Genomic DNA, 52,984 nt, shown 5'->3' with positions numbered 1-52,984 from the left:
GACACCTCTCATGACATCACCATCTTGGCGACGTCTGTCGACGGGTCGATCTCTTCTGAAACCATGACCATCGCCGTGGGCGATAACAACGATGGTGCGGGTGGTAACACAGGCGGTACGGGCAATGGCGGCGACACCGATCATGTGGTGGGAAGTGTTTCAGACACAGATAAAGGCTCTAACTTAATTTATAACGATCATGAGAATGGCGATACGGTTGGTATTACCGCGCTTGCAGTCGATGAAGATGGAGATACGGTTACCTACAGTTTAACCAACGATGCAGAAGGGCGCTTCGCGATCGATGCTGACACAGGTGTAGTCACTCTTCTCGATAAAAGTTTGATTGCATTTGGTGATTCTTACTCTATTACTATTCAGGCTCATTCAATTGATGGCTCTACTAGCCAGCTTGAAGACATCGTTATCGAGACCGTCAATGGTAATGCCCCTGACGCCTATGATGATGTCGCAGTGTTTCATTATGTTTCGGTTTCGGCCATTAATTTCACAGGAGCTTATGCAATAAGCTCTAAAGTAGAAGGCGATAATTCTACTACTGCAAATGATGTTCTGAAGGCAAGTTCTTCATATGGAAGCGATGGTGGCTATTCTCTGGCTTGGGTCTCTGGAAATAACACCGCATACGTTGAAATATTCCCTGATGACCACAGTGAAGGGATGCAGATTGAGGTTGCACCTAACAACTTCAGTGGTGCCTACACTAATCTTGAAGTTGTTCAAATTAATGATGATGGCGATTTTATGGTGCTTGGTCAAGGTAACTTCAACGCCGGTTTCTACCCAGTTCAAGCCTTTATGCAAATCTATAAAGCGGATGGTTCTTTAGTTTCTGAGAAAAGAATTGCTCAGCATTATTTTAAACAAAGTGGAACCACTACTTTTGATGTTGTTAATGGTGAGGTAATTGTCACGTGGAGAGAAATTACCCCAAGGAATGGCCAGCAACTTAACATACTGTATCGAGAGGTATACGATCTTGAAGGAAATGTTGTTGATTGGCAGGAGGAATTATCTATAGTTGCGGATGATGGATCTTATACGAACTCTACCGTTGATATAGCAGACCTTGGAGATGGCACTTATGTGCTGGCTTTTAAATATGGTGGTAGCAATGGCATTAGTCTTTATAACAGTGAGCATTCACGAGTTAGTACGACCTATTTAATAATGGATAACCCTGTTGTTGAGGCTCTAGATTCTGGTGGTTATATCGCTGTAGGTCAATCGGATAGTGCTGACAGAGTTGCAATTGCAATATTTGATGAAAACGGTAAAACAGAGGGTGAGGTTTGGCTTAATAGTACTTCGCTCTATTCTCAAGACTTGTCTGTCAGTACGTTACCTGATGGATCTGTGGTTATTACTTGGAGCGGCTACGAAGGAAAAGCATATTACGTCTATTCTCAACACCTTGATGCAAATGGAAATCCTGATCAGGATGTTGAGATGTTTGCTGTGGCTGACAAATATTCTAATCCTAGTTTGTTGGTATTAGGTAATGGTGAATATGTTGTTAGTTGGTTAGATAAAAATAATGATGGCGAGTATGAAGTACATACCCAGAAGTTTCATGCTGATGGCTCACTCAATGGAGAAGAGTTTACTTTTTACCAGGCTGATGGAATTGATAGAAATACCGAGTTAAGTCTTGTTGCTACTGGTGAAGATGGCTCTTTTGTTATTTCTTTCACCAACTCTGAGGCCAGTGAAGAAGGTACGGATAAGAGTGTTTACACTATCAAAATTGATGGTCAAGGTAACTCAGTTAATCAATATTATGAAGGTGAGATGGGTGACTTTGATATAGTCACGACTGAAGAAGCAAACTTCTATAGCGTAGCTTATAGCACAGGTACCTTGGTTGCGAATGGTAAGATCTTTGCTAGCGGTTCGATCATCGCTAAGGAGGATTGGGTAGACGTTAAATTACTTAATGCTGACTCTGGAAACTATGATCTTAAGGTACAAGCGACATCTTCATTAATATTATTCCAAGGTACTAGTGTACAGATTGCTGCGGCGGAATTAATAGCCGATGATTTCGTCACAGACGGTGATAGTTTAGAGATTGTATCGGTTGACTCGCCAGAGCATGGTCAGGTTACTTTAAATGATGACGGTAGTATTACCTTTACCGCAGACAGTGATTACCATGAGGAGGCAAGCTTTAGTTATACGGTTAGCGATGGCTTCGGCGGCTTAACTTCTGCCACGGTTACCCTTACTGTGATGCCAACGTTAACTGAAATTGAAGGCACTGATTCTGATGACACTCTAGAGGGTGAGGATACAGGGGATATGATCCTCGGTCGTTTAGGTAATGATGCCTTGTATGGTTTTTATGGCGATGATGAGCTATACGGTAATGAAGGGGACGATACTCTTTATGGGGGCGAAGGCAACGACACCCTATACGGCAATGAAGATAATGATGTGCTTGCAGGTGGCCAAGGAGCCGATGCACTTTACGGTGGTGAAGGCGATGATTTACTTATTGGTGCGTTAAGTACAGAAGAAGATTTACAAGTAGATATCCTGTTTGGCGGTGGCGGTAATGATACGTTTGTTATCACTAGTCATGGTCAGGAGCAGGGTATGAATACTGAGTTTAATGATCTGATTCAGGACTTTAACAGTACTAATGATTCTTTGGATTTGACGGATTTACTCGAAAACTTAGAGGATTTCCCTGACAGTGGCGAGCACGATGAAATATACAATTTCTTATCTGAAACGGTTAGTTTGGGGGATAACAGTGTCAAGGTTGGTGATCATGATGTGGTTTCCCTTGGCTCTGAAAGTGACTTAGGGTCCAACTCCTTAAATATTGTTTATAAAGAAGATGAGTATGTCATCAATCTCGATGGCTAGAGACTAGCCAAGGGGCAAAAAAACCGAACAAGCTGCACTTGTTCGGTTTTTTTATGTTTTAAATTTATTGTAGGTCTTAAGAGGTTTGATTGAGTCTTTACAAGAGGTTATCCCCTCAACCTGTGGATAACCCTATTAGTGAGTCAATGATAAGTCTCTATAAGCTAGAGGTGGCGTAGCTTTTACTATTAGTGTTTAATTCTTCCCCAGTGATGCGCATAAGGTGTCAAATTCAGTTTATTTACCCTACGAGGTTAAGAGAATTATATGTTTACAGGAATAGTTCAGGGTGTCGGAGAAGTGGCTCTGATAGAAAAAGTGGGTCGTAATAAACGTTTACAAATACAATTCCCAGAAGCCAGTATGCAAGGTCAGCAGTTGGGAGCAAGTGTCGCCATTAATGGTGTGTGCTTGACCGTTGCAGAGATATCCACTGACCAATTAACCTTTGATGTGATTGATACTACCTTAGCTTTGACTAACATTGGCGAGCTTACTGTTGGCTCGAAAGTGAACTTTGAGCGGGCGGCACGAATTGGAGATGAGATTGGCGGGCACCTAATGTCTGGCCATATCATGACGACGGTTAGCGTGGTCGGCGTTGAACGGATCGATGAGAGTGTTCACATTCGCTTTATGACCGATCGCCAGCAAGAAGTGGATGCAAGGCGCTACCTTTTCGACAAAGGCTATGTTGGCCTGAATGGCGCAAGTTTAACCATCAGTGATATTGGTCCAGACTGGTTGGAAGTTTCCTTGATTCCTGAAACCCTAAGACTGACCAATTTTATGAATTTGGTCGCGGGCAGTCGCGTGAATTTAGAGATTGATGCCCATACCCAAGCAACGGTTGATACGGTTGAGCGTATTCTTCAAACCAAAGCTTAACCAGCAAGAACAGGCTTAGGTATTAAGATTATTGAATGTGATGTTAAAAACTCATGCCTAAGCACTTTAAATGAATGGAGTCCTGACAGGAATTTCGGTAGAATGCTCGCCATTTGTATCCTCAGAAATTGTTAACAAGTGGCGTCATAAACGGCATGATAGCAACGAATGTCCTGCATCTATGTTGATGTGGCAACTCGCCTTACCTATCACCGTAACCGTTAGCTATTACTGAGCCTAATATCGCTTTTAAAGTGTGAGTAAATAGTGTCTTCTAATAATCTTAAGCACATACGTAATTTCTCTATCATCGCCCATATTGACCATGGTAAATCTACCTTGGCCGACCGCTTCATCCAAACTTGTGAAGGTTTGAGTGAACGTGAAATGTCCGCCCAAGTACTTGATTCTATGGACATAGAACGTGAGCGTGGTATTACCATCAAGGCTCAGAGTGTGACCTTGGACTACCATGCCAAAGATGGTCAAACCTACCAACTAAACTTCATCGACACCCCCGGACACGTGGATTTCTCTTATGAAGTCTCTCGTTCCTTGGCCGCGTGTGAAGGTGCCCTTTTGGTGGTAGATGCCGCGCAAGGTGTGGAAGCTCAATCAGTCGCTAACTGTTACACAGCGATCGAGCAAGGCCTAGAGGTTATGCCGGTACTGAACAAAATTGATTTGCCACAAGCCGAGCCTGAGCGTGTGTGTGAAGAAATTGAAGAGATTATCGGCATTGATTCCATGGACGCTGTTACCTGTTCTGCGAAAACCGGTATGGGCGTAGATGATGTACTAGAGCGTTTAGTCGCAACCATCCCACCACCAGAAGGTGATGTGGATGCGCCACTGCAAGCACTGATTATCGACTCATGGTTTGATAACTATTTAGGCGTTGTCTCCTTAGTGCGTATCAAACAAGGTACCTTGCGCAAGAAAGATAAAATCTTCATTAAATCGACTAAGCAAGTTCACCCAGTCGACATGGCTGGTATCTTTACGCCAAAACGTAAAGAAACAGGAGTCTTGAAAGCTGGTGAAGTGGGCTACGTTGTGGCTGGTATTAAAGATATCCATGGTGCGCCAGTGGGTGACACTATCACGCACGCTTCGACCCCAGATGTTGAGCAGCTTGCAGGCTTCCAAAAAGTTAAGCCGCAGGTTTATGCGGGTTTGTTCCCAGTGAGCTCTGACGACTACGAAGACTTCCGTGTAGCGCTAGATAAACTGACTCTGAACGACGCCTCCCTTTTCTTCGAACCAGAAAGCTCCGACGCCCTAGGCTTTGGCTTCCGTTGTGGCTTCCTCGGTATGCTGCACATGGAGATCATCCAGGAGCGTTTAGAGCGTGAATACGATCTTGATTTGATCACCACTGCACCAACAGTAGTGTTTGAGGTGGAGCTGAATAACGGTGATGTTATCAATGTTGATAGCCCGTCTAAAATGCCTGATCCTGCCACGATTAAAGAAATGCGCGAGCCTATTGTGGAAGCGAATATTCTTGTGCCGCAAGAGTACCTTGGTAATGTTATTACCTTATGCGTTGAAAAACGTGGTATGCAAAAAGACATGCAATACGTTGGGCAGCAAGTACAGTTACGCTATGAATTGCCAATGAATGAAGTGGTGATGGATTTCTTTGATAAGTTGAAATCCTGTAGTCGTGGTTTTGCGTCTCTTGATTATAGCTTTAGTCACTTTAGTCCTGCACCGCTATGTCGTTTGGACATTCTTATCAATGGTGAGCGTGTCGATGCACTGGCGTTGATTATGCATAAGGATAACGTGCAATTTAAAGGCCGTGCTTTATGTGAAAAAATGAAAGACCTGATTCCTCGCCAAATGTTTGATGTGGCGATCCAAGGGGCGGTGGGTGCTAAGGTTATCTCTCGTACAACAGTTAAAGCACTACGTAAAAACGTTATCGCTAAGTGTTACGGCGGTGATGTTAGCCGTAAGAAAAAGCTGTTGCAGAAACAGAAAGAAGGTAAAAAGCGCATGAAGCAGGTTGGTAATGTTGAAGTGCCACAATCTGCTTTCTTAGCGGCGTTACAAATAGATAATTAAGCATTAACAGTTACCCCAGTGTGATGAAATCACGCAGCGATGGAGAGATGTAATGGGTTTTGATTTTGAGCTGATTTTAGCAATTGCTTTTTTTGTGACCGGTGCGGTTTGGTTGTATGACCGCATCGTTTATCTGCCAAAGCGTAAATTAGTGCTGGCAGAAATGACACCAGAAGCACGTCAGGCGATCAGTAAAGACACTAAGCAAACGCTGGCACAAACCCCTAAACTGGTTACGGAAGTAAAGTCTTACTTTGTTATTGTGGCGGTGATCTTTGGTTTGCGTTCGTTTGTCGTAGAACCGTTTCAAATTCCATCTGGTTCCATGTTACCCACTTTAGAAATCGGCGATTTCATTTTGGTGAACAAGTTTGAATATGGTGTAAGGTTGCCTGTATTAAACACCACCCTTATTCCAACCAATGAGCCAAAACATGGTGATGTTGTGGTGTTTAAATACCCTCGTGACCCAAGTTTGAACTACATTAAGCGCATGGTGGGTTTGCCAGGGGATAAGATCAGTTATCATAATAAGACTTTGTCTATCAATGGGCAGGTTTTAGCGACTAATTTAGTCGCTGAGTTATCCACTTCTCTAAATCCTAACAAAGAGCCTGTAAGGGTTTTTGTGGAAAACTTGGGGGGTAAAAATCACGAAGTCTACAATTCTTACTACCAGAACCCGCTAGAAGGTGACTGGGTTGTACCAGAAGACTCGTATTTTGTAATGGGTGATAATCGCGATAACAGTTCAGATAGTCGTGTTTGGGGTTTTGTACCGAAAGCCAATATGAAAGGTCGTGCCTTTTACGTATGGCTGCATTGGAACGAGTTGTTAAGCGTTCCAAGTTTTAAAAATAATGGTCTGATTGAATAAAGATTTTTTGGAGTAATTTTGAGTTCACTGTATCAAAAATTGTGTCGCCGCATTGGTTATTATTTTGCTGACCTAGGCCTATTGGAGCTCGCACTGACACACCGTAGCTTCGGCGGCAAAAATAACGAGCGTTTAGAGTTTCTAGGTGACTCGATTCTTAATTATGTGATCGCAGAGGATCTATTTCATCGCTTTCCGAAAGCCAAGGAAGGGGAGTTGAGTCGATTACGTGCCTCGTTAGTTAAAGGCGACACACTGGCCGAATTAGCCCGAGAATTTAAACTAGGTGACTTTTTGAAATTAGGCGCTGGCGAGTTAAAAAGTGGTGGTTTTCGCCGTGACTCTATCTTAGCTGATTCCGTGGAAGGCATTATCGGCGCTATCTATTTAGATGCCGGTATGGACACTTGCCGTACTCATATTCTGGATTGGTATAAATCTCGATTGGACGCGACTTCCTTAAAAGTAGTTACGAAAGATGCGAAAACTCGCTTGCAGGAATATTTGCAAGGTCGTAAATACGCGTTGCCGAATTATGAAGTCGTAGACATTCAAGGTGAGCCTCATGATCAAACTTTTTATGTACATTGCCAAATTGAGTTGAGTGATGAGGCTATTCAGGGCAAGGGTAACAGCCGTCGTATTGCTGAGCAAAATGCCGCTGCGAAAGCGCTAACATTATTGGAACAAAAAGATGTCTGAGGAAGAAATTACTCACTGTGGTTATGTGGCCATAGTTGGTCGACCCAATGTCGGCAAATCCACGCTGCTTAACCATATTTTGGGCCAAAAATTATCCATTACGTCCAGAAAGCCACAAACGACCCGTGATCAAATTTTAGGGGTTAAAACCGAGGATCATGTGCAGGCGATTTATGTGGATACGCCTGGTTTGCACCTTGGTGAGACGAAAGCGATTAACCGCTTTATGAATAAAACGGCTTCCGCGGCATTGAAAGATGTGGATGTAGTGTTATTCGTGGTGGACGCAGACCGTTGGACGGAAGAAGATGAATCCGTTTTACAGAAGGTTAAATACGCTTCCTGTCCGGTTATCTTGGTGGTCAACAAAGTCGATCAGTTAGAGCAGCAAGACAGTCTATTACCAAGATTAGCCAACTTATCTGAGCGTATGGCGTTTGCTCAAGTGGTGCCGATTTCGGCATTGCGCAACAAGAATCTTGATCGCTTAGAACGACTAGTAACGGGCTATATTCCCGAAGGGATGCCTTTCTACCCTGAAGATCAGATTACTAACCGCAGCTCACGTTTTTTGGCGGCGGAGATTGTACGTGAGAAGATCACTCGTCAGTTAGGCCAGGAAGTGCCTTATGAAGTGGCTGTACAGATTGAAGAGTTTGTTTACGAAGGCTCAGTTATTCACATCAGTGCGCTTATTTTGGTTGAACGAAATGGCCAAAAACGCATCATCATTGGTGATCGAGGTGAGAAAATTAAACTGATTGGTAAAGAAGCGCGTATAGATATGGAAGAGCTTTTTCAGCAGAAAGTCATGCTCAATCTATGGATTAAAATTCGCTCCGGTTGGTCCGATGATGAGCGTGCTTTAGCCAGTCTAGGTTACCAAGAAGAGTAAGCTAGATGCGCGCCTTGGCGTACGTTATTCATACTCGTGCTTTTCAAGATGAAAAAGTGCTGCTAGATCTGCTTACTCAAGATCAAGGTTTGATAAGAGGCGTATGGCGGTTAGCAAAAAAAGAGGCTCGGGTGATTCCTGGGCCTTTTTTATGCTATGACATCGAGTGTTCAGGGCGTACGGATCTGAAAACTATCCGGCATTTGGAATCCCTCAAAGCCGGCAAAGTACTTGAAGGTTTACCTTTATACGCCGCCTTGTATAGCCATGAGTTGATAGCAAAACTGCTACCGCTGAATTTACCCTTGCCGAATATCTATTCCTTATACCAATGGCTCATTGATAGCTTAGCGTCAGGGGCACCGATTGCGCCCTTACTAAGACGTTTTGAAATGGGCTTGTTTGATGAGTTGGGAATGGCGATTAACTTATCAACAACTGGTCGCGGCCAAGAAGTTCAAGGAGATACCCTGTATCAATTTGATCAGCGCTTTGGCTTACGTCCTTACTATGGTGAACAGCCAAAAGTGCTGCCCGTATTGTTTGTTGAGGGTCGTCTGGCACAGGCTTATCATCAGGGTGAATGGATGAACAAAGCGGTGCTGAACTTGGCGAAAGAGTTGCACCGCCACTGGATAGATGGATTATTGAACGGCAAGCCTGTAGCCGCTCGCAAACTGTTGCCCAAGCAAGCGTACCAAGGAGAGCGTTTGTTGGGTGTGCCAATTTTTCGTTATTGATGCTCGGTGTCTAAATAGAGAGAGATGTTTTGATTATAGGTATAGGTACAGATTTAGTAGAAATCGCACGGGTGGCCAGTTCTATTGAGCGTCTTGGTGAGCGCTTTGTGGACCGTATTCTGACAACCAATGAAAAGCAGCAATGGCTAAGTATTACAAATACATCCAAAGCGGATGCATTTGTGGCTAAGCGCTTTGCGGCGAAAGAAGCGGCAGTAAAGGCTTTAGGAACAGGAATCGGACGAGGCGTAAGTTTCCAGCATTTTGAAGTGAGTAATCTAGCGTCAGGGCAACCTATACTATCCGTTGATGACAGTATTGAACAAAGGTTTGAAGGTAAGGTTAATTGGCATCTAACCCTCACAGATGAACAAAAATACGCTCAGGCATTTGTTATTCTTGAGGCCAAGGAATAAGTTTTCGGTTGTTTAGCAACTCTTGAATGGCGTCGATAAAATCCTCAAAGACACCTTCAACATCCTCTAAACCAAGCTCTTTTAAATGGGTTTCCAGAAAGCCTGCATGGCGTGCAATGTTAATGGTCCCCGTGTACTTGGAAGCGCCATGAATCCTGTGTACAACCTCTATCAGCTTCTCTGTGTCCTGATTGGCTAAATGATGTTGCAGAAGCTTTTGCTCGTCATCAAGAGTATTGGCCAGCATTTCAAACATGTCTTTGGCAATGTCGACCCTACCATTGACCATGCCTAACGCTTTTTTCAAATCAAAAATATTGACCAGTTTCTCGTCTACTTGCTCTAAGTATCCGCCCTTGCTATCACACCACTCTTCTATGGTGTTAAGGAGAATTTCTTCATCCACCGGTTTGGTTAAGTAGGCGTTCATACCGCTGGCAAGTATTTGTTGCTGTTCTGATCCTAACGCATGGGCAGTTAAGGCGATAATTGGGGTGTTTTTGTAGGTCTCAATTTGACGAATTTCTTGGGTTGTCTCCATGCCATTTTTTTCGGGCATTTGGATGTCCATGAAAATGATGTCGTATTGAGTAGCTTTGGCCATTTGTATCGCTTCAATGCCGCTATAAGCGAGAGACACATTGAGGTTGCTGCCGGACAACCAATGATTGAATAGTTGTAAGTTAATCGCCATATCATCTACGGCTAAAATGTTGAGGTTCTGTAGCTTGCTCGGCAGTGTTCTATTGCGTTCTATAGGCGGAGTGCTGGTCGGATGTTTTATGTTGTCTAGAGCTTTGTATAAGCGATTGTGGCTGATAGGTTTCAGCAAAATGCTTTGGCTAATTTTTTTCAAATTTGGATGGCGTGCTAGCTCATCAGGTTTTTGAATCATCAAAATACTAGGTATGTTAAACGTGCTTTTGGCAAAATGCACCAGCTCTTTGGCATCTTGGATACTCTCGTGATCGTTAGGGCTTATGTTAATCAGTAGAGCATCAACTTCTCCCAGCGGTTTGTTTAAGCGATTAATGATGGGCTCAATTTGACTGAAGGTTGTGCAACTTACATGAATCGAGTTGAGATAATTTGTCAGATACTCTTGGTACGTTTTACTGGGCTCGAGCATGAGAATGTTCAGTTTTAAACCTTCTCGTTTAGCTGGGGCATTCTTAGACGGTTTTAATGTTAGAGTGAAATGAAAGTTGGAACCACTTACTTGATCACTCTTAATACCTATAGCGCCGTGCATCTGCTCTACAAGTTTTTTAGTGATGACGAGACCTAAACCTGTACCACCAAATTTGCGAGTAGTGCTGGTATCCACTTGAGAAAATGGTTTGAAAAGGTTGTTGATTTTTTCTTCGGGGATACCAATACCAGTGTCTATGACTTGAAAACTGAGGACGAGTGCATCATCGCTTTCTGTCACAAGTTCAACTTTGGTTTGTACATAGCCATAATGGGTGAATTTTATGGCATTACCTATTAGGTTAGTGAGTATCTGTCTAACTCGGATGCTATCACCAATTACCCAATCTGGTACGTTGGCCTGAAAATCCGTAACCAGATCAATTTGTTTGTCTCGGGTAAGTAGGCTCGCGCTGAGCGTTTGGTAAACCTCGTCAATCAGCTCTTTTAGATTGAAGTGATTGTTTTCAAAATTCAATTTGCCCGCTTCGATCTTTGAGAAATCAAGAATGTCCCCAATGATGGCTAAAAGGCTGTTAGTCGATTGCTCAATAGTTTCTAAATATAGGCGCTGCTGTGTGTCGGTATTGCTGCTTTGCAATATCTTGGTATAGCCTAGTATTGCGCTTAATGGTGTGCGAACTTCATGGCTTATGTTGGCTAAGAATTGCGATTTTAAACGATTGGATTCCATTGCTTCTTTATTGGCAATATGAAGCTGGGCGCTTTTTTCTTCCATACTGTCCATACTGCGCCGTATGTCTTCTGTCGACTGTTCAATGCCTGAGATAAGTTCTTCATGATGGCTTTCTAAACGCTCTGCAAGCTCTAAGGTATTGTGCTGAATTTCCTGGTACTGAGATGGCATGGAAAGCAACTTAGCATTAGAAAAGTTGCCTTTAACAATCTGGTCGAGAATGTTTGAAAGTTTATCAATCGGCTGTGTGAAATATTGGGAAAGACGCCAGGCTAATAGGATTAAACCTGCACCGACTAATATAGTAAGAAAGGTCAGTATCGCAATGTATCGATACATCTTTAGGCGTATTTTGTTTTTACTGATTTCTATTCGAACCCAGCCGATGATACTGCGTTGACTGTTGCTATCAAAGGTTTCGGGCTGGCTGTTGAATATGCTGTCTAAACTGTTGTTGCTGTAGAAAATAGGTGTAAAATTCAGCAAGAAATCATCATAGATAAAGGTACTCGGTGTACTAGGAATCTCAATGTCGGTTTTGATGTGTGTGCTACCTAGCTCAGCTATGACCTCTTTATGGTTGTTAAAAAGCTGGATGTTGTCTACTTCATCATAACTTAACGCACTTTGCATAATGCGATACATCATGTTGGTGTCAGTAAAGACGATGGCATATTCACTGCTCAGAGCGATCTGTTGGGCAATATTATTGGATCGTTCGAGCAGGTTAGTATTGAGGTCATGATAGCGAGTAGCCAGGAAACTTAGACTACTCAGTGAGGCAATGATTAAAATGGGCGCAAATATTAGCCAAAAGAGTTTGTGTCTTAAGGATAGGCGGTTAATAAACCCAAATAGCTTCATAGTAGGATGAAACCAGAGATGAAATTAATAACAGGCGAAGTTGCCTTTTCCTTTACGACGGTCACATTCTCTCTCATAATTATCACACGCTAGCGCTTTGGTGCGAGAAGGGTTGGATAAATACTTACACTCACGCCACTTTTGTCTTAACTCATTATCTGGAATGTCGGCAGATGGGCCCGCAAAAAAATCACAAGCCGCTAAAGATAGTGTGCATAGTAGTAATGCTAAAGTGCCAAACGCGCGCATTTTGGTCTCCGTAAATAGGAATATAAACTAAGTTTATAACGCTTTCTTATTATATTGTTGCGGTAAAGTGCTTTTAAATAAGCGAGAATGTTAATTTTCAATCCCTACGGCATTAATGTCAATGAAGTTTTTATGATTCAGTATCCTAGTATAGAGTCCATCATTGGACAAACACCCTTGGTTCGACTTCAACGAATCAATCCAAACCGTTCCAACGAAGTTTTATTAAAGCTTGAGGGGCAGAATCCAGCAGGTTCTGTGAAAGATCGTCCTGCGCTAAATATGATCTTGCAAGCTGAGTTACGTGGTGACATCAAGCCGGGTGATAGCCTGATCGAAGCAACCAGTGGTAATACAGGAATTGCGCTTGCTATGGCGGCGGCCATAAAAGGCTACAAAATGCATCTCATCATGCCAGACAACATGAGCCAAGAGCGTAAGTCTGCGATGTCTGCTTACGGCGCGGTCTTGCACTTGGTAACGAAAGAAGAAGGCATGGAGCGTGCTCGTGATCTAGCGCTTGAGATGCAAGAGCAAGGGGTAGGTGTCGTGCTTAACCAATTTGCAAACCAAGATAACCCTAATGCGCATTATCTAACCACAGGTCCCGAAATTTGGCAGCAAACCCAAGGCAGCGTGACCCACTTTGTCAGTTCCATGGGGACGACTGGTACTATCATGGGCGTTTCTCATTACCTAAAAGAGCAAAACCCAGAGGTGCAAATCGTTGGTCTGCAGCCTCAAGAAGGGGCGAGTATTCCAGGTATCCGGCGCTGGCCAAAAGCTTACCTGCCTTCTATTTTCGATGAAAAGCGAGTGGACAGTGTGATGGATGTTGCTCAGGAAAATGCCGAAGTCACCATGCGCCGATTGGCTAAAGAAGAGGGTATTTTCTGTGGCGTGTCTTCAGGCGGGGCTGTGTATGCCGCGATGGAGTTGTCCAAACAATTGGAAAATGCCGTGATTGTGGCCATTGTCTGTGACCGTGGCGATCGCTACTTGTCCACAGGTGTTTTTTCCTGAAGGTAGAAAGTAATTCTGCCGCGGTGATGGTATAACGCACTCAAGGTTAATCCAGATAAATGACGGATTTAAGGTGTTTTGATTTTTGTATCTGGTATGGAATCAAATCTAGATACGCTAGAATGGCGCTTTACAATTCGTTATTTAGTATTGAGAGAAATCCCCTTGAGAAAGAGAATGCCATCCCGCCGCTCGTCAGCAAAGACAAATCTTGGGCCTTTACAGCAATTTGAGGTAGAAGGTTTAACGCACGAAGCGAAAGGTGTTGCCCGCAAGCAAGGTAAGGTAACCTTTATTGGCGGTGCTTTACCGGGTGAAACCGTTGAGGCCAGAGTATCTAAAGCGGGACGCAACTTTGATGAAGCAAACCTAGTCAATATTGTTAGCCCAAGCCCTTACCGCATGACACCCACTTGCCAGCACTTTACTGCGTGTGGTGGCTGCAGTTTCCAACACCTTACTCAAGATCAACAATTACTCGCTAAAACCGATTGGTTGCAAAGACAGTTACGTAAGGTAAATGAACACCCCATTGAGTTATTGACCGATCAAGCTTTTGGCTACAGGCGCCGTGCACGTTTAGCCTTGCAGGTTAAATCGGGCAAAGCCTTGCTTGGCTTCCGTCAGAAATCTTCCAAAGACATTGTCGAAATCAGCAATTGCTTGGTGCTTACTGAGCGTTTACAAGATATCTATAAAAGCCTAAAAAATACCATCCTCGAGGATGATATAGCCACCGCTGTGGGTCATATCGAGCTACTTGAAGACACTCGTGGTGCTTCCGTGTTGTTTCGTTTGACTCGACCAGTTACCGAGACTACCCAAGCCCGATGGTGTAACTGGGCGGAAACTTTAGGAATAGAGCTCTATTGGCAAGCACCAGAAGAAAGCAGAGTGACGCTTGTTCAAGAAAGGATGCGTCATTATGATCTAGGTAAACAGACGCTAACGTACCATCCGCAAGATTTTATTCAGGTGAATGCGCGGATGAACGAGAAAATGATTCATCAAGCGATTAGTTGGCTGCAACCTAATGAAGACGATGTGGTGTTAGACTTATTTTGTGGTGTCGGAAACTTCTCTTTACCCATGGCACTGCATGCTAAAAAAGTGATTGGTGTGGAAGTGCAACCAAGCATGGTGGCGGCTGCCCAAGCGAATGCCCTCTGTAATGATTTAGAAAATATTGAATTTATTGCTGCAGATTTAAGTCAGCCAGCGAAGCGACAATTTTCAAAACTAGGGGTCACGAAAGTGTTACTTGACCCCCCGCGAGCTGGGGCTTTTGAGTTCTTAGATAATCTAATTAAAATATCACCAAAGCAAATCTTGTACGTTTCTTGCAACGCATCCACTTTAGCGAGAGACGCAGAGTATCTTGTAGCGCATGGCTATCAAGTGGTAAAAATAGGTTTGATGGAGATGTTCCCACAGACGTCACATATTGAAACCATGATGTTGCTGCAGAAAAGAAGTAAATAAAGGACAAGCAAATGGTAACGGTAAGAAAAGATCATCCAATTACGGACGATGGCACGGTTGATATTGATGCCTGGATGGCGCAATTTGCCGACGAAATTGATGACAGCTCCAGAGTGCCCTTACGCATGGCTTGTGAAGTGGCGCGATTAGCGGAATTGCAATCGGCGCGACCTTCCTATTGGGGGGCTCAAGCAAGTACGTTCCGTGCAGGTCTAGAAATGGTCGAGATACTGTCTGGCTTTCGTGCCGATCAGGACTCTTTATTAGCCGCCGCTTTGTATCGAGTGGTGAGGGAAGATCAATTACCTATCTCCCGTGTGGTGGATATGTTCGGCCGTAAAGTAGCGTCTTTGATCGAAGGCGTTATTCGCATGGGAGAAGTTTCTAAAAACCTCAGTGCCGATTCTGCGGCAGAAGTTCTGGGCAGCAGCGAAAACCAGCTTGAATCCCTACGTAAAATGCTAGTTTCTATTATTGATGATGTACGTGTCGTGCTGATCAAACTGGCTGAGCGTGCCTGTGCCATCAAAGAAGCCAAATACCAAGATGAAGATCGTCAAGTCACTGTCGCACTTGAAGTGCAAAGTGTTTACGCCCCTTTAGCCCATAGATTGGGTATCGGTCACATTAAATGGGAACTGGAAGATCTTTCCTTTCGCTATCTTTACCCCAACGATTACAAGCGTATTGCCAAATGTTTAGATGAGAAGCGCCTTGACCGTCAGCAGTTCATTGATGATGTGATCAATGTGCTACGTGAACGTTTAGAAGCGATTAACATTCATGCAGACCTAATGGGCCGAGCCAAACATATTTACAGTATTTGGCGCAAAATGAAGCGCAAAAACATCAGTTTCGATGAAGTCTATGATGTGCGTGCCGTACGTATTCTCGTTAACGAACCCATGGAGTGTTATGGCGTCTTGGGGATAGTACACAACTTGTGGCGTCCTATTCCGCAAGAATTTGATGACTATATCAGTAATCCAAAAACCAACGGTTATCAGTCATTGCATACCGCAGTTATTGGCCCTCAAGGGCGTGCTGTCGAGATACAGATTCGTACTCATACTATGCATGAAGATGCCGAACTTGGGGTTTGTGCCCACTGGAAATATAAGGGTACAGATTTAAGTTCGAACAGTTCTAGCTACGAAGAAAAATTGCAATGGCTACGCACCATTCTGGATTTCCATGAAGTGCAAGGAGATTTGGAATCGCTTTCGGAGCAAGTTCGTAGTGACATCGATCAAGACCGTATTTATGTCTTTACCCCTGATGGTCATGTGGTCGACTTGCCTGTTAATGCGACCCCGGTAGACTTTGCATACCGTGTCCATACCGAAATTGGCCACCGTTGTCGTGGGGCGAAAATTAACGGCAAAATTACGTCTTTGGTCACTCACCTAAAAACCGGCGACAAAGTTGAGATCATGACCTCGAAAGAGGGCACGCCAAGTCGAGATTGGTTACACCCTACGTTAGGTTATGTTCAGACCAACCGTGCCCGTGCCAAAATTCAGAACTGGTTTAGAAAAGAAGATCGTGAGAAAAACTTAGAAGCAGGTAAAGCCCTACTGGATAAACAGTTGAAACGTCTAGGAATCGACGACAACCGCATTGATCTTGCCAAAATTGCGTCACGGTATAATTTATCGAATGCTGAAGATATTTATGTGGCATTGGGTGCCGGTGATATCTTATTGGCGCGAGTGCTACGATCAATTGATGAGTTTTATAGCCTCGACGGTGGCTCTGCTCCGTTACGTCCAATTCGTCTTAAAAAGAGTCGCCATAAGTCTTCTGATGATGATATTCATATCCTTGGAGTGGGTAAACTGATGACCCAAATGGCCCGTTGTTGTACGCCGATTCCTGGCGACAGCATCATGGGGTACATTACCCAAGGACGTGGGGTTTCCATTCATAAGCAGGATTGTTTGAACATAGCGCAACTAAGCCTAGATGAGCCTGAGCGTATCGTGGAAGTAAACTGGGGTGAGGAACTTGATAATCTTTACCCAGTGAATATTCAGGTAGAAGCTTATGATCGCACGGGGCTACTCAATGACATAACAGGTTTGCTGGCGAATGAAAAAGTAAACTTATTGTCTATGAATACCTTGTCAGCGAAAGAGAGCCATACCGCCTGTATTCGTTTCACCATTGAGGTGGGAGAGATTGGTGCCTTGAGTAAACTGCTCCATCGCATTAACCAGTTGCCCAATGTCTTGAATGTGTTTAGGGAAAAAGACTTTTGAGTGAGTCACTAACGTCTTTGCTGAAATTGATGTCATGCTTGCGTGATAAAGAGTCTGGTTGTGCTTGGGATCTTAAACAAACTTACCAAAGTTTAGCTCAATACACCTTGGAAGAAGCCTATGAAGTGGTGGATGCCATTGAAAGAGAGAACCTAGCGGATTTAAAAGAAGAGCTAGGAGATTTGCTGTTTCAAGTGGTCTTTCAGGCTCAAATCGCCAATGAGCAAAAGGTTTTTGATTTTGACGATGTGGTTAATGGGCTGGTGGATAAAATGCTACGTCGCCACCCGCACGTGTTTCCAGGTGGCGAATTATCACGCTTTGGTGAAACCTTGGACCTGTCGGATGAAGAAATTAGCCTGCAATGGCAAAAGATTAAAGCCGAAGAAAAAGCTCGTAAAGGCGTGCAGAGTCAAAGTATCTTAGATGATGTGCCTCATGCTATGCCGAGCTTGATGCAAGCGGTGAAAATACAAAAGAAAGTCGCTAAAGTCGGCTTTGATTGGCCCGAGGTTGCACCTGTTTTTGCCAAAATTCGTGAAGAACTTGACGAGTTGGAAGAAGCATTAGCCGAACAAGATCAAACCCATGTGGAAGAAGAAATGGGCGATGTGCTCTTTGCGATGAGCAATTTGTCACGTCATCTGTCCGTTGCGCCAGATGTCGCACTGATGAAAACTAATGTGAAATTTCGTCGCCGCTTCCGTCGTATCGAAGAGCTACTTGAAGAACGCGAGTGGTCGTTGCAAGAAACGAGTTTGGAGGGGCTTGATCAACTATGGGATCAAGCCAAGCGTGAAGGGTTATAGAAAGTCAAAAATTGTCGTTTAATCGAGTATGTTAAGACTCAAGTTATTAACAATATTTTGATCTGGTTATTCTCAACCAGGTGATGAGTAGGAGGGGTATAGTGAACGATCGTCAGGCATCATTACGTGAAAATGTCAGGTTACTAGGAGATTGCTTAGGGGAAACCATGAGTAATCATTTAGGGGAAGGCTTCTTAGAGAAGGTCGAGAATATTCGACAGCTTTCTAAAGATGGACGACTTACTGGTGACTCTACTGCATTAATCGCCGCTCTTGAAAAATTGGATGATAATGAGATAGTCCCTGTTGCTCGAGCTTTCAACCAGTTTCTCAATTTGTCGAACATTGCCGAGCAATATCACCGAGTGCACCGCCGTCGCACCAATGAAAGTCTAGGGGTGTATCAAAACCCGATTGGTGACCTACTAAAACGTTTAGCGGAGAAAGACTTTAGCGGCGAGCAAATGCTTGAGTCGTTAAGAAATCAATCAATTGAGTTAGTGTTAACCGCTCACCCTACCGAAGTAGTGCGTCGTTCCTTGATTCGTAAATACGATAATATCTCCAGCGAGCTAGAAGCGCTGGATAAAGACAATATCCTACCACTTGAAGAAACCAAGCATATTCGTCGTTTAAAAGAGATTATTACTCAAGCTTGGCACACGGATGAAATTCGTGAACAGCGCCCAACGCCTGTAGATGAGGCTAAATGGGGCTTTGCAGTGATTGAACAATCTCTATGGCAGGCTGTCCCACGCTTTTTTCGTCAATTGGACGAACAGTTTAGTCAATTTTCCAATGGCGAAAGCTTACCGCTAGATTTAGCGCCAATTCGTTTTGCCACCTGGATGGGGGGAGACCGAGACGGTAACCCTAATGTTACCCATACTGTGACCAAAGAAGTGGCCTTATTAGCACGTTGGATGGCAGCAGATCTGTACATCAAAGACCTTTCTGTTCTGCGTTCTGAATTCTCCATGATTCAGTGTAACCAAGCTTTACGTGATCGAGTGGGTGACAGTGCACAGCCCTATCGTGAAGTGTTGCGTCAGCTTGAAAACAAAATGATCGCTACCAAAAACTGGGCCAAAGCCTGCTTGGATGGCGAAGCGGCTTGTGATGAAGGTATCTTCCTCAACAGTAAAGCGCTGATTGATGACCTAGTACTGTGTTACCAGTCGCTCATCGATAGCGGCATGAAGGTCATCGCCAATGGCTCTTTGCTAGACCTAATCCGTTGTGCAGCAACTTTTGGTATGACGTTGGCTCGTTTGGATGTTCGTCAAGATGCTTCCCGCCATATTGATGCCTTATCTGCCATTACTCGCTTTTATGGTTTAGGGGATTATGCGGAGTGGGATGAAGCGTCTCGCCAAGCCTTCTTATTAACGGAACTTAACTCTAAGCGCCCACTGCTACCTATGGACTGGGCTCCAAGCGAAGAAGTGAAGGAAGTATTAGACACTTTTGCCATGATCGCTCAAGGTGAAGCCAACTCTTTTGGTTCCTACGTAATCTCTATGGCCAGCGCACCTTCTGATGTATTGGCTGTTGCCCTAATGTTGAAAGAGTCTGGGGTGAGTTTCCCAATGCGTATCGCGCCTCTGTTTGAGACGCTGGCGGATTTGGATAATGCTGAGCCCATTATTGAGCAATTATTCTCATTACCTTGGTACAAAGCCTACATTAATGGTCATCAAGAAGTGATGATCGGCTACTCTGATTCGGCCAAAGATGCAGGACAAATAGCGGCCACTTGGGGTCAATATCGAGCGCAAGAAGCACTGACAAAACTTTGTAAGAAACACGGTGTGCACCTGACTCTGTTTCATGGTCGTGGTGGTACCGTAGGTCGTGGCGGCGGCCCTGCTCATGTGGCTATTTTGTCTCAACCACCAGGTTCGGTAAATGGTGCCATTAGGGTGACAGAGCAAGGGGAGATGATCCGCTTTAAGTTCGGTATTCCGGATATTGCTGTACGCTCATTAGAGCTTTATTGTTCTGCCGTAATGGAAGCATCATTAATGCCTGCACAAGCCCCCAAAGAGGAGTGGCGTGCCATCATGGATGAAATGGCCGAAGTGGGGATGAATCAATACCGCTCCATTGTTCGTGGTCATGAAGATTTTGTGCCTTACTTCAGAGCCACCACGCCAGAACAAGAGTTGGCTAAACTGCCGCTTGGATCACGTCCTGCCCGTCGTCGTTCTGATGGAGGGGTGGAAAGCCTGCGTGCAATTCCTTGGATATTTGCCTGGATGCAAATTCGCTTAATGCTGCCAGCTTGGTTGGGAGCCGAGAGCGCACTACAGCAAGCCGTTGAGTCTGGAAACTTAGAAAAAATCCAAGAAATGCATAAGAAATGGCCTTTCTTTGGCGCCTACCTCGACATGCTTGACATGGTATTGGCCAAGTCAGAACCTGAAATTGCTGAGTACTATGAAAAACGTCTAGTAGGGGAAGAGCTAAGAGGTTTGGGACGTTTATTACGAAATAAACTGGCACAAGTGAGTACTCTTGTGAAAACACTTAAACAGCAAGAGCGCCTAATTGAAGATAATAAGACTATTCGCCAGTCTATCGACGTGCGTAACCCTTATATTGACCCATTGCACTACCTACAAGCTGAGCTACTTTATCGGAGCCGTAAGGATGAAAATAATCCTGAGGTTAATAAAGCGTTAATGATCGCCATGGCAGGTATCGCAAGTGGTATGCAAAATACCGGCTAAAGCTTCACTGTATTGTGCTTATAGTCACTATAAGCACAATAAAAGTGAAAAAATCCGTCAGTAAATTTGCATATTAATAGCCTGCTTGGGTATGCTTGGCGGCCATTCATTTTATAGTATACAAGTTTACTATTTTCGAACGCGGTGTTTTCGCGTTATTCGCGTGTCTATGCGAGACAAGAATAAGAAAACTTGTAATTCAGTATATAGCTGACTTTTGGAGACTTTTTATGCGAGTAATATTATTAGGTGCACCTGGCGCTGGTAAGGGTACTCAGGCTCAATTCATCACGGAAGAATTTGGGATCCCTCAAATCTCAACAGGCGATATGTTACGTGCCGCAGTGAAAGCTGGCAGTGATATGGGCTTAAAAGCAAAAGCGGTGATGGATGCCGGTCAGTTGGTTTCTGATGACATCATCATTGGTCTAGTAAAAGAGCGTTTAACACAAGATGATTGCGCTAATGGCGCTTTGTTTGACGGTTTCCCTCGTACTATTCCACAAGCGGATGCCTTGAAGGACGCGGGTGTAAAAATCGACTTTGTTGTTGAAATCGATGTGGCAGACGAAGAAATCGTGAGTCGCATGAGCGGTCGTCGTGTTCATGAAGCATCTGGCCGAACTTATCACCTAGTGTATAACCCACCAAAAGAAGCGGGCAAAGACGATGTAACAGGTGAACCTTTAGTGCAGCGTGCTGATGATACAGAAGAAACCGTTCGCAAACGTTTGGGTGTTTACCATGACCAAACAGCACCGTTGATTGGCTATTACAAAGATTGGTTGGCTCAAGATACCGCAGCAGCACCTAAATTTGTTAGTGTGAATGGTGTTGGAGATCTTAACGAAATCAAACAAGGTCTGTTAGCTTCATTAAAGGCCTAGATTTTCGATGACAGCAATATTAGCTTTGGATACTTCAACGTCAGCTTGTTCTGTGGCGTTGAATATAGACGGTGTGGTGTTGGAAGATTTCCGTATCGCTCCCCGTCAACATAATGCCTTAATCCTTCCTATGGTCGAGCAAATACTTGCCCAAGCAGAATTATCCCTGGCCGATTTAGATGCTATTGCCTTTGGACGAGGCCCTGGATCTTTTACCGGACTGCGTATCAGTGCTGGGGTGGTGCAAGGGCTTGCTTACGGTGCTGATAAACCTGTAATCCCAGTGTCTACGCTGGCTGCCATGGCCTTAGAAGGATTTCAAAAAAGCGGTGAAAATTACTGGTTAAGCGCTCTGGATGCTCGTATGGGGGAAGTCTACCTAGGTGGCTACCATGTGAATAAAGCTGATGGCCAATACAGCATCGAGTTGTTACTTGAAGAGCGAGTAGCGAAACCTGATAACTTGCCAAGTCTTGCTCAAGACTACCAAGGAATTGGTTCGGGCTGGAGTTATGAGCAAGAACTCTCCGCTTTATTACCGAATCCACCGACTCATGTTTTCGCTGATACTTTACCAAGAGCGGCTAGCATTGCCGAGCTAGCACGATTAGCATTTTCTGATGGTGAAATACAAAGTTGTTATGATGCCATTCCCACTTATTTGCGTGATAACGTTACTTGGGAAAAACAGGCCCCACGGATAGGGAAACGCTAGGTTATGCTTTGGTACCACATTGTCTTTCTTGCATTAATACAAGGTCTGACTGAGTTTTTACCCATCTCCAGTTCAGCACATTTAATTCTTCCGGCACAAGTATTGAATTGGCCAGATCAAGGTTTAGCTTTTGATGTGGCTGTGCATATTGGTACCTTGATTGCTGTAGTAGGCTATTTTCGCAAAGATATTATGAATATCTTTCTTGCTTGGTGTTGTTCACTTAAAGGTGACAAAAGCTGTGGAGAGAGTCGCTTAGCTTGGTGGATTATTTTAGCGACCATTCCTGCCTGTCTTGCCGGTCTTTTATTTGAAAGCTTTATCGAAAATCATTTACGCTCTATCGAAGTGATTGCTTATACCACTATCGGCTTTGGTATTTTACTATGGCTTTCGGATCGTTACGGTTTAAGCAAGAAAGTCGAAGATGACTTTAAACTTAAATCCGTTTTGGTGATTGGTTTTGCCCAAGCGTTAGCTCTTATTCCGGGAACATCCCGCTCAGGTATTACCATGACAGCGGCACGTTTTATGGGTTTTTCTCGTGAATGCTCTGCTCGTTTCTCGTTTTTGTTGTCTATTCCTTTGATTCTCGCGGCCGGTAGTTTAAAGCTGGTGGAGCTGATTACGTCGGATATTCAAGTGGATTGGAATAGTCTATTCACGGGTGTGTTTTTATCGGCGTTTAGTGCATATTTGTGTATTTACTTTTTCTTAAAATGGTTAAATACCATAGGCTTTATGCCTTTTATGATTTATCGTTTAATTTTAGGTGCTTTACTCTTAGCCATTGTTTATCAATAATGGCGCAATCGCTGAGGAGAGGTCATGCAAATTAATTCACAATTTCCAGTGGTTTCTCAGCCAACACATGGCCGTACTCAAAATGTGGGTTACAGTGGCAGCCAGCCCCAGCAATTGGTGTCGGCAAAGCCAGTTCCCAGTTCCGTAGCGGATTTTGATGGTGTGATGGGGACTGAATCCAGTGCTCGTTTTAGTCCCTATGGCGATTTTAATAGTTCGACACAACACGCTTTAAATGCTTACCAAGCAACAGAATCTCTTTCTTCCGCCAACCCTCGCAATGTCTTAATAGGAATTGACGTCTTTGCCTAATACCATTGCTGTCAGCGCCGAAGATACCGCATTTATTATAGAAGCAAAAACGCTTGCCCAACAATTGGGTCTAAGTTATTTCGCACTGAAATCTCCCCTTAAATTCGTCAAAGACTATGACTATCTACTCGTCGTTTCTTCGTTCGGTGTGGCATTAGCTAAAACAGGTAAAGGGGCACCCAAACCTGTTTCTGTGGACTTTACCTCGGGTGCGGTGGATCACAGGCGCCGCTTCGGTGGCGGTAAGGGGCAGGACATAGCTAAAGCAGTTGGCCTTAATAAACGAGGCCAACTCGCTGTACTGGATGCAACCGCAGGTCTTGGTCGGGATGCTTTTGTGCTAGCAAGTTTAGGTTGTAGAGTGCATTTGTGTGAGCGAGTTGGTTTTGTCCGTGCATTACTGAAAGATGGTTTGTATCGAGCGTCGCTAAACGAAGATGTAGCGGTTATCTCTCAAGAGATGACCTTACTGGATGGCGATATTAAAACGCTATCTGGGCAAGAATACGATGTGGTGTATTTAGACCCTATGTTTCCTCATATGGAAAAATCCAGTGCTGCGGCCAAAAAAGAAATGGCTTTCTTTCGTGACTTGATTGGGGCGGATTTAGATGCAGACGAGCTCCTGCCGATGGCTATGTCATTAGCGCAATATCGGGTGGTGGTAAAACGCCCTAAAAGTGCGCCCTTTTTAAATGCTTCTCAACCGACTTATCAACTAGAAGGTAAATCCGGGCGCTTTGATATATATGTTATTAAATCTTTAGATACTGAGATTTAATAGTGGGGTGGCTTTTCATTATCATGCACAGCCTCATTTTCTGATTGCTGCTGGCGATAAGTTTCTAATTGTTTAACAAGTAATGATAATTGTTCTTGTATTAATAACATATCCTTCTGCTGCCTAATTAAGGCCGCGTTCAAGCTATCAATTGTATCTTCTTGGAATTGCAGCTTAATTTCGAGTTCGTCGATACGTTGGTCGTTTTCTGAGGTATTCATCGGTGCCATCTGTGTGTTAACCTTAATGAGCTAAACTCTGAAGATTTTAGCCTTTCTATACGTTTTGTTATGTGAAATTTTACATAACGCGCTGGAATTGCTGAAATTTGTTTTTGAAGAAGTCAGATATTTTACTACTATCTTCTTACGCTTCCCATGACGATTTCAGGAAGAGTTTAGTAAATTTGTATTTATTCACTTTAGTAAATTACATGAGGCCTTATTTCGTTTTTAGAAAAGCTTCTATTCACACCAAAATTAAATTTGATAAGAGACATTGTTATGAATGATCATCAGGAAAATGTTACGCGCAACACAGAATCTTCTGCTGGTTCAAATATTTTTTCACTTAAAACATTTATTATTAGCCTAGTAATCGCACTGATTACTCCGCTTCTAATGGCAGTTGTTTTAAAAGAAGAAGTAGGAACAAACTTTTTAACCTACTTTGGTTTTGTTCTTGTTTCTGTTTACCTTGGGGCGGCTTTGAGTCAGTTTAAAGCGCCTGCTGCTAATGCCGATTCAGAAGAAGACGAAGACGATGACCGTGAACAGGGGACTGTTAAATGGTTTAATTCTTCTAAAGGTTTCGGCTTTCTAACAATGGAAAATGGCGACGATGTTTTTGTTCATTACCGCGCTATCCGTGGCCGTGGCCGCCGTTTCTTGGTAGAAGGTCAGTTAGTACGTTTTTATGTCACCGAAGGTGAGAAAGGTAAACAAGCCGAAAACGTTTCTATTGTTCGCGGCTAATCTTAATTTCAATTTTTTAAAAGGGTATAGAAATGGCAACAGTTACACTTAAAGGAACGCCGTTTGAGACAGTGGGTTCATTGCCTGCTGTAGGCTCCAGTGCTCCAGATTTTGAATTGGTAAAAACGGACCTATCTGTCGCAACATTGGCAGACTTTGCGGGTAAAAAACTGGTCTTGAATATTTTCCCGTCTATTGATACACCAACTTGTGCAACCTCTGTGCGTAAGTTCAACGAGTCTGCTGCAGCACTTAAAGACGTAAATGTAGTATGTGTTTCTGCGGACTTGCCTTTTGCTGCTGCGCGTTTTTGTGGCGCAGAAGGTATTGATCATGTTGATACGGGTTCAAGCTTCCGTTCTAGCTTCGGTGCAGACTATGGTTTGACTTTCGCTAACGGTCCTTTGCAAGGTATCTTGTCTCGCGCGATCGTTGTCGTTGATGAGAATGGCCAAGTGCTTCATACAGAGCAAGTGGCAGAAACGGCGGATGAGCCAAATTATGACGCTGCCTTAGCTGTATTAGCTGTATTAGCTTAATCAGCTATCAAGCGAATAAAAAAAGCCTGCTGTGTGATAACACAGCAGGCTTTTTTGTGCCTAAGTGAAAGACTAGTCCTTTTGTACGGGAATAGTATTAGTGGTGCGCTCAACAGTGTTGTCTTTGTTTAAATAGACTAGTTTAGGTTTAAAGCTGTCAGCGGCTCCTTCTTCCATTTGTCCATAAGCCGCAATAATAACACGATCGCCTACTTGTACTTTACGAGCCGCCGCGCCATTCATAGAAATGGTGCCTGAACCTGCTTCAGCTAGGATTACATAGGTGTGAAAGCGCTCACCATTATCCACGTTGTAAATGTCAATTTTCTCAAATTCTCTAAAGCCGGCTAATTCAACCAAATCGGCATCAATAGCACAGGAACCGTCATACCAGAGTTCTGCTTGAGAAACGCTGGCCATGTGGAGTTTGCCTTTAAGAAGTGTGATTTGCATGTAAAACTCTCTACTACTGTATTGTATTGTATTGTTGAAAAGTGTGATGTTTAGAAGTATTAATTCCAGATAAACGGACCCGCGCCGTCAACGTTGACGCGCCACCACTGATCTGGATCTTGATCGCCGGCTTCTTCCCAACCTTGGAAGTTACAACGGATCTCATGTTGTAACGCTTGATAGGCATGTTGGGCACAGTCTGCATCCGTCGCCCAAGGGGTTTTATCGGAATTGAACCAGATAGAAGTGAAGCGCTTACCTGCCGCCTGTTCCAGAATCGTAACCTCTATGTCTGCCTCATTATGCTTTATCCATAACTTGGTACAAAGGCCTTGAGTGGAAGGGCTTTGTACGACAAAAAACTCATTTGTTAGCCAGTCGATAATACGATCAGTTGGGCAGGACAAAACGTAAATTTCTATATCGGGTTGCATGGTTTAATCCTTTTTACTCAACATGTGATAAAGCCTTAAGACACTCATGGAAAGGTAGCCAACTAGAGTCCAAAGGATGCCAGCACCTGCGACGATCAGGCCGCAGAAGGCAATGATTTCTTGGCTAAGTGAGTCATTCAGGACATTATCCGATACCATGATCATCAGACTACCAAACAAAAATACTAAGCCACCCTGTACCATTTTCATGATAGCAAGTCTTGGATTGTTGCCCAGTCTAATGGCCAGACGATGTAGGTAGGCTCTGATGCGCATAGCGTAAATTACTTCACAAAAAGTTTATTCAAAATGCCTTGATAGATACTTGAGAGCTGGTTGAGACTCTCGGCATCAACACATTCATTTATCTGATGTATGGTGGCGTTAATTGGACCAAGCTCCACCACCTGAGTCCCCATTTTAGCGATAAAGCGACCGTCAGAGGTACCGCCAGACGTAGAAAGTTCAGGGGTGATATTCACTGTGTCTTGCACAGAGCTGACAATGGCATCAACCAATTCACCTGGGCGAGTTAAAAACGGTAAGCCATTATAGGTCCACTGAATGTCGTACTCTAATTGATGCTTTTCAAGGATTTCAATGACTCTAACTTTCAATGCATCAAAATCTAACTCGGAAGAGAAGCGGAAGTTAAATTGAGCATTCAATTCACCGGGTACAACATTGGTGGCACCTGTGCCAGACTGAATATTGGAGATTTGAAAGCTGGTCGGTGGGAAAAAGTCATTGCCGTTATCCCAATGTGCGTTGGCCATTTCGTCTAACGCGGGTGCCGCTAAATGGATAGGATTTTTAGCAAGATGAGGGTATGCAACATGACCTTGTTTACCATACACAGTCAGGTCGCCACTAAAAGAGCCACGACGGCCATTTTTAATAATGTCACCTAGAACATTCGTACTGGAAGGTTCACCAACGATACACCAATCTACTTTCTCGTTTCTTGCCATCAAGGCATCGACTACACGAGTGGTGCCATCGACAAAAGGTCCTTCTTCGTCACTGGTGATCAAAAAGGATATTTGTCCTTCATGATTTGGGTGCTCTGCAATGAAGTTTTCTACCGCTGTCACCATGGCGGCAAGGCTGCCTTTCATATCCGCCGCGCCACGACCATAGAGCATACCATCAAGAATTTTTGGCTCAAAAGGTGGGACTTTCCAAGAAGATTCCGGACCAGTAGGTACCACATCTGTATGGCCAGCAAAGCATAAATTAGGGCCTGATGTACCTCGTTTAGCGTAAAAGTTCTTTACGTCACCAAAAGGCATGGGCTCAATGTTAAAGCCGACTTTTTCCAAGCGAGCGATCATCAAATCTTGGCAACCTGCGTCTTCAGGTGTGACAGAAGGTCGGGAGATAAGGTCTAGGGCTAATTCAAGCGTCGGTGACAGATTATTCATTGTTTACCTTTGTCTTTATTTCCACTATTTTAAGAAAAGTTCTGCTAATATTGCAGGAGAATTCATTAAAGGTGGGGTTATGAAATTAAGTGTTGTTTTCTTAATGAGCTGTATTCTAGCTGGTTGTGGTATGTTTACTGAACAGCAAATTGTTCGTGAACATTATTTTGTACCAGTGATTCGTTCTGATGTCGCCCCAGCAGGTTACACACCCACGGTAACACCTACCATTACACACAAAGAATCACGACTCATTTATACACCTGCTATTGATTGATAAGCACTTGTTGGTAGCGTTCTGCATCAAAGCCAAGCAGTAACTCACCCGTTTCGCTAATCAGGATAGGGCGCTTTATCATAGACGTATTGCTTTGGATCGCTTCCAAGGCTAACTCATCAGTCATGTTATTTCTTAATGATTCGTCCAATTTTCGCCAAGTCGTACCACGTTTATTAATGATACTTTCCCAGCCTTGAGTGGCAATCCAGCTTTCAGCCTGCTCTGCACTTAGACCAAGCTTTTTATAATCATGAAAGTCGTAGGCAAGCTGATGTTCTTCCAGCCAGCGAAAGGCTTTCTTCATCGTGTCGCAATTTTTAATGCCGTAAATTTTAATCATATCTACTCGATTTAATGAGAGCCACTTTCTAAAAGAGAGTGGCTCCATATTCATTAGTTATTAGCGTGTAAAGCTTCGTTAAGTGCAATGGCCGTTTTGTTGGTTTTGCACTCAATGGCACCGGTTTGAGAGTTACGACGGAACAGTAAATCAGACTGACCAGATAGGTCGCGTGCTTTTACTGTCGAGACTAATGCGTTGTTCTCATCTAATACGTTCACTTTTGATCCTGCTGTGATGTATAGGCCAGATTCAACCGTACAACGATCTCCTAGGCCAATACCAATACCTGCATTGGCACCGATAAGGCATTGCTCACCCACGCCGATAACAATGTTGCCGCCGCCAGATAAAGTACCCATAGTAGAACAGCCGCCGCCAAGATCAGAACCATCGCCAACGACAACACCAGCAGAAATACGGCCTTCTACCATGCTTGTGCCTAGTGTGCCGGCATTAAAGTTTACAAAGCCTTCATGCATAACGGTCGTGCCTTCGCCTAGGTGAGCACCCAGGCGGATACGTGCCGCATCACCAATGCGAACACCCGTTGGCACTACAAAGTTCACCATTTTCGGGAATTTATCCACACTGAAGACTTCGATAGTGCGACCTTCCATGCGAGCATTCAATTGACGGTCTGCCAATTCACGCACATCAATAGGGCCTTCGCTCGTCCAAGCGGTATTGACCAACAGGCCAAACATGCCGTCTAGTACGGTATTGTGTGGCTGAATTAGGCGCTGAGAGATCATTTGCAACTTCAAATAGACCTCTGCTGGGTTAGTAGGTGCTGTGTCTGTCGCAAGTACACACAAAACAACCGGTTGAGTCGAGGCTTTAAGGCGTGAAGCCAATTCGGCTTGTTCGATGTTGCCAGCTTTCAAAAGGCTCATGTGAAGGCGGTTAAGATCGCTTTCATCAAGAATGATGGTGTCGTTGCCACTGGTGTAGTTAGTGCTTTCTAAAATAGCATCTAGAGCGCTTTTATCGGCATCTTTAATCGGCGCAGGGTAGAAAACCTCTAACCAGTTGCCTTCTTTGTTTTGAGTTCCGATACCAAGACCGAATGCGAAAATTGAATCGCTCATTTGTGTTTCTCCGACTGAGTTCTAAAGTAAGTTAAGCGTTTGAGTTTACGTTGTGGCGCTCGATAAATTCGCGAATACGCTGGGCGGCCGCCACACATTCTGATTCTTCGGCAACAAGTGCCATGCGTACATGCTGGCTACCTGGGTTGTGGCCATTGACTGTACGGCCAAGATAACTACCAGGAAGTACTAGTACGGCTTCTTCTTCATATAAAGCCTTACAAAAATCTTCGTCTTGCATGGTCAATTCAGGCCAAAGATAAAAACCTGCTTCAGGTTTTTGTACCGCCATGACTGGGCTTAATATGTCCAAAATCTGCGAGAATTTACGATCGTAAATTTTACGGTTTTGCATTACATGACTTTCATCTTGCCAAGCGGTGATTGATGCTTGCTGATGATGAATTGGCATAGCGCAACCCTGATAGGTGCGGTATAGCAAGAAAGGTTTTAGCAGACTGGCATCACCCGCAACAAAGCCAGAGCGTAGGCCCGGTAAGTTGGAACGTTTTGATAAAGACTGAAAAATTAAACAGTTTTTATAATCAGTATTGCCAAGTTTTTGACAAGCTTCCAACAAGCCAAGAGGGGCTTGATCGCCAAAGTAGATTTCCGAGTAACACTCATCCGCCACAATGGTGAAGTTGTATTGCGCCGCTTTTTTAAGCAAGAACTCGTAATCTTCAAGTGTTGTTACTGTGCCGCTGGGGTTGTTCGGTGAGCAAACAAATAGCAGTTCACAGTTTTGCCAAACCTCATTGCTGACGGCTTGGTAATCGACCTTATATTGGTTGCCAGAACCGCAAGGTAAGAAATGCAATTCAGCGCCTGCCAAAATACCAGCCCCTTCATAAATTTGGTAGAAAGGATTAGGGCTAAGGACCAAAGAAGAGCTTTTCTCTCCTACTAGCGTTTGAGTAATAGCAAACAGTGCTTCGCGGGTGCCAGTCACGGGTAGGACTTGGCTTTCTGGGCATAACTCACTAAGAGAGAAGCGCTGTTTCGTCCAGTCAGCAATGGCTTCACGTAAAGCTAATTCGCCCTTGCTGCTCGGGTACTTACTGACGCCAGATAGGCTGTTTTGCAGTGTTTCGACAACAGCCTTTGGTGGCTCGTGCTGAGGCTCACCAATGGTAAGTTTGATTAATGGCTTGTCTGGGTTCGGGGTGAGTCCTTCTAAGAGCTCTGCAAGCTTTTGAAAAGGGTAGGGGTGCAAAGAATGTATAAAAGGGTTCATTGTTTTATTCCATAGACTGAGAGAAACGGTCAATTTTCTCTTTTAGTAGACGGCAAATTTCGGTCATTTTATCGTTATCTGTGATCAGGTTGCCATTTTCTTCCGTGATGTAGAAGGTATCTTCCACGCGCTCACCTAATGTGGCGATCTTGGCTTTGTGCAACATGATGTTGTGATTCATAAAGAACTGGCCGATCAGTGCGAGTAGACCTGGACGATCCGGTGCTGTCACTTCAAGTGCTGACCAGACTTCATCGGGCTGGCTGACAAAATGGGCGGTTGCAGGTGAATTAAAGATTTTCAAGATACGTGGTGTGTGTCTTTGCACAAGACTGGCGTATAAAGATGGTGAATCCAACTGCTCCGTGAGGGTGTCACGGATCATTTTAATGCGTTCGTTATCAAGGTGCAGGTCTGTACCATTTTCGTTACTGTCCATAACCACAAAGCTATCGAGTGAATAGTTCGTCGTGGTGTGGCTGATTTTGGCATCAAGCACTGTTAATCCCAGTTGTTCGAAAATCGCAGTGGTCACCGCAAATAAGTGCTTGTTGATCTGGGTGTAGATGAAAATCTTGCTGGCACCAGAGAAGTTTCGTCCGCCTAGAGGGCGAATTGCTACCAATGGTTTATCGCTTGGTCTATGGGCTAATATAGCCTCTGTATTCCACGCAATATCATCACCATTAGAGCGGATGAAATACTCATCTTCAATGGTCTGCCAGATGTCTTCAGCATCGCTGATATCAACGTTACGCTCAATGATGATTTCCAGCGCGCGTTGCTTGTGCTCGTCACTAAGCATGGCCGCATCCATTGGATCATCAAGGCCGCGTCGTAAAGCACGCTTGGTCTCAAGGTAGAGTTGGCGCATTAAAGAAGCTCGCCAGCTGTTCCACATTGTTGGGTTGGTGGCGTTGATGTCTGCGACAGTCAGAATAAATAAGTAATCAAGGTGTTCTTGGTTTTTAACATAGCTGGCGAACTCCCAAATGACATCAGGGTCGGAGATGTCTTTTCGTTGTGCGGTAACAGACATGAATAAATGGTTGCGCACCAACCAAACTACTAGGGCGGTATCTTGTTTAGAAAGCCCGTGGCGTTCACAAAAAGCTTGGGCGTCAACACACCCCAGTTCAGAATGATCGCCACCGCGGCCTTTAGCGATGTCATGGTATAGACCGGCAATATACAGTAGCTCTACTTTTGGTACATGACGAATGGCTTGTGAGGAAATTGGGAATTTTTGTTTGAATTCCGGCAGCCATAAACGACGTAAGTTCTCCACAAGCTGTAGGGTGTGGGCGTCCACTGTGTATATGTGGAAAAGGTCGTGCTGCATTTGTCCGATAATGGCACCGAACTCAGGAAGATAACGGCCAAGTAAGCCTAAATGTTTCATGGATCGTAAAATGCTGCTGAGTCGGTAGCGGCTGGAAATAATGTCTAGGAATAAATCTGTGTTGCGCTTGTTGTTGCGGAAATCGTCGTCAATTAAATCCAAGTTGTCACGTAATTGGCGCATGGTGTTGGCACGAATGCCTTGGACGTCTTCAAATTCGCCAAACAACACATAAAGCTCAAGCATACAGGACGGATCTTTTTGGAAAAGATCATCGTCGCGAGCTTCTAATTGGTTGTTATAAATTTGGAAGTGGTCATTGATGATTTGGATATTATTGCTGGCATCACTGGGTATAAAGGACTCCTCAAAGTGTTGCAGCAAGACATCATTAAGTTGTTGGATGGCGGCTACACTTTGATAATAGCCTTGCATAAAGCGCTCAACATTACGTTTTAAATCCAGATCGTCGAAACCAAATAACTTGGTTAAGGAACGTTGGTGATCAAATAGTAGGCGGTCTTCTTTACGGCCTGCAATCATGTGCAATGCCCAACGAATACGCCATAAGTGGCCTACGGCACCTTTTAATTGTACGTATTCGTCTTCAGACAAAAAGTCTTTTTCTACTAACTCACTGAAGCGGCTGGTGTGTAGGTGACGTTTAGCTACCCAATCAATCACTTGCATGTCGCGCAAACCACCTGGGCACTCTTTTAAGTTGGGCTCTAGGTTGTAAGCGGTATTTTGATATTTAGCGTGACGTTGCTTTTGTTCTTCTAGTTTGGCCTTATAGAAAGAGTGGCCATCCCACATGTGCTCATTATCAATGCGTCGATTCAATTCAGTTAGCGGTGCTGGCGAGCCACATAAGGTGCGAGCTTCAATCAAATTGGTGATAATAGTGACATCATTTTTCGCTATTTCGGCGCATTCACTGATAGTGCGTACACTGTGGCCAACATCTAAATTGATGTCCCACAAAAATGTGATAAAGGCTTCAATTTTCTCTTTGGGGGTGTCGGTTTGATCATCAATCAAAATGAGCAAATCTATATCAGATTTAGGGTGTAATTCGCTACGGCCGTAGCCTCCCACCGCGATAAGGCTGACATTGCTTTCTTGAATGAGTCCTTTAGAAGTCCATGCAGCACTTAAGGCTTCGTCATAAACTGCCGCCAGCCCTTTTACTAATTTTTCAATGGGATAAAGAGAGTGAAAAAGGTCGTTGTAAGCGAGAGTTTTTTCTTCTAAAACGTCTTTGTAGTGTTGGATGGCGCAATTCGTTGCAGATAGAGTATCTTTTTCTTCTTGTGTCAGCAGTGGCGGAGCGTCTGGAAAAGCAGGGAAACCCATATCAAAAGCCTCGATAAATACTAGAAAAACGTTAAAGAACGATTAGGATAGAGCACGCTTTCTTATGAAAAGCGTGTCTCTTCTGGGCGGCGTGTAAGAACTTCAACCCCGTCAGCTGTCACTAATAAGGTATGTTCATATTGTGCGGACAAACGACCATCTTTGGTTTTGGCAATCCAGTTATCCAAACCTGTGTGCTTAACTTGTTTTTTACCGGCGTTAATCATAGGTTCGATGGTAAAGGTCATGCCTTCTTCTAGTTCAAATCCGGTTCCTGCTTTGCCGTAGTGAGCCACTTGTGGTTCACCGTGGAAAGTAGTGCCGATGCCGTGGCCACAATATTCTTCAACAACCGAGTAATGGTGTTTATGAGCGTAAGCGGCAATAGCGGCACCAATATCGCCAAGTCGGGTCCCAGGCTTAACCATATCAATCGCTAAATAAAGAGACTCTTGTGTGACCTTGGCAAGACGTTCTGCATGGGGTAGCGGTGTACCAGCAAAAAACATCTTACTGGTGTCACCATAATAGCCATCTTTGATGATAGTGATGTCTACATTTACGGCATCGCCTTTTTTCAAGGCTTTGTCGTTAGGTATACCATGGCAAATCACATCGTTCACTGAAGTACAGCAAGACTTGGGAAAGCCGTGGTAATTTAATGGCGCAGGGATAGCGCCTTGCACATCCACAATGTAGTTGTGTGCCAATATGTCGATTTGCTCAGTAGTAATGCCCGGTACTATGTATTCTTCAAGCATAATCAGTACGTCTGCGGCTAATTTGCCCGCGACGCGCATACCCTCAATGTCACTAATATCATTGAAGCGTGTTGCAGCTGGGCGAGGCGTTGCTGCAGGCACTGGGCTGCGGCCATTTTTTGTTAGGTTTTCAACTTTTTGTAAGATTTCGTTGCTCATAATAAAACTGTCTTAAACTGTTGCTATCTATAATGGTCAGACATTCTACATGAGTTAGGCGGCAGAATCGCCTCCCTCTAGGAAAAAAACGACCTTGTTTGGGTCGGCAAAAATGCTCTCAAGTCTTTTTGTTTGGTGTCAAATATGGTATAAAACGCCCGCCTTTCGAACAAGGGTTCGAAATTGGTGTAAAACATTAAAAAACTAACGATCTTACCGCAATAAATAAGAGTGTCTGGGGTGTCTTAGGTTGCCTTAAACCTTTATTGACTGATGCTTTTAGCTGGTAAGCATAAACAACCCAAAATTAAAGGATAAGATAATGCCTACAGTTTCTATGCGCGACCTTCTACAGGTTGGTTCACACTTCGGTCACCAAACTCGTTACTGGAACCCAAAAATGAAGCCATTCATTTTCGGTGCTCGTAACAAGATCCATATCATTAACCTTGAGCACACTGTTCCTGCTCTTAACGAAGCACTTGAGCTTGTTAAGAAAATGGCAGAAAGCAAAAACAAGGTTTTGTTTGTTGGTACTAAGCGTGCTGCATCTAAAACGATCAAAGAGCAAGCGATTCGCTCTGGTATGCCATACGTTAACCACCGTTGGTTAGGTGGTATGTTGACAAACTACAAAACTATCCGTGCATCGATTAAGCGTCTTCGTGAGCTTGAATCTCAAATGTCTGATGGTACTTTCGAGAAGCTGACTAAAAAAGAAGCTTTGATGCGTACTCGTGAGCTTGAAAAATTAGAGCTTTCTATGGGTGGTATTAAAGATATGGGCGGCCTTCCTGATGTATTGTTCGTTGTTGACGTTGACCATGAACGTATTGCTATCAAAGAAGCAAACAAATTAGGTATTCCTGTTATCGGTATCGTTGATACGAACAGTAATCCAGATGGTATTGATTACATCATTCCTGCAAACGACGATGCTATTCGTGCTGTTCAGTTGTACGTTTCTGCTTTTGCAGACGCGGTTCTTGAAGGTCGTTCTGCAACGGCTGGAAGCGCTGACGAATTCGTTGAAGTAAGCGAAACGACTGAAGCGTAAGCAAACTTTTTAGTTTGTGCTGGTTTCTAAAGGGGGGTATTTTGCCCCCTTTTTTAAATTTGAATTGGTATTAAAGAGGATTTGACATGGCCGCAGTATCTGCAGCATTGGTAAAAGAGCTACGTGAACGTACTGGCCTTGGCATGATGGAGTGTAAAAAAGCACTTGTCGCTGCCAACGCTGATATTGAAGTAGCGATCGAAGAGTTACGTAAATCAAGTGGTATGAAGGCTGCTAAAAAAGCGGGTCGTACTGCTGCGGAAGGTACTATCGTGATGCGTGTTGCTGACGATGCGTCTTACGCTGTATTGGTTGAAGTTAACTCGGAAACTGACTTCGCTTCACGTGACGAAAACTTCGTAAACTTTGCAAACAAAGTAGCGGACGTTGTTTTTACAACCAAAGAAACTGATATGGAAGTTTTGCTTGCTGGCGAAATCGGTAGCGCTCGCGAAGCTTTGGTTCAGAAAATCGGCGAAAACATCACGCCTCGCCGTGCAGTAATCGTTGAAGGTGGTCTTGTAGGTGGTTACCTACACGGCAACGGTCAAATTGCTGTATTGACTCAGCTTGAAGGCGGTGACGCTGAATTGGCTAAAGATGTTTCTATGCACGTAGCGGCGGTTGCTCCTCGTGTTGTGAAAGGCGAAGATATGCCTGCTGACATTTTGGCAAAAGAAGAAGAAATCATTCGTGCGCAACCAGATATGGCGGGTAAGCCTGCTGAAATCGTTGATAAAATGATTGTTGGTCGTATTAAGAAATTCTTGGCTGAAAACAGCTTGCTAGAGCAGCCTTTCGTTAAGAACCCAGAGCTTAAAGTGGGTCAACTTGTGAAAGATGCTGGCGCGACAATTACTTCATTCATTCGTCTAGAAGTAGGTGAAGGTATTGAAGTTGCAGAAGTAGATTTTGCAGCAGAAGTGGCAGCACAACTTAAAGGTTAATACCTGGTTGTAATGTCTTGCAAGAAAAGGGGCAGTTCTACTGCCCCTTTTTATGAGAGTTGCATAACAATGAGGTCGATGATGTCGATTTCAGTTATTCTTCTAGATAAAACAATGACCGGAGGTTGATATGCCAAAAGAAAAAAGCCCAAATTACAAACGTATTCTACTTAAATTAAGCGGTGAAGCGCTGATGGGAGATGAGTCCTTTGGTATTGACCCGAAAGTACTTAATCGCATTGCCCTAGAAATAGGTCAGTTGCGTGGCATTGGTGTAGAAGTTGGTATTGTTATTGGTGGTGGTAACTTATTTCGCGGCCAGGCACTTAGCCAAGCAGGAATGGACCGTGTCACCGGTGATCACATGGGTATGTTGGCAACGGTAATGAATGCCTTGGCGATGCGTGACGCTCTGGAGCGTGCCAATATCGCTACTCGTGTTATGTCAGCGATTACCATGACGGGTATCGTTGAGCCTTATGACCGCCGTCGCGCTATGCGCTTGATGAAAGAAGGTGATGTACTTATCTTCTCTGCGGGCACGGGTAACCCTTTCTTTACAACAGACTCTGCTGCTTGTTTGCGCGGTATTGAGGTAGATGCTGATGTTGTATTGAAAGCGACGAAAGTGGATGGTGTCTATTCAGCTGATCCGATGAAAGACCCAGATGCTGTAAAATATGATACATTAAGCTATGACGAAGTATTGGAAAAACAGTTAGGCGTCATGGACTTAACGGCGATTTGCTTGACTCGCGACCATGATATGCCGATTCGAGTATTTAATATGAATAAGCCTGGCGCACTGACTAACATCATGGTTGGTGGCTCAGAAGGCACTCTAATTAAGTGAGGAAGTTATGATTAACGAAATTCTAAAAGATGCAGAAGATCGCATGAATAAAGCAGTTTCCTCTGTGGAAATTGCGTTTAAAAAAATTCGTACGGGGCGCGCCCATCCAAGTATTTTGGATTCCGTGAAAGTAAACTACTACGGCTCTGAAACCCCTCTTAGCCAAGTGGCGAATATTACGGTTGAAGACGCGCGCACATTGGGTGTTTCTCCTTGGGAAAGTAATCTAGTACCTGAAATTGAAAAGGCTATTATGAAATCTGACCTAGGTTTGAATCCTGCAACAAACGGCAGCTTGATTCGTATTCCTATGCCAGCATTGACGGAAGAAACTCGTCGTAACTATTTCAAACAAGCGAAAAGTGAAGCAGAAAATGGCCGTATTGCCATCCGTAATATTCGCCGTGATGCCAATGGTAGCTTGAAAGACCTTGTTAAAGAGAAAGAGATTTCGGAAGACGATGATCGTCGTGGTCAAGATCAAGTTCAAAAAATTACCGATAAGTTTGTTGCTTTGGTTGAAGAACGTTTAGCTGCGAAAGAAAAAGATTTGATGGAAATTTAATAAAAAAGGCGAGCAGGCGAGCCATGCTCGCCTTTTTTATTGATTAAGGTAGCTTTATGTCTGACTCAGTTGAGATGGTAGAGGATTCAAGCAAAATCCCTGCTCATATCGCCATCATCATGGACGGAAATAACCGTTGGGCTAAACAAAAGTTCTTACCCAGTATCGCGGGTCATACTGCTGGTGCCGGTGCCGTAAGGCGTACGGTAGAAGCTGCCGCGAGTGCTGGTGTTAAGGTACTTACCCTATTCGCTTTTTCCAGTGAAAACTGGAAACGCCCTAAAGTAGAAGTAGATGGCCTAATGGGCCTCTTTATGCGTTCCCTTAAAAAAGAGCAGAAGCGTTTAAGCAAATATGATATTCGCTTAAAAGTAATGGGAGATGTATCTGGCTTTAGTGAGAGTCTGCAAGCGCAAATTGAGCGCGTAGAGACCGCTACAGCCGAAAATAAAGGTATGGTACTGGTTATTGCGGCTAATTATGGAGGTCGCTGGGATATTGCCCAAGCTGCGAAACAATTAGCAACTCAAGTGGCTGCTGGGAATCTAGATCCTAATCAAATAGATGAAACAATGTTGGCTCAGCATATTTCGCTGTCCGACTTACCTGAACCCGATTTGCTAATCAGAACATCAGGGGAAGAGCGCGTTAGCAACTTTATGTTGTGGCAGACTGCCTATGCTGAGTTTGTTTTCCTACCTGTGCTATGGCCTGACTTTGGTCAATCCCATTTTGATGAAGCGCTGCAAATCTATCAAACCCGTCAACGACGTTATGGTGGTCGATAACCCATGTTAGTCCCTCGTATTATTAGTGCTGTGATTATGGCGCTACTCTTTATTTGCGCTGTGTTCATTCTAGAAGAAAGCAGTTTCGTCTTAGCGATGGGCGGCGTAGTTATCGTGGCTGCGTGGGAGTGGGCGCGACTTGCTGGTGTCCATAAAGCGTATGGGCGCCTCGGCTTTGCCCTTGTTGTTGCGGTTTGTTGTTATCTTCTAGAAAGTTTCAATTGGCCAAGATTGTCCTTATATATCAGCCCTTTATTATGGCTGTTGGCGTTGTTTTGGGTGATACGTTACCCCGATCAGCTTGTTTGGCGTCATGTGGCAGTGCGCCTGTTATTCGGTGCTTTAGTGTTGCTAACCACTTGGTCTGCATTAGTCGTTTTGAAACAATCTGACAATTTTGTTGTCTGGGTATTAGTGTTAATGGGATTGATCTGGGGAGCGGATACGGGGGCCTACTTTGCTGGGCGGGCTTTTGGTAGACGCAAGTTAGCTAGATTTGTGAGCCCTGGTAAATCTTGGGAAGGTGTATTTGGTGGTCTCCTAATGACTCAGTGCGGCATAGGTCTGTTTGCTGTGATGAGCCATTTTACTCTCAATGAGTGGTTGATTTTGACACTTGTTGCCTTGGTAACCTCTTCCGTATCTGTGCTAGGGGATTTAACGGAAAGTTTATTTAAGCGTCATGAAGGTCTTAAAGACTCCAGCAAATTGATTCCTGGTCATGGTGGGGTCATGGATAGAGTTGACAGTTTAACCGCTGCGGCGCCAATCTTTGTCTTATTTTTAATTTTGGTTGGATGGTTGTAATGCAGGGGATATGTCTGCTTGGAGCAACGGGATCAATAGGCCAAAGCACACTAGATGTGATTGCTCAGCACCCAGATCAATTTAAATTAGTGAGTGCTTCAGCCCATTCAAGCGTTAAAAAAATGGCTGAAATTTGTCATCGTTTTTTGCCTGAGCAAGTCGTAATGGGCAGCGCTGATGCTTGTGATGAATTGCGTGAACTGTGCTCTGGTTTGGATATTTCTATAGAGTGGGGCGATCAAGCATTAGAAAGCATCGCAGCGCTGGATGGCATTGACCAAGTCATGGCTGCCATCATGGGTTTCGCAGGGTTAAAACCCACTTTGTCGGCCATTCGTGCTGGCAAGCGTATTTTGCTTGCTAACAAAGAGTCTTTAGTCACCGCTGGCCAGCTTTTCATGAATGAAGTGAAAAAGCATGATGCCGTGTTGTTACCTATTGATAGTGAGCACAATGCGATCTATCAGAGCTTGCCGCAAACGGCCACGGGTGCGGTAAAAAAAGATGTCGCTAAGATTATTCTCACCGCGTCTGGTGGGCCTTTTAGGTGTTGGTCTTTAGAGGACATGGAGAAGGTCACGCCAGAGCAAGCCTGTAAGCACCCTAATTGGTCAATGGGACAAAAAATTTCTATTGATTCGGCGTCCTTGATGAACAAAGGGCTGGAGTTGATCGAAGCTTGCTGGCTATTTGATGTGACGCCTGATGAGGTTGAGGTTGTTGTTCACCCTGAGAGCATAGTGCACTCAATGGTGTCCTATTTGGATGGCTCGGTGATCGCTCAAATGGGCAATCCAGACATGAAAATCCCCATCGCTTACGGCATGACGTGGCCAAATCGAGTGACTACTCAAGTGGCACCATTGAATTTAGTCGAGATTGGTTGTTTAAATTTTGAGGCACCAGACCTGCAACGTTTTCCTAACTTAGACCTAGCTGCAAAAGCTTGGTATTTGGGTGGTACGGCCATGGCGATATTAAATGCGGCCAACGAGGTCGCTGTGGCGGCATTTTTAGAAAATAAAATAGGCTTTTTAGATATTGCACGAGTGAATAAACGCGTGCTCTTTGGCATGACGGTAGACCCTGTCGATTCGTTAGATGTGGTTTTTCAAGCAGACTTAGCAACACGAGAGTTTGCGCATCATGTTATTGATCAAGGTGATTTTTAATGATCCAGAATATTCTTTCTATTGTCGTGGCATTGGGGGTTTTGATTACCTTCCATGAGTTTGGTCATTACTTTATCGCTCGTCGTTGTGGTGTGAAAGTACTGCGTTTTTCGGTTGGTTTTGGCAAACCGATTTATCGTTATGTTGGGAAAACGGGAACAGAATATACCTTGGCGCTTATCCCTCTGGGAGGGTATGTGCGCATGCTCGATGAGCGTGAAGGAGATGTGCCGGAATCCCTTAAAGAGCAAGCGTTTAATAGTAAGAATGTTTGGCAACGTATTGCCATTGTCGCGGCGGGCCCGTTAGCAAACTTCTTATTGGCGATTGTGATTTATGCGCTGGTGGCCTTGATGGGCATACAAACCGTGGCCCCAAAAATCGGCGCTATTACCGACAACTCACCACTCGCTCAAACCAATATACAAGTGGGGGATGAGCTGGTTTCTATCGCAGATCAGAGTGTGAATTCTTGGGAAGATGTAAATTTAGTGTTAGCAAGCTTGATTGGCAAAACTGAAGGCATTAAGGTTCGCTATCAAGTGTCAGAAACCCAGATGTTACAAGAGACCACCACGCGCCTTGACCGCTGGTTGGTGGGTGAGCAACCGAATAATTTAATTCGTGCTTTTGGTATTGTGCCTTGGCAGCCTAATGTGGCGCCTGTTATCGCCCAAGTGGTTGCCGATGGTGCTGCCCAACAAGCTGGCTTTCTAGCGCAAGACGTGATTTTGTCGATTGATGAGGTTGCCATTAGCAACTGGCAAGAAGTTGTCGATCAAGTCCAACTGAGCCCAAATCAGACCTTGGTTGTTAAGGTGGCTCGTGACGGTCAAGAGAGAGATTTATTACTACAGCCTAGAGTCACTGAACGTGATGGTCGTGAAGTCGGTTATGCAGGGCTTGCTGTACAGCCACCTGTGTGGGACAAGAGTTTAATACGTGAAAACCAATATGGTGTGTTTGAATCCTTGTCTTATGGCGTAGGTCAAACCTGGAATATGGTTTCTTTAACGGTATCGTCTGTGGTGAAGATGGTGCAAGGGTTAATATCGGTCGATAACTTATCTGGACCTATTACTATCGCAAAAGTGGCTAGTGCGTCAGCGGATTCTGGTTTACAGCCTTTTTTAAAATTTATGGCCTATCTCAGTGTGAGTTTGGGTGTTCTTAATTTATTGCCCATTCCTATGTTAGATGGTGGGCATTTATTATTTTTTGGCATTGAAGCGGCACGTCGTAAGCCGGTGTCTGAACGTATTCAGAATTTGGCTTATCGTATTGGTGCTTCGTTATTATTTGCCTTGATGGCGATTGCTATTTTTAATGATATTGCCCGCTTGTAGAGAGGTATATGTGAAGGTTGTTTCAGCGCTAGTTTTTACACTAATGAGTGCGCAAGTTTTAGCGCAAAGCGTCGATGATGTACGAGTGGATGGTTTGGTTCAAATGCCGTCTGAAAGAGCATTTGATCTAATTGGGTTTGAACAAGGACAGGATTACGATTCTGGTAAAGTTTATCAGGCTATTAATAGCTTATTCAATTCCGGCTACTTTAGTAATGTAGATGTCTACGAAGATAATAATTTAGTGATCTTTGATGTGGTCGAGCGTCCTTCTATTGGTTTGTTAACCATAGAGGGTAATGATCTTATCTCAACAGAAGATTTAGAACGTGGTCTTAAGTTGTCTGGTTTAGAACAAGGCGAAATTTATCAACCAGAAACACTGAATCAGATAGAGCAAGAGCTGCAGCGTCAATATTATGGTTTAGGTCGATACAGCGCTAAGGTTAAGATTGAAACGGAAGACATGCCTCGTAACCGGATTGCCATTAAGCTAAATATTGATGAAGGTGATACCGCAAAAATTGTACACATTAACGTAGTGGGTAACACACATTTTGAAGACGAAGAGTTGACCAAAAACTTTGAGTCGCGTGAGACAGGCTATTGGAATCCCTTCAGTTCTGCTGACGAATACGCTAAAGCGAAAATTGATGGTGATATCAACAAGTTAAAAAGCTTTTATTTGGATCGAGGCTATTTAGACTTTGGGGTGGTGTCGAGTCAGGTGAGCTTGTCGTCTAATAAAAAAGAAGTTTATGTGGTTATTAATGTCTCAGAGGGAGAACCTTACTTCATTAATAAGGTTGCGTTAAGTGGCAGTTTACCAATTTCTGAAGACAGAATATGGAAACACATAGATCAAACGCCAGGTGATGCATTTTCTAGAAGCCAGGTGACAGAGATCATGGAAAACATCTCTACGGAGCTTGGTGACAGTGGCTATTTGTTTACCGATGTAAATGTCATTCCTAACAAGCATGATGATCAGACGGTAGATTTAAGTTATCAAATTGCCCCAGGACCAAAAGTCTATGTGCGTCGTATTGTTTTCAGTGGTAACAGTGAAACTCAAGACGAAGTATTGCGTCGTGAAATGACTCAATTCGAAGGCGCATTAGCGACGCATTCTGATATTCAGGCATCTAAGCGACGATTAGAGCGCTTAGGCTTCTTTGGCAGTGTGGATCTTCGTACTCGTCCTGTACCAGGTACAACTGACCAAGTTGATTTAGACGTTGTGGTGGTTGAGCAAGCGTCTGGAAGCATACAAGCCAGTGTGGGTTATTCCCAAGAAGATGGCACAGTATTAGGGTTTGGTATATCCAAGCGTAACTTCTTGGGTACAGGGAATAAACTAAGTTTTAATGCCTCTCGATCCGACTCAACTGAAGATTACTCTATTTCTTACGATAACCCTTACTTCACAGTGGATGGCGTTAGCCGTGGTGTAAGAGCCTTTTACCAAACCAGTAATCACGATGACGACGATGTTGAAGATTACGATTTGGACAGAATTGGTGTCGGTGTGAGCTACGGTTATCCGATTTCGGATACTCAGCGCTTAACTTTTGGTGTGACCGTCAAAGAAACGACCATTAACCTTGGTTATGATCCTTCTAATGAAACCAGTGGCTATGTTGAAGACTATGGTGATAGCTATGATGATTTGATCACGACACTTACTTGGAGTGACAGTGACCTGATTGGTGGTGTGTTGCCGACTAATGGTTATTCGACTACAGCTTCTTTGGAAGTAGCCACTCCAATAGGGGATCAGCAGTACGCTAAATTGGGACTGAACTCTCAACGTTATTGGAATTTAACCAACTCGAATTTATGGCTGTTCCGTTTAAAAACGCGTTTAGGTTATGGTACAGGCTACGGTGAGTCAGATCAGCTTCCTTTCTTTGAAAACTACTTTGCGGGTGGTTCATACTCAGTACGTGGTTTCGAATCCTCATCTTTAGGGCCACAAAACTCCTATGATGATGACGACACAGATACCTCTGCGTTGGGTGGTAATATTTTGATTACAGGTAGTGCTGAACTGATTTTCCCATTGCCTATGGTGGAAGATCATAAATCTGTGCGTACGGCGTTATTCTTAGATGCAGGTAACGTCTTTACAGACACTTGCCTTGCAACAAACGATAATTGTGAAGAGGGCGTAGACCTAGGTGAGATCCGTTACAGTATCGGCTTGAGCTGGACTTGGATTACGCCTATTGCCCCCCTATCGTTTAACTTTGCCCGCCCAATCAATGATGAAGATGGCGACAGCACAGACTTCTTTCAATTTCAGCTAGGTACAACTTTTTAAACTTAAATCATCAGGATCAGGGAGATAAGCAATGCTAAAAGTCATGATAACGCTTTCTACATTATTTTTTGTGGGAGTTTTGCAGGCTACAGAAGTTGCCGTGCTTGACTTTAGGGCGGCTCTATTAAACAGCGAAATTGGTATCGAAGCGGCCAAAGAACCTAAGCAAAAAGTCGCGGCGATGGATGCCCGATTGAAAAAAGAAGAAAACGTTGTAAATGGTATGATTCAAGATTTAAAGCGTGATGAGCTGACCTTATCGCCCGAAGAATACCAAAAGCGTCGTCAAGCGATTGCCGAACATGATAAGAAAGTCCGAGCGATGGCCGCTAAAATGCAAAACGAAGCGCGCACCTTGGAGCAAAAACTCATTCAAGACCTCACGCCAAAAGGTGAAGCCGCTTTGAAGGCTATGATAGAAGAACAAGGCATTGAATTGGTATTAAACCGTCAATCCAGTTTGTACGCTGGAGCAAAAGTCGATATAACAAGTGAATTAGTGCAGCGTATCAATAAGGAAAATTAATTTATGAGCTATACTTTGGCCCAATTGGCTGAAAAAGTACAAGGCGAAGTAAAAGGCGACGGCAGCTTAGTGATTTCTGGTTTGGGAACACTCGAAAAAGCGGGTCGTCAGCAATTAAGTTTTTTAGCCAATCCTAAGTATGCGAATCAATTAAAAACAAGTGCAGCAGGCGCTGTTCTTGTGAAATCAATGGAGCAGGCCTGCACTATTGAAAATGCCATTATTACCAAGAATCCATATTTAGCGTTCGCGCAATTGTCACACTTATTTGTACCACAGACCCAGTCTTGGACTGGTGTGCATGCAAGCGCCACCATATCGGATCAAGCCCAAGTGGCTGCAGATGTGACCGTAGGGCCGAACAGTGTTATCGATGCGGGAGCGACGATAGGCTCAGGTACAGTGATTGGTGCGAACTGCGTGATTAGCCGAAATACACGTATTGGTTGTAATGGTCGCCTTTATCCTAATGTGACTATTTATCATGATGTTACGATTGGAGATGACTGTATTTTACACAGTGGCTGTGTGATTGGGGCAGACGGTTTTGGATTTGCTCCTCGGGTAGATGGTTGGGAGAAAATTAATCAACTGGGCGGCGTAGAAATTGGTAGCCAAGTTGAAGTAGGTGCGAATACCACTATTGACAGAGGCGCCCTCGAAAACACTCGTATTGGCAACGGGGTGAAAATAGATAATCAAGTTCAAATTGCTCATAACGTCATAATTGGCGATAATAGCGCCATTGCCGGTGGTGTTATGGTTGCAGGCAGTGTGAATATTGGCGAATTTTGTACTATTTCAGGTGGCTCAGGCATAACTGGTCATCTGACTTTGACCGATCGAGTGCACATCACAGCGATGAGCTTAATCAGTCATTCCATATTAGAAGCTGGCTCTTATTCGTCCGGAACAGGGATGGAACCTACTTCAAAGTGGCGTAAAACGGTAGCAAGAATACGACGATTGGATGAGACTGCAAAGCAGGTCTTAGATTTAAGAAAACAAGTGAATAAGTTATTAGAAAAGGTTGATACTAAATGATGGACGTTAATGAAATTCGCCGATACCTACCACATAGATACCCGTTTTTATTGGTGGATCGTGTTGTAGAGCTAAACCTAAATGAGTCCATTGTTGCATACAAGAACGTGACGATAAACGAACCATTCTTCAACGGTCATTTTCCAGATCATCCAGTGATGCCTGGCGTCTTGATTATTGAGGCCATGGCACAAGCCGCTGGTATCCTTGGTTTTAAAACCATGGGTAAAACGCCAGAAGATGGCTCTATCTATTACTTCGTAGGTTCTGATAAACTGCGTTTTAAACGTCCTGTTGTGCCGGGTGACCGTGTCCAGTTGGAAGCTAAGATTATCACTGAAAAGCGTGGTATCTGGAAATTTGAATGTAAAGCAACGGTTGATGGTGAGCTTGCTTGCTCCGCGACCATTTTGTGTGCAGACAGGAAGGTATAGTGGCAATACACCCTACGGCTTTAGTTGATCCCAATGCAAACGTTGATGCCAGCGTTGAAATAGGACCCTATTCTGTTATTGGTCCCCATGTCTCCATTGGGGAAGGTAGTGTTGTAAAGTCTCATGTGGTGATTAATGGCCATACGACGATTGGCGCCCATAATGAAATTTATCAATTTGCTTCCGTAGGTGAAGCAAATCAGGATAAAAAATACAAAGGCGAAGCGACACAACTAGTGATTGGCGATCATAACGTCATTCGCGAAAATGCCACCATTCATAGAGGTACCATTCAAGACGAAGGTATTACCCGTATTGGTGATTACAACCTGTTTATGGCCAGCACCCATGTTGGTCATGACTGTGTTGTTGGTGATAATAATGTGTTGGCGAATTATGTAGCCCTTGCAGGGCACGTAAAACTGGGTAACAACGTGATCCTAGGTGGTTACACAGGCGTCCATCAATTTTGTCAGGTCAACTCTTACAGCATGTGTGGTATGGGGTCTATGGTATCGAAAGATGTCCCTATGTTTATCATGGTGTCGGGTAACCCTGCTAAAGCTCACGGTATGAACTTCGAGGGTATGCGCCGTCGTGGTGTCAGTGGGGATGTGATCAAAGCTTTAAGACAAGCCTACAAAGCCGTCTACCTTAAAGGCTTTACCCTAGAGCTTGCCATAGATTATATAGAAGATGGTGAGCTTAGCCTCATTCCTGAAGTACAATCTTTTGTACAATCCATTCGACGCTCTACTCGAGGCATTATTCGCTAAGACGAGTGGTACGGTCGAACAAAAAGAAACCTCGGAAGTATTCGGGGTTTTTTTATTATAAGAGAAGAGAATTAATGCAAACTGCGTCAGTAACACGTTATGTCCTAGTGGCGGGGGAAGCGTCTGGAGATATTCTGGGGGCAAACTTGATCGCTTCGCTAAAAGTTCTTCAACCAGATGCTATCTTTGAAGGAATAGGCGGGCCTTTGATGGCTGAGCAAGGTTTGCAAAGCATGGTGCCGATGGACCGTTTGTCGGTAATGGGACTAGTGGAAGTACTGGGGCGCTTGCGAGAGCTATTGGCCATTCGAAAAAATCTCTATCAGAACTGTATTGATTCACCACCTACTGCATTTATCGGCATAGATTCCCCTGACTTCAACCTACCTTTGGCACGTAAACTTAAGCAAGCGGGCATTCCTACCGTCCATTATGTAAGTCCTTCAGTGTGGGCTTGGCGCCAGAAACGTATTTTCAAAATTAAAAAATCCGTCGACTTGATGTTGGCTTTATTTCCGTTTGAAATGCCGATTTATCATCAACACGATATTCCTGTTGTATGTGTGGGTCATACGCTTGCGGATGAAATTCCTTTGCAGAGTGACACTCAGTCGGCACGGAAAAGTCTGAATCTTGCTCCGACAGATGCTCCCCTCTTTGCCATTTTACCAGGTTCAAGGGAAGGAGAAGTCTCCCGCTTAATGCCACTGTTTGCACAAACCATGGCATTGATCAAACAGCAAAATCCTCAAGTGAATTTTATTATTCCTGCCGCTAATAGCGCGAGAAAACGGCAAATAAAGCAGATTCTTGATGAGCTTTCGCTGCAAGCAGAAATTATTGATAATAAGTCTCGCACCGTCATGGCGGCCTCCGATGCCATACTTTTAGCGTCGGGCACTGCGGCTCTAGAAGCGATGTTAGTGAAGCGTCCTATGGTAGTTTCCTATCGAGTTAACAAGCTGACTTATTGGATTATGTCTCGAATGATTAAAGTCCCGTACGTGTCACTACCCAACCTTCTTTCGAATGAAAGCTTGGTGCCCGAATTGCTGCAGGATCAGGCCACACCGGAGAACCTCGCTAAGCAGTTGCTAGAAACATGGAAAAGCTTTGTGGACGATGAGTCCATTCAGCAAAAATACCTCGACTTACACAAGATGTTGAAAAAAAATGCAGGTGAAGTAGGGGCTGAAGCCATTATTTCTATGCTTGCAGATAAAACAGCAGGGAAAGCATGATGGAACCTTTTGTAAGTGATGTATACCTAGGAAGCTTGTTGGCGGGTGTCGACGAAGCAGGTCGAGGACCATTGGCTGGCGAAGTGGTCGCTGCCGCGGTGATTTTGGACCCGAATAACCCTATTGAAGGGTTGGCAGATTCGAAGAAACTCAGTGAGAAAAAACGTGAAGCCTTGTTTGATGAGATCAAGCAAAAAGCCCTAAGTTATGCCATCGCCAGTGCTTCCGTGGCGGAAATAGATGAGTTAAACATTTTGCATGCGAGTATGTTGGCCATGTCTCGTGCTGTCGCCGCTTTAGACGTAGCGCCAGAGCATGCCTTAATTGATGGCAACCGCATTCCTAAAGCGCTAATTTGCCCTGCTGAAGCGGTGGTGAAAGGCGATGCGCGACACCAGGCTATTTCAGCGGCTTCGATTCTGGCAAAAGTATCCAGAGACAGAGATATCGTGGCTTATGGTCAACAGAACCCCCAATATGGCTTTGAAAAACACAAGGGTTATCCCACCGCTGTACATTTGCAGGCCCTTAAAGATCATGGCTTAACGCCATTGCATCGTCGTAGTTTTGGCCCAGTCAAAAGAATTATAGAAGGATCATAGGGTGTCTACATCGTTCATACATTTACGTGTCCACACAGAATTTTCATTGGTCGACGGTCTGGTAAAAATTAAAGGCTTACTAGGCACTACTGAGCAAATGGCCATGCCTGCGGTAGCCATTACCGATGAAAATAACCTTTGTGGATTTGTACGCTTTTACAAAGGTGCGATGGACAAAGGCATTAAACCTATTTGTGGTGCCGATGTTGTTATTGAAGAAGATGACGAAACAGAACAGCGTACTCGTTTAACCTTGTTGGCCATGTCTAACAAGGGTTACAAGAACATCATTGAAGTCATTTCAAAAGGTTATCAGCTTGGGCAAGTGGAAGGGCGACCAATCGTCGCTCGACAGTGGATTGAAGAACACAGTGAAGATGTCATCGCCTTATCTGCTGCTCAACAAGGTGATGTGGGCGTCTTGTTACAAAAAGGCCGTGATGAGGAAGCTCAACAACGCTTGCAGCACTGGATGTCGGTCTTCCCGAATCGTTTTTATGTAGAGTTGCAGAGAACCAGCCGAGCAGGAGAAGAAAATTATATTCACGCTGTGGTGCCTTTGGCTGCTCAGTTGGCTTGTCCTGTGGTGGCTACCAATGACGTACGTTTCCTTAAACGCGAAAATTTCGAAGCGCACGAAGCACGGGTGTGTATTCATGATGGGGTGACCTTGGACGACCCACGCCGAAAGCGTCGTTATTCTGAGGAACAATACTTCAAAACGGCTGATGAAATGGAAGCCTTGTTTGAAGACATTCCAGAAGCCCTTGAAAACACGATTGAGATTGCCAAACGCTGTAGTGTGGATGTCTTGCTAGGTGAATACTTCTTGCCGGATTACCCCGTGCCAGAAGGCATGACCATGGAGTCTTTTTTCAGCAAGTTGTCCTACGATGGTCTACAAGAACGCTTTGATTTTTTGACCAAGAAATACGGCGACCGCATTGCTAACCGTAAGCAAGAATATTGGGATCGTCTAGATTTTGAATTAACCATTATTAATCAAATGGGATTCCCAGGTTACTTCCTTATCGTAATGGACTTTATCCAGTGGGCGAAGGATAACGATATTCCCGTCGGGCCTGGGCGTGGTTCAGGTGCGGGCTCGCTGGTGGCTTATGCCTTAAAAATTACCGATCTTGACCCATTAGAATACGATCTACTGTTCGAACGTTTCTTGAACCCAGAACGGGTCTCCATGCCGGATTTCGATATCGATTTCTGTATGGATAATCGTGACCGAGTCATCGACTATGTTGCGCAAACTTACGGTCGTGATGCGGTGTCGCAGATTATTACCTTCGGAGCCATGGCGGCGAAGGCGGTGGTACGAGATGTGGCAAGGGTACAGGGTAAACCCTACAGCTTAGGGGACAAACTTTCCAAACTGATTCCGTTTGAAATCGGCATGACCCTTAAAAAGGCGCTAGAGGAAGAGCCTGCCTTGCCTGAATTTCTAGCGGGGGATGAAGACGCCGCCGAAGTGATGGAAATGGCCATTTCTCTAGAAGGCGTGGTGCGTAACTTTGGTAAGCACGCGGGTGGTGTGGTGATCGCACCGACCAAGCTTACCGACTTTGCCCCATTGTACTGTGAAGAAGACGGCTCTGGTCTGGTAACCCAATACGATAAAAATGATGTGGAAGAAGCGGGCTTAGTAAAGTTCGACTTCTTGGGTCTAAAAACCCTTACTGTCGTCGACTGGGCGGTAAAAAACATTGATGAGATTAACAAGCTGGAGGGCAAACCCCCTCTGGATATTTCCCTGATCGACCTAGAAGATAAATCCACTTACGACCTGTTAAAACGCGCTGAAACCACGGCTGTATTCCAGCTGGAATCCCGTGGTATGAAAGAGTTGATCAAAAAACTCTTGCCGTCTCGTTTTGAAGATATTATCGCCTTGGTAGCCTTGTATCGACCGGGTCCTTTGGGTTCCGGCATGGTGGACGACTTTATTAACCGTAAGCACGGTCGGGCGGAACTGGCGTTCCCTCATTCGGACTATCAACACGATGATTTGATTCCTGTGCTAGAGCCAACTTACGGGATCATCCTATACCAAGAGCAGGTAATGCAAATCGCTCAGGTATTAGCGAAATTCTCCCTTGGTGGTGCCGACTTATTACGTCGAGCCATGGGTAAGAAAAAGCCAGAAGTAATGGCAGAGCAGCGCTTAATCTTTATGGAAGGCGCCCTTAAAAATAATGTTGATAAAGACCTATCAGGTAACATTTTCGACCTGATGGAAAAATTCGCGGGTTATGGTTTTAACAAATCTCATTCCGCGGCTTATGCCTTGGTGTCCTACCAAACAGCGTGGTTGAAAAACCATTATCCTGCACCTTTCATGGCGGCGGTGCTTTCAGCCGATATGCAGAATACCGATAAGATCGTTATCTTCATCGAAGAATGTCGATCCATGAAACTGGCGCTTGAACTGCCAAATGTGAATGAATCTGTGTATAAATTCACCGTTAATAAACAGAGTGCGATCGTTTATGGGCTAGGCGCCATTAAAGGTGTAGGTGAAGGCCCGATCGAAGCCATTGTGGAAGCGCGTAAAGATGGACCCTTCGAGCATATTTTTGACTTCTGTCAGCGAGTGGGCCGTAAGGTTAATAAGCGTGTTATGGAAGCTCTGGTACGTTCCGGTGCGTTTGACACCATAGGGCCAAATCGAGCCACACTGTTTGCCTGCATTGATGATGCCCTCAAGCGTGCTGCGCAAGATGCCAAAAGCCAAGATGCTGGCATGATGGATCTCTTCGGCATCGCGGTAGAAGAAAATACCGAAAATGCTTACGACGAAGTGGGCATTCAACATGAATGGCCGCCGCGTCAGCGTCTAGATGGTGAAAAAGACACACTTGGCCTGTATGTCACAGGGCACCCAATTGACGAATACGAGAAAGAGTTACGCCGTTTTGTGCGCTCACGTATCGTTGATTTACAGCCGAAGCGAGGCGACAGCCAAATCATGGCGGGGTTGATTGTTGACCTGCGTATCACCAAGAGTAAGAAGGGCGGCAACATTGCGTTTGTTACGTTGGATGATCGTTCGGCACGTATTGAAGTCACCGTCTTCCCTGATAACTATGAAAACTTTAAAGACGTCATCGTCAAAGATGAAGTGATCGTCGTAGAAGGTGAAATCAGTGTGGATGAATTCCGTGGTGGCCAAAAAGTCATTGCACGGAACATGCTGGATATCCCTCAAGCACGTATTCGCTATGTAGAAGCCTTGCGCATCACATGGAGTTCGGAAACGGTTACCCCCCAAGAAATCAAAAGTCTTGCTCACAGCATGGAGCCCTTTAAGGGCGATGGTTGTGATGTGGTGATAGGTTTTGATACCCCTCAAGCCCACGGCGATATTCGTCTAGGGTCAGCATGGAAAGTCTTGCCGGATGACGAATTAATTCACCAACTTCAGAAACAATACGGTAAACAAAATGTTCAGTTAGTGTATACTTAGACGCATTTAAGAATTTATATACTCGGTAGTGGCTCTACGGGGGCTACCGATAGCGTTAAGGGTGAAGGACTTTTGCCTTTGTATTTGATGACCACCAAACAGCAGTGTAATTAAACATGAATTTAGATTATCTTTCTTTTGAGCAGCCGATTGCTGAACTCGAGCAAAAAATTGAAGAATTACGTCTTGTCGGTAACGACAATGAGCTGAATATCAGTGATGAAATTAGTCGTCTAGAAGACAAAAAAATTGCGTTAACCCAGAGTCTTTTCAGTAATCTTGGCGCGTGGGAAGTTTCTCAACTTGCCCGTCATCCACGCCGTCCTTATACACTTGATTACA

The 52,984-nt window shown here is 44.3% G+C and carries 50 protein-coding genes (1 of these 50 running past the window's edge); 38 read left to right on the top strand and 12 right to left on the bottom strand.

The genetic code is table 11. From position 1 onward, the window contains the following. From ABJF92_RS02025 to acpS, 8 genes are all read left to right on the top strand, one after another. Positions 1–2,895: Ig-like domain-containing protein (locus ABJF92_RS02025; protein ID WP_446814183.1), on the top strand; the 2,895-nt coding region annotated here is incomplete at its 5' end. Positions 2,896–3,162: 267 nt separating this feature from the next. Next, positions 3,163–3,783 carry a riboflavin synthase subunit alpha gene (locus tag ABJF92_RS02020; RefSeq protein ID WP_446814182.1) on the top strand — a complete coding sequence of 207 codons (621 nt, stop codon included), beginning with the start codon at positions 3,163–3,165 and terminating at the stop codon, positions 3,781–3,783. 267 nt (positions 3,784–4,050) lie between these two features. After that, positions 4,051–5,856, top strand: a complete 1,806-nt coding sequence (gene lepA, locus ABJF92_RS02015; protein ID WP_446814181.1) for a translation elongation factor 4 — start codon at positions 4,051–4,053, stop codon at positions 5,854–5,856. A 52-nt stretch (positions 5,857–5,908) separates the two neighbouring features. Then, entirely contained in the window at positions 5,909–6,733 is an 825-nt protein-coding gene (gene lepB / locus ABJF92_RS02010; RefSeq protein ID WP_445977366.1) for a signal peptidase I, read from the top strand. Positions 6,734–6,751: 18 nt separating this feature from the next. Next, positions 6,752–7,435: a ribonuclease III gene (gene rnc, locus ABJF92_RS02005; protein WP_446814180.1), complete on the top strand. Its 684-nt coding sequence runs from the start codon at positions 6,752–6,754 to the stop codon at positions 7,433–7,435. Beyond that, on the top strand, positions 7,428–8,330 hold the full coding sequence (era, locus tag ABJF92_RS02000) for a GTPase Era (protein WP_446814179.1): 903 nt from the start codon (positions 7,428–7,430) through the stop codon (positions 8,328–8,330). The genes rnc and era overlap by 8 nt, the downstream gene beginning before the upstream one ends. Positions 8,331–8,335: 5 nt before the next feature. Further along, positions 8,336–9,070: a DNA repair protein RecO gene (recO, locus tag ABJF92_RS01995; RefSeq protein WP_446814178.1), complete on the top strand. Its 735-nt coding sequence runs from the start codon at positions 8,336–8,338 to the stop codon at positions 9,068–9,070. Between the two features lie 29 nt (positions 9,071–9,099). Further along, positions 9,100–9,486, top strand: a complete 387-nt coding sequence (gene acpS / locus ABJF92_RS01990) for a holo-ACP synthase (protein ID WP_446814177.1) — start codon at positions 9,100–9,102, stop codon at positions 9,484–9,486. Here acpS and ABJF92_RS01985 read toward each other — a convergent pair. Together ABJF92_RS01985 and ABJF92_RS01980 are read right to left on the bottom strand one after the other, a co-directional pair. After that, entirely contained in the window at positions 9,464–12,238 is a 2,775-nt protein-coding gene (locus ABJF92_RS01985; protein ID WP_446814176.1) for a response regulator, read from the bottom strand. The genes acpS and ABJF92_RS01985 overlap by 23 nt on opposite strands. A gap of 24 nt (positions 12,239–12,262) precedes the next feature. Then, positions 12,263–12,487: a hypothetical protein gene (locus tag ABJF92_RS01980; protein ID WP_446814175.1), complete on the bottom strand. Its 225-nt coding sequence runs from the start codon at positions 12,485–12,487 to the stop codon at positions 12,263–12,265. 132 nt (positions 12,488–12,619) lie between these two features. Between ABJF92_RS01980 and cysM the strand changes: the two genes are divergently transcribed. The 10 genes from cysM (at position 12,620) to ABJF92_RS01930 (ending at position 24,293) form a co-directional block, all read left to right on the top strand. After that, entirely contained in the window at positions 12,620–13,510 is an 891-nt protein-coding gene (gene cysM / locus ABJF92_RS01975) for a cysteine synthase CysM (RefSeq protein WP_446814174.1), read from the top strand. 177 nt (positions 13,511–13,687) lie between these two features. Continuing rightward, the gene (rlmD, locus tag ABJF92_RS01970) at positions 13,688–14,992 is read left to right on the top strand and encodes a 23S rRNA (uracil(1939)-C(5))-methyltransferase RlmD (RefSeq protein WP_446814173.1); all 1,305 of its coding nucleotides are present in this window, start codon (positions 13,688–13,690) and stop codon (positions 14,990–14,992) included. An 11-nt stretch (positions 14,993–15,003) separates the two neighbouring features. Further along, positions 15,004–17,253 (top strand): GTP diphosphokinase, encoded by a 2,250-nt coding sequence (relA, locus tag ABJF92_RS01965; RefSeq protein ID WP_446814172.1) that lies wholly within the window; start codon positions 15,004–15,006, stop codon positions 17,251–17,253. Then, entirely contained in the window at positions 17,250–18,062 is an 813-nt protein-coding gene (gene mazG / locus ABJF92_RS01960; RefSeq protein WP_446814171.1) for a nucleoside triphosphate pyrophosphohydrolase, read from the top strand. Before relA ends, mazG begins: the two co-directional genes overlap by 4 nt. 101 nt (positions 18,063–18,163) lie before the next feature. Beyond that, entirely contained in the window at positions 18,164–20,794 is a 2,631-nt protein-coding gene (gene ppc / locus ABJF92_RS01955) for a phosphoenolpyruvate carboxylase (RefSeq protein ID WP_446814170.1), read from the top strand. 230 nt (positions 20,795–21,024) lie between these two features. After that, positions 21,025–21,681 carry an adenylate kinase gene (gene adk / locus ABJF92_RS01950; protein WP_446814169.1) on the top strand — a complete coding sequence of 219 codons (657 nt, stop codon included), beginning with the start codon at positions 21,025–21,027 and terminating at the stop codon, positions 21,679–21,681. 7 nt (positions 21,682–21,688) lie between these two features. Continuing rightward, positions 21,689–22,396 carry a tRNA (adenosine(37)-N6)-threonylcarbamoyltransferase complex dimerization subunit type 1 TsaB gene (tsaB, locus tag ABJF92_RS01945; RefSeq protein WP_446814168.1) on the top strand — a complete coding sequence of 236 codons (708 nt, stop codon included), beginning with the start codon at positions 21,689–21,691 and terminating at the stop codon, positions 22,394–22,396. Positions 22,397–22,399: 3 nt separating this feature from the next. Continuing rightward, positions 22,400–23,200 (top strand): undecaprenyl-diphosphate phosphatase, encoded by an 801-nt coding sequence (locus tag ABJF92_RS01940; protein WP_446814167.1) that lies wholly within the window; start codon positions 22,400–22,402, stop codon positions 23,198–23,200. A gap of 24 nt (positions 23,201–23,224) precedes the next feature. After that, positions 23,225–23,512, top strand: coding sequence for a hypothetical protein (locus ABJF92_RS01935; protein WP_446814166.1), 288 nt, complete (start codon positions 23,225–23,227; stop codon positions 23,510–23,512). Next, complete coding sequence (locus ABJF92_RS01930) at positions 23,505–24,293, top strand: class I SAM-dependent methyltransferase (protein WP_446814165.1); 789 nt, start codon at positions 23,505–23,507, stop codon at positions 24,291–24,293. Before ABJF92_RS01935 ends, ABJF92_RS01930 begins: the two co-directional genes overlap by 8 nt. Here the strand turns inward: ABJF92_RS01930 and ABJF92_RS01925 are convergent. Beyond that, positions 24,290–24,523: a SlyX family protein gene (locus tag ABJF92_RS01925; protein ID WP_445977349.1), complete on the bottom strand. Its 234-nt coding sequence runs from the start codon at positions 24,521–24,523 to the stop codon at positions 24,290–24,292. The two genes, ABJF92_RS01930 and ABJF92_RS01925, sit on opposite strands and share 4 nt — an antisense overlap. 273 nt (positions 24,524–24,796) lie before the next feature. Here ABJF92_RS01925 and ABJF92_RS01920 point away from each other — a divergent pair, with 273 nt between their 5' ends. Both ABJF92_RS01920 and tpx read left to right on the top strand, forming a co-directional pair. Further along, complete coding sequence (locus ABJF92_RS01920; protein WP_446814164.1) at positions 24,797–25,267, top strand: cold-shock protein; 471 nt, start codon at positions 24,797–24,799, stop codon at positions 25,265–25,267. A gap of 32 nt (positions 25,268–25,299) precedes the next feature. Continuing rightward, a complete protein-coding gene (tpx, locus tag ABJF92_RS01915) occupies positions 25,300–25,806 on the top strand; it encodes a thiol peroxidase (protein ID WP_446814163.1) in 507 nt (168 codons plus the stop codon). A gap of 72 nt (positions 25,807–25,878) precedes the next feature. On the opposite strand, the gene panD is transcribed toward tpx, so the two are convergent. The 4 genes from panD to dapE are packed head-to-tail and all read right to left on the bottom strand — an operon-like array spanning position 25,879 to position 28,117. Then, positions 25,879–26,259 (bottom strand): aspartate 1-decarboxylase, encoded by a 381-nt coding sequence (gene panD / locus ABJF92_RS01910; protein WP_446814162.1) that lies wholly within the window; start codon positions 26,257–26,259, stop codon positions 25,879–25,881. Positions 26,260–26,318: 59 nt separating this feature from the next. Continuing rightward, positions 26,319–26,693 (bottom strand): hypothetical protein, encoded by a 375-nt coding sequence (locus ABJF92_RS01905; RefSeq protein WP_446814161.1) that lies wholly within the window; start codon positions 26,691–26,693, stop codon positions 26,319–26,321. A 3-nt stretch (positions 26,694–26,696) separates the two neighbouring features. Then, on the bottom strand, positions 26,697–26,969 hold the full coding sequence (locus ABJF92_RS01900) for a hypothetical protein (protein ID WP_446814160.1): 273 nt from the start codon (positions 26,967–26,969) through the stop codon (positions 26,697–26,699). An 8-nt stretch (positions 26,970–26,977) separates the two neighbouring features. Then, positions 26,978–28,117 carry a succinyl-diaminopimelate desuccinylase gene (gene dapE / locus ABJF92_RS01895; RefSeq protein WP_446814159.1) on the bottom strand — a complete coding sequence of 380 codons (1,140 nt, stop codon included), beginning with the start codon at positions 28,115–28,117 and terminating at the stop codon, positions 26,978–26,980. A 79-nt stretch (positions 28,118–28,196) separates the two neighbouring features. Here dapE and ABJF92_RS01890 point away from each other — a divergent pair, with 79 nt between their 5' ends. Next, on the top strand, positions 28,197–28,394 hold the full coding sequence (locus ABJF92_RS01890; protein WP_446814158.1) for a hypothetical protein: 198 nt from the start codon (positions 28,197–28,199) through the stop codon (positions 28,392–28,394). Here the strand turns inward: ABJF92_RS01890 and ABJF92_RS01885 are convergent. The 5 genes from ABJF92_RS01885 to map all read right to left on the bottom strand — a co-directional run bounded on the left by ABJF92_RS01885 (position 28,384) and on the right by map (position 34,683). Further along, on the bottom strand, positions 28,384–28,737 hold the full coding sequence (locus tag ABJF92_RS01885) for an ArsC family reductase (protein ID WP_446814157.1): 354 nt from the start codon (positions 28,735–28,737) through the stop codon (positions 28,384–28,386). The genes ABJF92_RS01890 and ABJF92_RS01885 overlap by 11 nt on opposite strands. A gap of 53 nt (positions 28,738–28,790) precedes the next feature. Continuing rightward, positions 28,791–29,828, bottom strand: coding sequence for a 2,3,4,5-tetrahydropyridine-2,6-dicarboxylate N-succinyltransferase (dapD, locus tag ABJF92_RS01880; protein WP_446814156.1), 1,038 nt, complete (start codon positions 29,826–29,828; stop codon positions 28,791–28,793). A 31-nt stretch (positions 29,829–29,859) separates the two neighbouring features. After that, positions 29,860–31,065, bottom strand: coding sequence for a succinyldiaminopimelate transaminase (dapC, locus tag ABJF92_RS01875; RefSeq protein WP_446814155.1), 1,206 nt, complete (start codon positions 31,063–31,065; stop codon positions 29,860–29,862). Positions 31,066–31,069: 4 nt separating this feature from the next. Then, the gene (gene glnD / locus ABJF92_RS01870) at positions 31,070–33,763 is read right to left on the bottom strand and encodes a [protein-PII] uridylyltransferase (RefSeq protein WP_446814154.1); all 2,694 of its coding nucleotides are present in this window, start codon (positions 33,761–33,763) and stop codon (positions 31,070–31,072) included. 62 nt (positions 33,764–33,825) lie between these two features. Further along, complete coding sequence (map, locus tag ABJF92_RS01865; RefSeq protein ID WP_446814153.1) at positions 33,826–34,683, bottom strand: type I methionyl aminopeptidase; 858 nt, start codon at positions 34,681–34,683, stop codon at positions 33,826–33,828. 322 nt (positions 34,684–35,005) lie between these two features. On the opposite strand from map, the gene rpsB reads away from it, so the two are divergent. From rpsB to accA, 17 genes are all read left to right on the top strand, one after another. Continuing rightward, entirely contained in the window at positions 35,006–35,740 is a 735-nt protein-coding gene (gene rpsB / locus ABJF92_RS01860; RefSeq protein ID WP_446814152.1) for a 30S ribosomal protein S2, read from the top strand. An 86-nt stretch (positions 35,741–35,826) separates the two neighbouring features. After that, positions 35,827–36,687, top strand: coding sequence for a translation elongation factor Ts (gene tsf / locus ABJF92_RS01855; RefSeq protein ID WP_446814151.1), 861 nt, complete (start codon positions 35,827–35,829; stop codon positions 36,685–36,687). Positions 36,688–36,817: 130 nt separating this feature from the next. After that, positions 36,818–37,540: a UMP kinase gene (gene pyrH, locus ABJF92_RS01850; protein WP_445977334.1), complete on the top strand. Its 723-nt coding sequence runs from the start codon at positions 36,818–36,820 to the stop codon at positions 37,538–37,540. Positions 37,541–37,547: 7 nt separating this feature from the next. Continuing rightward, positions 37,548–38,105, top strand: coding sequence for a ribosome recycling factor (frr, locus tag ABJF92_RS01845; protein ID WP_446814150.1), 558 nt, complete (start codon positions 37,548–37,550; stop codon positions 38,103–38,105). 56 nt (positions 38,106–38,161) lie between these two features. Next, positions 38,162–38,893 carry an isoprenyl transferase gene (locus ABJF92_RS01840; protein ID WP_446814149.1) on the top strand — a complete coding sequence of 244 codons (732 nt, stop codon included), beginning with the start codon at positions 38,162–38,164 and terminating at the stop codon, positions 38,891–38,893. 3 nt (positions 38,894–38,896) lie between these two features. After that, complete coding sequence (locus ABJF92_RS01835) at positions 38,897–39,700, top strand: phosphatidate cytidylyltransferase (RefSeq protein WP_446814148.1); 804 nt, start codon at positions 38,897–38,899, stop codon at positions 39,698–39,700. Beyond that, positions 39,700–40,872 (top strand): 1-deoxy-D-xylulose-5-phosphate reductoisomerase, encoded by a 1,173-nt coding sequence (gene ispC, locus ABJF92_RS01830; protein WP_446814147.1) that lies wholly within the window; start codon positions 39,700–39,702, stop codon positions 40,870–40,872. The genes ABJF92_RS01835 and ispC overlap by 1 nt, the downstream gene beginning before the upstream one ends. After that, a complete protein-coding gene (gene rseP / locus ABJF92_RS01825; RefSeq protein ID WP_446814146.1) occupies positions 40,872–42,218 on the top strand; it encodes an RIP metalloprotease RseP in 1,347 nt (448 codons plus the stop codon). The genes ispC and rseP overlap by 1 nt, the downstream gene beginning before the upstream one ends. 43 nt (positions 42,219–42,261) lie before the next feature. Next, on the top strand, positions 42,262–44,541 hold the full coding sequence (bamA, locus tag ABJF92_RS01820) for an outer membrane protein assembly factor BamA (protein WP_446814145.1): 2,280 nt from the start codon (positions 42,262–42,264) through the stop codon (positions 44,539–44,541). A gap of 31 nt (positions 44,542–44,572) precedes the next feature. Next, positions 44,573–45,067 (top strand): OmpH family outer membrane protein, encoded by a 495-nt coding sequence (locus ABJF92_RS01815; RefSeq protein WP_446814144.1) that lies wholly within the window; start codon positions 44,573–44,575, stop codon positions 45,065–45,067. A 3-nt stretch (positions 45,068–45,070) separates the two neighbouring features. Beyond that, positions 45,071–46,111 (top strand): UDP-3-O-(3-hydroxymyristoyl)glucosamine N-acyltransferase, encoded by a 1,041-nt coding sequence (gene lpxD, locus ABJF92_RS01810; protein WP_446814143.1) that lies wholly within the window; start codon positions 45,071–45,073, stop codon positions 46,109–46,111. Beyond that, positions 46,108–46,545, top strand: coding sequence for a 3-hydroxyacyl-ACP dehydratase FabZ (gene fabZ / locus ABJF92_RS01805; protein WP_445977325.1), 438 nt, complete (start codon positions 46,108–46,110; stop codon positions 46,543–46,545). The genes lpxD and fabZ overlap by 4 nt, the downstream gene beginning before the upstream one ends. Next, on the top strand, positions 46,545–47,321 hold the full coding sequence (gene lpxA / locus ABJF92_RS01800; RefSeq protein WP_446814142.1) for an acyl-ACP--UDP-N-acetylglucosamine O-acyltransferase: 777 nt from the start codon (positions 46,545–46,547) through the stop codon (positions 47,319–47,321). The genes fabZ and lpxA overlap by 1 nt, the downstream gene beginning before the upstream one ends. Positions 47,322–47,395: 74 nt before the next feature. Continuing rightward, positions 47,396–48,562: a lipid-A-disaccharide synthase gene (lpxB, locus tag ABJF92_RS01795; protein ID WP_446814141.1), complete on the top strand. Its 1,167-nt coding sequence runs from the start codon at positions 47,396–47,398 to the stop codon at positions 48,560–48,562. After that, the gene (rnhB, locus tag ABJF92_RS01790; RefSeq protein WP_446814184.1) at positions 48,562–49,164 is read left to right on the top strand and encodes a ribonuclease HII; all 603 of its coding nucleotides are present in this window, start codon (positions 48,562–48,564) and stop codon (positions 49,162–49,164) included. The genes lpxB and rnhB overlap by 1 nt, the downstream gene beginning before the upstream one ends. 1 nt (position 49,165) lies before the next feature. Then, positions 49,166–52,642: a DNA polymerase III subunit alpha gene (gene dnaE / locus ABJF92_RS01785; protein ID WP_446814140.1), complete on the top strand. Its 3,477-nt coding sequence runs from the start codon at positions 49,166–49,168 to the stop codon at positions 52,640–52,642. Positions 52,643–52,758: 116 nt separating this feature from the next. Then, positions 52,759–52,984 carry the 5' end (the start) of an acetyl-CoA carboxylase carboxyl transferase subunit alpha gene (gene accA / locus ABJF92_RS01780; RefSeq protein WP_446814139.1) on the top strand. Its footprint extends 722 nt past the window's final position, so the window shows 226 of its 948 coding nt (coding positions 1–226); its start codon is at positions 52,759–52,761; its stop codon lies beyond the right edge, outside the window.

This window comes from Marinomonas sp. (genome assembly GCF_039940335.1).
Classification (GTDB): Bacteria; Pseudomonadota; Gammaproteobacteria; order Pseudomonadales; family Marinomonadaceae; genus Marinomonas.
The sequence above is the reverse complement of the archived record's forward strand: the minus strand, read 5'-3'. Positions and strand labels throughout refer to the sequence as shown.

Bases quoted from the DNA above. Each gene is read 5' to 3' on its own strand.
- ABJF92_RS02020 (WP_446814182.1), top strand. From the start codon at position 3,163: ATGTTTACAGGAATAGTTCAGGGTGTCGGAGAAGTGGCTCTGATAGAA.
- lepB (WP_445977366.1), top strand. From the start codon at position 5,909: ATGGGTTTTGATTTTGAGCTGATTTTAGCAATTGCTTTTTTTGTGACC.
- era (WP_446814179.1), top strand. From the start codon at position 7,428: ATGTCTGAGGAAGAAATTACTCACTGTGGTTATGTGGCCATAGTTGGT.
- recO (WP_446814178.1), top strand. From the start codon at position 8,336: ATGCGCGCCTTGGCGTACGTTATTCATACTCGTGCTTTTCAAGATGAA.
- ABJF92_RS01985 (WP_446814176.1), bottom strand. From the start codon at position 12,238: ATGAAGCTATTTGGGTTTATTAACCGCCTATCCTTAAGACACAAACTC.
- ABJF92_RS01980 (WP_446814175.1), bottom strand. From the start codon at position 12,487: ATGCGCGCGTTTGGCACTTTAGCATTACTACTATGCACACTATCTTTA.
- cysM (WP_446814174.1), top strand. From the start codon at position 12,620: ATGATTCAGTATCCTAGTATAGAGTCCATCATTGGACAAACACCCTTG.
- rlmD (WP_446814173.1), top strand. From the start codon at position 13,688: ATGCCATCCCGCCGCTCGTCAGCAAAGACAAATCTTGGGCCTTTACAG.
- relA (WP_446814172.1), top strand. From the start codon at position 15,004: ATGGTAACGGTAAGAAAAGATCATCCAATTACGGACGATGGCACGGTT.
- adk (WP_446814169.1), top strand. From the start codon at position 21,025: ATGCGAGTAATATTATTAGGTGCACCTGGCGCTGGTAAGGGTACTCAG.
- tsaB (WP_446814168.1), top strand. From the start codon at position 21,689: ATGACAGCAATATTAGCTTTGGATACTTCAACGTCAGCTTGTTCTGTG.
- ABJF92_RS01940 (WP_446814167.1), top strand. From the start codon at position 22,400: ATGCTTTGGTACCACATTGTCTTTCTTGCATTAATACAAGGTCTGACT.
- ABJF92_RS01935 (WP_446814166.1), top strand. From the start codon at position 23,225: ATGCAAATTAATTCACAATTTCCAGTGGTTTCTCAGCCAACACATGGC.
- ABJF92_RS01925 (WP_445977349.1), bottom strand. From the start codon at position 24,523: ATGGCACCGATGAATACCTCAGAAAACGACCAACGTATCGACGAACTC.
- ABJF92_RS01920 (WP_446814164.1), top strand. From the start codon at position 24,797: ATGAATGATCATCAGGAAAATGTTACGCGCAACACAGAATCTTCTGCT.
- tpx (WP_446814163.1), top strand. From the start codon at position 25,300: ATGGCAACAGTTACACTTAAAGGAACGCCGTTTGAGACAGTGGGTTCA.
- panD (WP_446814162.1), bottom strand. From the start codon at position 26,259: ATGCAAATCACACTTCTTAAAGGCAAACTCCACATGGCCAGCGTTTCT.
- ABJF92_RS01905 (WP_446814161.1), bottom strand. From the start codon at position 26,693: ATGCAACCCGATATAGAAATTTACGTTTTGTCCTGCCCAACTGATCGT.
- ABJF92_RS01900 (WP_446814160.1), bottom strand. From the start codon at position 26,969: ATGCGCATCAGAGCCTACCTACATCGTCTGGCCATTAGACTGGGCAAC.
- dapE (WP_446814159.1), bottom strand. From the start codon at position 28,117: ATGAATAATCTGTCACCGACGCTTGAATTAGCCCTAGACCTTATCTCC.
- ABJF92_RS01890 (WP_446814158.1), top strand. From the start codon at position 28,197: ATGAAATTAAGTGTTGTTTTCTTAATGAGCTGTATTCTAGCTGGTTGT.
- ABJF92_RS01885 (WP_446814157.1), bottom strand. From the start codon at position 28,737: ATGATTAAAATTTACGGCATTAAAAATTGCGACACGATGAAGAAAGCC.
- dapD (WP_446814156.1), bottom strand. From the start codon at position 29,828: ATGAGCGATTCAATTTTCGCATTCGGTCTTGGTATCGGAACTCAAAAC.
- dapC (WP_446814155.1), bottom strand. From the start codon at position 31,065: ATGAACCCTTTTATACATTCTTTGCACCCCTACCCTTTTCAAAAGCTT.
- glnD (WP_446814154.1), bottom strand. From the start codon at position 33,763: ATGGGTTTCCCTGCTTTTCCAGACGCTCCGCCACTGCTGACACAAGAA.
- map (WP_446814153.1), bottom strand. From the start codon at position 34,683: ATGAGCAACGAAATCTTACAAAAAGTTGAAAACCTAACAAAAAATGGC.
- rpsB (WP_446814152.1), top strand. From the start codon at position 35,006: ATGCCTACAGTTTCTATGCGCGACCTTCTACAGGTTGGTTCACACTTC.
- tsf (WP_446814151.1), top strand. From the start codon at position 35,827: ATGGCCGCAGTATCTGCAGCATTGGTAAAAGAGCTACGTGAACGTACT.
- pyrH (WP_445977334.1), top strand. From the start codon at position 36,818: ATGCCAAAAGAAAAAAGCCCAAATTACAAACGTATTCTACTTAAATTA.
- frr (WP_446814150.1), top strand. From the start codon at position 37,548: ATGATTAACGAAATTCTAAAAGATGCAGAAGATCGCATGAATAAAGCA.
- ABJF92_RS01840 (WP_446814149.1), top strand. From the start codon at position 38,162: ATGTCTGACTCAGTTGAGATGGTAGAGGATTCAAGCAAAATCCCTGCT.
- ABJF92_RS01835 (WP_446814148.1), top strand. From the start codon at position 38,897: ATGTTAGTCCCTCGTATTATTAGTGCTGTGATTATGGCGCTACTCTTT.
- ispC (WP_446814147.1), top strand. From the start codon at position 39,700: ATGCAGGGGATATGTCTGCTTGGAGCAACGGGATCAATAGGCCAAAGC.
- rseP (WP_446814146.1), top strand. From the start codon at position 40,872: ATGATCCAGAATATTCTTTCTATTGTCGTGGCATTGGGGGTTTTGATT.
- bamA (WP_446814145.1), top strand. From the start codon at position 42,262: ATGAGTGCGCAAGTTTTAGCGCAAAGCGTCGATGATGTACGAGTGGAT.
- ABJF92_RS01815 (WP_446814144.1), top strand. From the start codon at position 44,573: ATGCTAAAAGTCATGATAACGCTTTCTACATTATTTTTTGTGGGAGTT.
- lpxD (WP_446814143.1), top strand. From the start codon at position 45,071: ATGAGCTATACTTTGGCCCAATTGGCTGAAAAAGTACAAGGCGAAGTA.
- fabZ (WP_445977325.1), top strand. From the start codon at position 46,108: ATGATGGACGTTAATGAAATTCGCCGATACCTACCACATAGATACCCG.
- lpxB (WP_446814141.1), top strand. From the start codon at position 47,396: ATGCAAACTGCGTCAGTAACACGTTATGTCCTAGTGGCGGGGGAAGCG.
- rnhB (WP_446814184.1), top strand. From the start codon at position 48,562: ATGGAACCTTTTGTAAGTGATGTATACCTAGGAAGCTTGTTGGCGGGT.